The organism is Acinetobacter sp. YH12152 (assembly GCF_013418285.1).
GTDB lineage: Bacteria > Pseudomonadota > Gammaproteobacteria > Pseudomonadales > Moraxellaceae > Acinetobacter > Acinetobacter amyesii.
In genome coordinates, this window is the sequence record NZ_VPCH01000001.1 from 115,344 (window position 1) to 173,014 (window position 57,671).

41 protein-coding genes and 3 pseudogenes (2 of these 44 cut by a window edge) are annotated in these 57,671 nt (G+C 39.3%); 30 read left to right on the forward strand and 14 right to left on the reverse strand.

The window, feature by feature from the left end:
* The 3 genes from FTU83_RS00535 to FTU83_RS00545 all read right to left on the reverse strand — a co-directional run.
* Positions 1 to 3 carry the 5' end (the start) of a peptide chain release factor 3 gene (locus tag FTU83_RS00535; protein WP_078189646.1) on the reverse strand. It extends 1,590 nt beyond the left edge of the window, so 3 of the gene's 1,593 nt are visible here — the first part of the coding sequence; it begins with the start codon at positions 1 to 3; its stop codon lies off the left edge, out of view.
* Positions 4 to 243: 240 nt separating this feature from the next.
* A complete protein-coding gene (locus tag FTU83_RS00540) occupies positions 244 to 2,310 on the reverse strand; it encodes an EAL domain-containing protein (protein ID WP_180004543.1) in 2,067 nt (688 codons plus the stop codon).
* A gap of 436 nt (positions 2,311 to 2,746) precedes the next feature.
* Complete coding sequence (locus FTU83_RS00545) at positions 2,747 to 4,957, reverse strand: carboxy terminal-processing peptidase (protein WP_180105468.1); 2,211 nt, start codon at positions 4,955 to 4,957, stop codon at positions 2,747 to 2,749.
* A gap of 200 nt (positions 4,958 to 5,157) precedes the next feature.
* Here FTU83_RS00545 and nagZ point away from each other — a divergent pair, with 200 nt between their 5' ends.
* Both nagZ and FTU83_RS00555 read left to right on the forward strand, forming a co-directional pair.
* Positions 5,158 to 6,180, forward strand: a complete 1,023-nt coding sequence (nagZ, locus tag FTU83_RS00550) for a beta-N-acetylhexosaminidase (protein ID WP_180034909.1) — start codon at positions 5,158 to 5,160, stop codon at positions 6,178 to 6,180.
* A gap of 128 nt (positions 6,181 to 6,308) precedes the next feature.
* Positions 6,309 to 7,178, forward strand: coding sequence for a class I SAM-dependent methyltransferase (locus FTU83_RS00555; protein ID WP_180105469.1), 870 nt, complete (start codon positions 6,309 to 6,311; stop codon positions 7,176 to 7,178).
* A 29-nt stretch (positions 7,179 to 7,207) separates the two neighbouring features.
* Here the strand turns inward: FTU83_RS00555 and FTU83_RS00560 are convergent, their stop codons facing one another.
* Entirely contained in the window at positions 7,208 to 8,536 is a 1,329-nt protein-coding gene (locus tag FTU83_RS00560) for an alpha/beta fold hydrolase (RefSeq protein ID WP_180105470.1), read from the reverse strand.
* 303 nt (positions 8,537 to 8,839) lie between these two features.
* Between FTU83_RS00560 and FTU83_RS00565 the strand changes: the two genes are divergently transcribed.
* The 6 genes and pseudogenes from FTU83_RS00565 (at position 8,840) to FTU83_RS00590 (ending at position 18,078) form a co-directional block, all read left to right on the forward strand.
* Positions 8,840 to 10,105, forward strand: coding sequence for a glutamate-5-semialdehyde dehydrogenase (locus FTU83_RS00565; protein WP_078189652.1), 1,266 nt, complete (start codon positions 8,840 to 8,842; stop codon positions 10,103 to 10,105).
* A 491-nt stretch (positions 10,106 to 10,596) separates the two neighbouring features.
* A complete protein-coding gene (locus FTU83_RS00570) occupies positions 10,597 to 11,814 on the forward strand; it encodes an acetate/propionate family kinase (protein WP_078189653.1) in 1,218 nt (405 codons plus the stop codon).
* Positions 11,815 to 11,873: 59 nt separating this feature from the next.
* Positions 11,874 to 14,015 carry a phosphate acetyltransferase gene (pta, locus tag FTU83_RS00575; protein WP_180004548.1) on the forward strand — a complete coding sequence of 714 codons (2,142 nt, stop codon included), beginning with the start codon at positions 11,874 to 11,876 and terminating at the stop codon, positions 14,013 to 14,015.
* A 140-nt stretch (positions 14,016 to 14,155) separates the two neighbouring features.
* Positions 14,156 to 15,007: pseudogene (locus FTU83_RS00580) on the forward strand (DUF2515 family protein).
* Positions 14,991 to 15,892, forward strand: a pseudogene (locus FTU83_RS00585) (hypothetical protein). Before FTU83_RS00580 ends, FTU83_RS00585 begins: the two co-directional pseudogenes overlap by 17 nt.
* Positions 15,893 to 16,551: 659 nt before the next feature.
* Positions 16,552 to 18,078, forward strand: coding sequence for a fumarate hydratase (locus FTU83_RS00590; protein ID WP_078189659.1), 1,527 nt, complete (start codon positions 16,552 to 16,554; stop codon positions 18,076 to 18,078).
* A gap of 127 nt (positions 18,079 to 18,205) precedes the next feature.
* On the opposite strand, the gene FTU83_RS00595 is transcribed toward FTU83_RS00590, so the two are convergent.
* From FTU83_RS00595 to tig, 4 genes are all read right to left on the reverse strand, one after another.
* Entirely contained in the window at positions 18,206 to 18,919 is a 714-nt protein-coding gene (locus FTU83_RS00595) for a DUF2846 domain-containing protein (protein WP_180055647.1), read from the reverse strand.
* A gap of 163 nt (positions 18,920 to 19,082) precedes the next feature.
* Positions 19,083 to 20,393: an ATP-dependent protease ATP-binding subunit ClpX gene (gene clpX / locus FTU83_RS00600; protein ID WP_180105471.1), complete on the reverse strand. Its 1,311-nt coding sequence runs from the start codon at positions 20,391 to 20,393 to the stop codon at positions 19,083 to 19,085.
* A 29-nt stretch (positions 20,394 to 20,422) separates the two neighbouring features.
* Positions 20,423 to 21,028, reverse strand: a complete 606-nt coding sequence (gene clpP / locus FTU83_RS00605; RefSeq protein ID WP_180105472.1) for an ATP-dependent Clp endopeptidase proteolytic subunit ClpP — start codon at positions 21,026 to 21,028, stop codon at positions 20,423 to 20,425.
* A 194-nt stretch (positions 21,029 to 21,222) separates the two neighbouring features.
* On the reverse strand, positions 21,223 to 22,554 hold the full coding sequence (gene tig, locus FTU83_RS00610) for a trigger factor (protein ID WP_078192708.1): 1,332 nt from the start codon (positions 22,552 to 22,554) through the stop codon (positions 21,223 to 21,225).
* A 272-nt stretch (positions 22,555 to 22,826) separates the two neighbouring features.
* On the opposite strand from tig, the gene FTU83_RS00615 reads away from it, so the two are divergent.
* The 9 genes from FTU83_RS00615 to rdgB all read left to right on the forward strand — a co-directional run bounded on the left by FTU83_RS00615 (position 22,827) and on the right by rdgB (position 34,636).
* Positions 22,827 to 25,001 carry a TonB-dependent receptor domain-containing protein gene (locus FTU83_RS00615; RefSeq protein ID WP_180105473.1) on the forward strand — a complete coding sequence of 725 codons (2,175 nt, stop codon included), beginning with the start codon at positions 22,827 to 22,829 and terminating at the stop codon, positions 24,999 to 25,001.
* Positions 25,002 to 25,315: 314 nt separating this feature from the next.
* Positions 25,316 to 27,568: a TonB-dependent siderophore receptor gene (locus tag FTU83_RS00620; protein WP_180004552.1), complete on the forward strand. Its 2,253-nt coding sequence runs from the start codon at positions 25,316 to 25,318 to the stop codon at positions 27,566 to 27,568.
* Positions 27,569 to 27,679: 111 nt separating this feature from the next.
* Entirely contained in the window at positions 27,680 to 28,363 is a 684-nt protein-coding gene (locus FTU83_RS00625; protein WP_180004553.1) for a Fe2+-dependent dioxygenase, read from the forward strand.
* 33 nt (positions 28,364 to 28,396) lie between these two features.
* Positions 28,397 to 29,503, forward strand: coding sequence for an alpha-hydroxy acid oxidase (locus FTU83_RS00630; RefSeq protein WP_180004554.1), 1,107 nt, complete (start codon positions 28,397 to 28,399; stop codon positions 29,501 to 29,503).
* A gap of 263 nt (positions 29,504 to 29,766) precedes the next feature.
* A complete protein-coding gene (leuA, locus tag FTU83_RS00635) occupies positions 29,767 to 31,464 on the forward strand; it encodes a 2-isopropylmalate synthase (RefSeq protein WP_111884051.1) in 1,698 nt (565 codons plus the stop codon).
* A gap of 104 nt (positions 31,465 to 31,568) precedes the next feature.
* The gene (locus FTU83_RS00640) at positions 31,569 to 32,729 is read left to right on the forward strand and encodes a homoserine O-acetyltransferase (RefSeq protein WP_078192713.1); all 1,161 of its coding nucleotides are present in this window, start codon (positions 31,569 to 31,571) and stop codon (positions 32,727 to 32,729) included.
* Entirely contained in the window at positions 32,729 to 33,322 is a 594-nt protein-coding gene (gene metW, locus FTU83_RS00645; RefSeq protein WP_180105474.1) for a methionine biosynthesis protein MetW, read from the forward strand. Before FTU83_RS00640 ends, metW begins: the two co-directional genes overlap by 1 nt.
* Positions 33,319 to 33,909 (forward strand): tetratricopeptide repeat protein, encoded by a 591-nt coding sequence (locus tag FTU83_RS00650; protein ID WP_078189669.1) that lies wholly within the window; start codon positions 33,319 to 33,321, stop codon positions 33,907 to 33,909. Before metW ends, FTU83_RS00650 begins: the two co-directional genes overlap by 4 nt.
* Before the next feature lie 103 nt (positions 33,910 to 34,012).
* A complete protein-coding gene (gene rdgB, locus FTU83_RS00655) occupies positions 34,013 to 34,636 on the forward strand; it encodes an RdgB/HAM1 family non-canonical purine NTP pyrophosphatase (RefSeq protein WP_078192870.1) in 624 nt (207 codons plus the stop codon).
* A gap of 395 nt (positions 34,637 to 35,031) precedes the next feature.
* Here the strand turns inward: rdgB and FTU83_RS00660 are convergent, their stop codons facing one another.
* On the reverse strand, positions 35,032 to 35,913 hold the full coding sequence (locus FTU83_RS00660) for a permease (protein ID WP_180105490.1): 882 nt from the start codon (positions 35,911 to 35,913) through the stop codon (positions 35,032 to 35,034).
* 141 nt (positions 35,914 to 36,054) lie between these two features.
* Between FTU83_RS00660 and tatA the strand changes: the two genes are divergently transcribed.
* From tatA to FTU83_RS00680, 4 genes are all read left to right on the forward strand, one after another.
* Positions 36,055 to 36,276: a Sec-independent protein translocase subunit TatA gene (tatA, locus tag FTU83_RS00665; protein ID WP_078189673.1), complete on the forward strand. Its 222-nt coding sequence runs from the start codon at positions 36,055 to 36,057 to the stop codon at positions 36,274 to 36,276.
* 12 nt (positions 36,277 to 36,288) lie between these two features.
* Positions 36,289 to 36,765, forward strand: a complete 477-nt coding sequence (gene tatB, locus FTU83_RS00670; protein ID WP_180105475.1) for a Sec-independent protein translocase protein TatB — start codon at positions 36,289 to 36,291, stop codon at positions 36,763 to 36,765.
* Positions 36,762 to 37,532, forward strand: coding sequence for a twin-arginine translocase subunit TatC (gene tatC / locus FTU83_RS00675; RefSeq protein WP_180105476.1), 771 nt, complete (start codon positions 36,762 to 36,764; stop codon positions 37,530 to 37,532). Before tatB ends, tatC begins: the two co-directional genes overlap by 4 nt.
* A gap of 220 nt (positions 37,533 to 37,752) precedes the next feature.
* On the forward strand, positions 37,753 to 39,969 hold the full coding sequence (locus tag FTU83_RS00680; protein WP_180105477.1) for a PhoX family phosphatase: 2,217 nt from the start codon (positions 37,753 to 37,755) through the stop codon (positions 39,967 to 39,969).
* Positions 39,970 to 40,009: 40 nt separating this feature from the next.
* Here FTU83_RS00680 and FTU83_RS00685 read toward each other — a convergent pair whose 3' ends face one another.
* Complete coding sequence (locus FTU83_RS00685; protein WP_180105478.1) at positions 40,010 to 40,789, reverse strand: NRDE family protein; 780 nt, start codon at positions 40,787 to 40,789, stop codon at positions 40,010 to 40,012.
* Positions 40,790 to 40,882: 93 nt separating this feature from the next.
* Between FTU83_RS00685 and lgt the strand changes: the two genes are divergently transcribed.
* The 3 genes from lgt (at position 40,883) to FTU83_RS00700 (ending at position 42,613) form a co-directional block, all read left to right on the forward strand.
* Positions 40,883 to 41,695: a prolipoprotein diacylglyceryl transferase gene (lgt, locus tag FTU83_RS00690; RefSeq protein WP_078189677.1), complete on the forward strand. Its 813-nt coding sequence runs from the start codon at positions 40,883 to 40,885 to the stop codon at positions 41,693 to 41,695.
* 156 nt (positions 41,696 to 41,851) lie between these two features.
* Entirely contained in the window at positions 41,852 to 42,244 is a 393-nt protein-coding gene (locus tag FTU83_RS00695; RefSeq protein WP_180105479.1) for a hypothetical protein, read from the forward strand.
* Positions 42,245 to 42,613, forward strand: a complete 369-nt coding sequence (locus FTU83_RS00700) for a hypothetical protein (protein WP_180105480.1) — start codon at positions 42,245 to 42,247, stop codon at positions 42,611 to 42,613.
* Between the two features lie 21 nt (positions 42,614 to 42,634).
* Here the strand turns inward: FTU83_RS00700 and FTU83_RS00705 are convergent, their stop codons facing one another.
* Positions 42,635 to 43,147 carry a peptidoglycan amidohydrolase family protein gene (locus FTU83_RS00705; RefSeq protein WP_180105481.1) on the reverse strand — a complete coding sequence of 171 codons (513 nt, stop codon included), beginning with the start codon at positions 43,145 to 43,147 and terminating at the stop codon, positions 42,635 to 42,637.
* 559 nt (positions 43,148 to 43,706) lie between these two features.
* On the opposite strand from FTU83_RS00705, the pseudogene thyA reads away from it, so the two are divergent.
* The 6 genes and pseudogenes from thyA to FTU83_RS00730 form a co-directional block, all read left to right on the forward strand.
* Positions 43,707 to 44,309, forward strand: a pseudogene (gene thyA, locus FTU83_RS00710) (thymidylate synthase); the annotation flags it as partial.
* Between the two features lie 372 nt (positions 44,310 to 44,681).
* On the forward strand, positions 44,682 to 45,917 hold the full coding sequence (locus FTU83_RS00715) for a tyrosine-type recombinase/integrase (protein ID WP_180050511.1): 1,236 nt from the start codon (positions 44,682 to 44,684) through the stop codon (positions 45,915 to 45,917).
* A complete protein-coding gene (locus tag FTU83_RS00720) occupies positions 45,914 to 48,292 on the forward strand; it encodes a site-specific integrase (RefSeq protein WP_257219787.1) in 2,379 nt (792 codons plus the stop codon). Before FTU83_RS00715 ends, FTU83_RS00720 begins: the two co-directional genes overlap by 4 nt.
* The gene (locus FTU83_RS17350; protein WP_180054011.1) at positions 48,292 to 48,690 is read left to right on the forward strand and encodes a hypothetical protein; all 399 of its coding nucleotides are present in this window, start codon (positions 48,292 to 48,294) and stop codon (positions 48,688 to 48,690) included. The genes FTU83_RS00720 and FTU83_RS17350 overlap by 1 nt, the downstream gene beginning before the upstream one ends.
* A gap of 353 nt (positions 48,691 to 49,043) precedes the next feature.
* Positions 49,044 to 50,402: a hypothetical protein gene (locus tag FTU83_RS17355; RefSeq protein WP_257222508.1), complete on the forward strand. Its 1,359-nt coding sequence runs from the start codon at positions 49,044 to 49,046 to the stop codon at positions 50,400 to 50,402.
* On the forward strand, positions 50,399 to 50,911 hold the full coding sequence (locus FTU83_RS00730; protein ID WP_180050518.1) for a hypothetical protein: 513 nt from the start codon (positions 50,399 to 50,401) through the stop codon (positions 50,909 to 50,911). Before FTU83_RS17355 ends, FTU83_RS00730 begins: the two co-directional genes overlap by 4 nt.
* 81 nt (positions 50,912 to 50,992) lie before the next feature.
* Here FTU83_RS00730 and FTU83_RS00735 read toward each other — a convergent pair whose 3' ends face one another.
* From FTU83_RS00735 to FTU83_RS00745, 3 genes are all read right to left on the reverse strand, one after another.
* The gene (locus tag FTU83_RS00735; RefSeq protein ID WP_180105482.1) at positions 50,993 to 51,844 is read right to left on the reverse strand and encodes a thymidylate synthase; all 852 of its coding nucleotides are present in this window, start codon (positions 51,842 to 51,844) and stop codon (positions 50,993 to 50,995) included.
* Positions 51,845 to 52,278: 434 nt separating this feature from the next.
* On the reverse strand, positions 52,279 to 55,293 hold the full coding sequence (locus tag FTU83_RS00740) for a TrlF family AAA-like ATPase (protein ID WP_125279527.1): 3,015 nt from the start codon (positions 55,291 to 55,293) through the stop codon (positions 52,279 to 52,281).
* Positions 55,294 to 55,331: 38 nt separating this feature from the next.
* Positions 55,332 to 57,671, reverse strand: partial view of a DEAD/DEAH box helicase family protein gene (locus FTU83_RS00745; RefSeq protein ID WP_180105483.1) — the 3' portion only. It continues 1,116 nt past the right edge of the window; 2,340 of the gene's 3,456 nt are visible here — the last part of the coding sequence; its start codon lies beyond the right edge, outside the window; its stop codon occupies positions 55,332 to 55,334.

A 57,671-nucleotide genomic window follows, 5' to 3' on the forward strand; every position in this document is an offset into this window, starting at 1 on the left:
CATGAAAGACACCTACTGCAAAACTCGCAGTGCAAAAGATCAGATCTGATCAATATGGAAAATTGGCGATATTGTATCAGATTGACCATTAAAAATAATCAACCACATCGGGTTGAGTCAAAATCTTAGCGTGGCGTGTCTTGATGTTTTACATTGGATGACGACCTGTTTTTATCGACGATATAAAGCATTTCTCTGTCTTTTTTTCTCACTCATTGGCAATGCGATCAGACTACGAGGACTTTATTCAACTTTCATTTTCATGCGTTCTTCAAGCTGTGCCACTGGCATCGGCATTCCTAACAAATAGCCCTGCAACTGTTGGCAACCTAAACGTTTTAAAATTTCTGCTTGTTGTTCTGTCTCTACACCTTCTGCAGTGACCGTTAAACCCAGTCGAATTGCCAAGTGAATAATACTTTCTAAAATAATTTCTTCTTTAGAACCGACGCTCAAATTACGGATAAACTCACGGTCAATTTTCAGCTCATCTACAGGCAGTTCTTTTAAATACAAGAAACTTGAATGTCCCGTCCCAAAGTCATCAATCGCAACTTTAATTCCCATCTTTCTCAAATGTTCAAAAGTCAAGATACTGGCATCGATATGATGCATCGCTGTTGACTCGGTAATTTCAATAATTAAATGTGACGGGTTGATTTCATACCGTGCAAAAAGCGACTCTAAAGTACTAAATAAGTGTTTATGTTCAAACTGAATCGCTGATAAATTGACCGCAATAGGATACAACGGCATATTCAGCTTTTCCCAGTGCTGAATTTGCTTACAGGCTTCTTCAAGCGCCCAATAGCCCATGGCAATAATCAGTCCAGTTTTTTCTGCACCATTGATAAACTTATTTGGCGTCAACATACCTAGAGTTGGATGATTCCAACGAATTAAGGCCTCTACTCCACAAATTTCACGATCAGCGGCATTAAATTTTGGCTGATAAAATAAGATAAACTGTTGTTCTTCTACCGCTTTATACAAATCATTGATCAGTTTCGTCTGACTTTTTTCTTCAAATTGGTCGGCGGTATAATTAAAAAATGAATAGGTATTACGCCCTTGATACTTTGAACTCAGCATTGCGGTGTCTGCATTGATCAGTAGGTCTTGTAAGTTCGCACCATGTTCAGGGTACATCGCAATACCAATACTGCCTGAAATGTTAATTTCCTTACCTGCAATCAAAAAGCTTTCTTGCATCAATTCCAATATTTTTTCAGACATTGCTGTGGCAGAATCATTGCTTGCCGACTCAAGTACAATCAGAAACTCATCCCCACCGATTCGTAGCAATTTGGCTTTATCATTAATTAAACGGTGAATACGCGTAGCAATTTGAATCAGTAGTTGATCACCCACATGGTGTCCAAACACATCATTGACCGCTTTAAAACGGTCGATATCAATATAAATAAAAGCAATTTTATCTTGTCTTAAGCGATGCTCTGTAAATAGAAAATGTGCATATTCAGCCAAAAATAGTCGATTAGGTAAACGGGTCAAATTATCCTGTACAGCTTGATTGGCTAGTTCTCGATTTGCGCGCATCAACTGCAAACTGCGATGTTCTAAACGTTGCTCAAGTACTGCAACGCTAAAGGCCGCCATCAACAATAAACTGGTGACAAATAAGACAATAAATAGCAATAAATTATGGTTAATTTGAGCCGCAACCAATACATCCATCGAGTTTAGCGGTACAAAATCAACAGCTGCCATACCAATATAATGCATAGCGACAATGCTAAAAGTCAGCATGACCGCAACAAAGGCATTCATGATGTTACGTTTTGGCGAGTATTTATTTTTAAACGTTAGCCAAAATGCCAAACACGAGCCACAGATCGCAACTAAAATTGAACAGATAACAATTAAAGGTTCGTATCGTTGCTCATAACCCTGAACGTCTAAACTCAGCATGCCGGTATAATGCATGCCGGAAATGCCAAGTCCCATTAACACGGAGCCTAAAATTAAACGCGGAAAAGGTAAGGTCGGACGAGTGGTCAGCCACACGGCAAAAGTGGACGCGACAAAGGCGATAAAATAGGAAGTTAGGGTCAGACTGGTATCAAAACTATAATTTGAAGGCAAATGGCTGGCCATCATGCCTACAAAATGCATGCACCAAATCGCAGCACCTAAAATTGCACCGCTGAATAATAAAATGACATTTTCATATCTTGGTCGTGTTCCACGGAACAACATTTGTTCGAGTGAAACAGCTAAGTAACAACTTAATAATGCAACTACGATTGAACCAACGACCAGATTGTAATCATAATGAATATGGGTCATATCAAGCGTTCCGCTTAGGTTATCGTGGCACTTTCTTTAACCGAATTACCCAATCTATCTCTTCCCTTTAACTTGTTACATTTTCAATTACTTACTTATTTTCTCTTAGAATCTATTAGTCTACGGTAATGGTCAAGTCTTTCTTTCAAGATTTTAAGCAACTGATTATTTTAAAAAAATAAAGCTTGATGAAGTTCACTAAAACTTAAACTTTTGATAAAAATTGCATCAGGTGTCTATTATTTTAGAACAGTTTCTAATCATAATAAAATGAATAAGTTAGAATCATTTATAGATTGCTTTCTAGATTTAAATCGAACACCGCCCTACTCACAAAAAAATAGCGAGCCGTAGCTCGCTATTTCTCAATGGATAAATTCATCTTTTCTGTCAAAAACTCAAGCAATCATCTCAATGTTATTTATGGATGAATTACTTACTTTTTGGCTGCTGTTGTTGGTGTTGTACCTTGTAATTTTGCATAGTCCATTAGCACGTTTGCTGCTTCCGTCACAAAGACTTCTTCTTCAGGCAGTGCTGGACGTTGGTTTGCCTTCATTTTTGCACGTGCCTCCACCAATGCATCCATAGACGCTTGGTAGCTTTCCCAGTTGGCATAAGGTTTTTGACCCACCACTTTACGACGCTGATTTTCAGCATCCAAAGACTTTTGCTCTAGTGCCAACAGCTCGGCTTTACGCTTCGCTAAGTCTAGTACCACACGCTTTTGCTCTTCTGTCTTTTTCGCAATCGCAGTACGTTGCTCTAAATATTTAAATTGCGGATCAATGCTGACACGTTGCTGAGATGACTTAATCAAATCGGGAACATAGGCTTGGATCGAGCCTTCACGTTTAAACGGTGCTGTAGGAATGGTATCCCACTGTAAAGCATTTTTCGCTTTACGTTCACCAAACTCTTCATTGTAAATATCAACCAACTTAATATCAGGCACGACTCCTTTATTCTGGGTACTGCCGCCAGTCACGCGATAAAATTTACGTTGCGTTAAGGTTGCTTGACCATAGGCTAAAGAGTCAAGTTGTACCTGCGCTGTTCCTTTACCCGTAGTGGTGCTACCAATCACCACACCACGTTCATAGTCTTGAATCGCAGCAGAATAAATTTCACTCGCAGACGCCGAAGCCAAGTTAATCAATACTGCCAATGGACCTGCATAAGTTTGCGCGCCACCATCATCATCTTCAAAAACGCTGACATTGCCATTGCCATCACGGATTTGCACCACTGGACCTGATTTAATCACTTGACCAAGCATACGTGCCACTTCTTCAAGTGAGCCACCTGGGTTGTTACGCAAGTCAATGATGATGCCTTCAACATTTTGAGCATCTAAAGTTTTTAAGGCTTTATTGGTATCTTCTGACACAGAGCGGTAGTCTGTACCTGCACGACGGGCACGATAGTTCAAGTAAAACGATGGAATTTCGATCACACCAAACTTATGTTTTTTGCCATCACGTTCAATTTCAACGGTGCGTGAACGCACGCCTGCATCTTCTTCTTGAATCACATCACGTACAATTGTGACATTTCGCGCTTGATTCATGGACGCACCAGCACCCAATAAACGTAGAGTCACTTTGGTGCCACGTTTACCACGAATCAGTCCGACAATTTCATTACTCGGCCAACCAATCACATCGACCATTTTGTCGCCATCTTGGGCAACACCAACGATGCGATCGCCTGACTTCACTTGTCCTGATTTGCTGGCTGGCCCACCTTCCACAATCGTCTCGATTTTGGTGTAGTCTTCATTACCACGTTCAGGACGGATCGATACCCCAATCCCTTCCAATTGCAGCGTGGTTTGACGGTTCAATTCCATCGCATCTACAGGTGGAAAGTAATTACTGTGCGGATCATACGTCAGCATCATGGCATTCAGAGTTTTATCAAGCACATCATCGCTTTTTAAACGACTAATCCGCTCTAACTGACGTGTATAACGCTTGGTTAAAGTCTGTACAGGTGTTAAGTCTTCAGGACCTGTTAAGTCTTGACCATTTGCCAGTGTTGGGTCATCTTTCAACGCTTTTTGTTTGGCTTTCTCTTCTTCTTTGCTGATGGTTAAGTTGATCAGCTGAGAGACCAACATTTTATTCCAATGCGCACGCTGTTCTTCTGTCGATTTAAAGAATGGCGCTTTTTCACGATCGGTTTCGATGTAGTTATTCGGTTGATTTAAATTCTGTGGCTTTTTCAGCTCTTCCAACATATAGGTGTAGAACTGTTTTAAACGCTCACGATATTGCGCATGAATGGCATACGGCCCTGTTAAATTGCCCGCTTTGAGGTTTGCACCAAAAGTTGAACCATAACGTTTTTTATAATTTTCAATATCCGATGCCAAGAACAACGTATGTTCAGCGTCTAAACTATCAATATAAAAATCTAAAATACGGTTAGAGGTATTGGCATCTAAACGCTGATTTAAATAGTGTTGACGGTCTACCAATGTTGCAAGCTGACGTGAGACCAAGGCTTGCTCTTGTGTGGGCTGAATGGTACCCGCGCTCACTGCTTCTGTATTATTGGCAGCAATTGCGTCATTCACCACATGAGTGAAAAAGAATCCACCTGTCGCAATCGCAACGGCACAAGCTAATGTTTGAAGTTTCATAAATAATTTGTACTTCCTTGGTATTAAGACCAATATTACCGTGTTGGTTTTCGACCTGAATTGAATAGATTCAAAATCTTAAACAACTTAATATGTTTATGTCGTGTAGTTTTATCATATTCTCTGCTGACAAAGTGTAGCAAATCATTGCAGAATTCAGGTATTGTTTTTCCTTAAAAATTCCAACACGGACACCGAATATGATTGGCGCATTAATGCTCGACATTGCTGGCACAGAACTTACCCAAGAAGATATTGAACTATTACAGGCACCACAAGTTGGCGGCATGATTTTATTTGGTCGTAACATTGAATCTCCTGAACAAGTTCGTGCCCTAACCGACCATATGCGTCAAATTCGTCCTGATATTTTAATTGCGGTCGATCAGGAAGGTGGTCGTGTACAACGCTTAAAGCAAGGCTTCACACTCCTACCAGCTATGGGTAAGTTTGGTGAACTTTACTTAACTGAACCTGAAAAAGCAGTTGAACTGGCTGAACAATGTGGCTGGTTGATGGCAGCTGAAGTCCTTGCGGTCGGCATCGATTTCAGTTTTGCACCTGTGCTTGATTTAAATGATGTTAGTGATGTGATTGGTGACCGTGGTTTTGCCAAAAATATGCAAGATATCATTCCACTGGCAAGTGCTTTCTTAAAAGGTATGAAACGTGCAGGAATGGCATCTACAGGTAAGCATTTCCCAGGCCACGGTTCAGTGAAAGCAGACTCACACGTCGCTGCTGCTATTGACCATCGTAGTTATGAAGAGATCTACCAAAAAGACATGCAAAGCTTTATTCAACTGCAACCACAGCTTGATGCATTAATGCCTGCGCATGTGATTTATGAAAATATTGATCCTAACCCTGCTGGTTTTTCACCGTATTGGATTCAGAAAGTCTTACGTCAAGAGCTCCAATTTGATGGCGTTTTATTCTCCGATGATTTAAGCATGCAAGCCGCTTGTGTCGCTGGCGGCGCAGATGCTCGTATCCAAGCAGCATTAAATGCAGGTTGTGATATGGGCCTTGTATGTAATAACCGTGAATCTGCATGCATTGCGCTGGATGGCATTCAAAACTTGGCTCTCCCAAATCAAGAACGCCTAGAACGTATGCGAGGTAAAATCCCACAAATTGAGATTGGACAAAGCATTGAACTCGGGGCGGACTGGCAAAACGTGCGTAACCGTATTGTGGATTTTAAAAATCAATACTGCTAATCCACAACCTTTAAAATCATAAAAAGGAGCACGACAAGGTGCTCCTTTTTGATTTATGATGAAGTCAAAATAAGTGCTTCGGTGCTATACAAAAATTGCCAATAAAAACAACATTAGGTCAGGACGACATGACACAAAGTTTATCGGAACATCGACACATTTCCTTTACTGCACATTACACCGGCTATATTTGGTACAGCATGGGGATTTCACATCCCGTTTTTGCTACGCGTAAAGGCAAATTTTTAGCACGTTTAGTCCACCCATTAGAAAGCTGGGCAGAAAAGAATGTGGGCGGTAGCATGCGCTCGACGCTCAAACAGCGCCATGCCATGATCGATCAGCATTTAGATCAACTCATTGCCCAGCACCCTCAGCTACAAGTCCTTGAAATTGCCTGTGGCCTTTCCCCGCGCGGTTGGAATTTTCGTACCAAGCATCCTGAAATTGACTATCGTGAACTCGACTTGCCAGATATGGCAAAAATCAAAACACAGGCACTCAAACAGATTGACCCGCATGCCCCTGAGGTCTTAACTGGTGACATTTTCACTCAAGATTTTGAACGTATTTTTCAGAGTTTTGACCCTGAACGTCCTTTGGTGGTGATTAGCGAAGGTCTGATTAATTATTTTGATCAACACCTACTGAATAAGTTATTGCAAGGGATCACCGAATATGGCGCCTCGTTTCAGGAATTACATTATCTGACCGACATCTATCCAGAACCCGTTAAAAACCGTTTAGCACGTTTTATTTGGGCCAGTAGTAAATTACTCAAAGTCATGTCTCGCAGCGCTTTTACTTTTCATTTTCAATCCCCTGCTGAATTACAGCAGTTTTTCAGTCATACAGGATTTGAAGAAGTAGACGTCGTTCAGCCAGCCTTATACTTTCCACAACAGCAGCAAGAACAAGTGATTCCTTTTCACGATGCAGAGCAGCATTGTGGAGATTTGGTTTGGATGGTGCATGCCAAAACAAAAAAACAGCGCTAAAGCGCTGTTTTTTTTTATATGTTCATGTTTTAACTGACGGCTTCTAATAACAACACATCTTCTTTTTGGCGTTGTACAAAGCGCAATAAGCGTTCTGCCAACTCAAAACTACCATGCTTAAACAAAGCGCGAACTTGTGTATCCACAACGTCAAAGATGAGACATTCAATTTTAAACTCACCTTCTTCATCTTCTAGATGTAAAGCCAAATCCCGAGGATATGCGTGCATGCAGTCCAACATTTCAGCCTGCACATTAAACAACACACCGAAATAATTTAAATCCGTAATTTGAGTTTCAACCACGAGGTCTGAATGGCGATGAGATAAATGCGTGAATGGCTGTTGTACACTTACACGCACTTCGCCACGGCGGTCAATATTTTGCATTTGCTCTCGGCTCATTGGAATGATCCCTTCCAACTGCTGAATAGACTCACCGCGTAGATAAGTTGCAAACAAATTCATTGTTTCCTTACGGCGCTGCAACTGTGGTAAATGATCCGCATTAGCAATCATGGCAAACTGCATATTCGGACATTGCAAGGCAAAGCCAGCATTTTCATGTGGCAAAGTAAAACTGTCGTACTGCCCGCATGACACCAATACATCACACTGTGGAATCGGCACGTCTTGCAAACGCAGCAAACGATTACAGTTAATGTCATAACGCTCTTGTTCGGTATTGGTGAATTCAGCCATTTGTCTAAAGAACAAACGCTTCGCTGTCGGTGACATCCGCGTCACATCCAGTTTGGCATGATTAACCAAATACAAAATCACCGCTTGACCAAATTCATCCATGCGCTGTTCTTTCATCAAATGCAAGGATTCCTCAAGCAACATGCGCCAGCTCTTGCGCGTTTTTTGCATCACGCCCATTAAAATCATGCGATCAATCAATTCAGGACGTTGATCCGCTAGTCCTGCTGCCACCACTGAACCTAGTGACATCCCCATCACGGATACTTTTTCTAGCCCGACGATATCCAACCAAACGCCCAACATCTGCGCCAGATCACCCAACTCTAAAGTACCTGCTGACACCGCAGTATCGACATTGGTAATTTGCTGGTTTGAGCCCATGGAGGGTAAATCAATTAAAATAATAGGGCCTGCCGCAAATAGTTGTTCGACACAATATTTGTAGGAGTTAAAGTTTTGAAATGCCCCACCAATAATAACAATCGGTGTGCGATGAATGGTTTCAGGTTGTGCAATGGCCATATATTCGACCTTCCAGCCATCAATCCATGTCGTTCTGGCAGGCTGTTTAAAGCTTTGCTTGTCATACAGATCGAAAAAACTGTAATGCGTACTTTCCTGTACGGTGGGATCCATTTGGATAATGGAATTCATATTCCTTTCCTCCATTCCTGCCTTATTTTTATTGTCAGGAATTCATTTAGAGACTCTGCTCGACTTAGCGTCCTGCTCTTTAATCGTTATTTGTACGACTTCAATGTCGCTATTGTTTCATTCTATACAGAGGTTCATTTTACAAGCAACTGATATCCCCGCCGCTTATCTACTTTTGTTCTAAAAACAATTTCAAAATGTTAATTCTGGTCAATATGAGTAACCGAATATGCACTTAAGTGCTTCATTGTTCAGTCACAGGCTGTTAATATCGAGTTGAAATTTCTAAGTGATCAAACCGCTATGCAAGAGTCTATTGAACAATATATGCAAACGGTAGGACAGCAAGCACGCACAGCATCACGTGTGCTCGCAGGGGCTTCTACCCAGACTAAAAATAATGCCTTATCAGCAATTTATACTGCTTTACAAAACAGTGAAACTGCAATTTTGGCAGCTAACCAAGTGGATATGACCAAAGCGCATAACAACAACTTGGATAGTGCTCTACTTGATCGCTTAGAACTTACCCCCACACGCTTTAAAGGCATGCTCCAAGGTCTAAAAGATGTGATCGCACTGACTGACCCGATTGGCGAAATAACCGATATGGCCTTTCGTCCGACAGGTATTCAGCTGGGCAAAATGCGCGTGCCGCTAGGTGTTGTCGGCATGATTTACGAATCTCGCCCCAATGTAACCCTTGAAGCCGCATCTTTAGCGCTTAAATCAGGTAACGCGATTATTTTACGTGGTGGTTCTGAAGCGTTGGAATCTAACCAAGCAATTGCGGCAGCGATTCAACATGGCTTAACTGCTGCAGGTGTACCTGAGCATGCCGTTCAAGTGCTTAATACCCCAGACCGTGCTGCGGTTGGCCAATTAATTACTATGCCTGAATATGTCGATGTGATCGTACCTCGTGGTGGTAAAGGCTTAATTGAGCGTATTACCAATGAAGCACGTGTGCCGGTCATCAAACATCTTGATGGTAACTGCCATGTTTTTGTGGAAGCTCAGGCTGATTTGCAAAAAGCATTACCTATTGCGCTCAATGCCAAAACACACCGTTATGGCGTATGTAATGCCATGGAAACCTTACTTGTCGATGAAAATGTCGCTGAAGAGTTTTTACCACGCATTGCTGAACTTTATGCGGAGAAAAAAGTTGAACTTCGTGGCTGTGCTGAAACGCAGCGCATTTTGGGTGAATCGATTGTTCCTGCAACTGAAGAAGATTGGTATACCGAATACTTAGGCCCGATTTTGGCAGTGAAAGTCGTTACAGGCCTAGATGAAGCGATTGAGCACATCAACAAATATGGCTCACACCATACCGACTCAATCATTACCGAAAACTTCAGTTTGGCGCGTCAGTTCTTAGCGCGTGTAGATTCGAGTTCAGTGATGATCAATGCCTCAACGCGCTTTGCAGATGGGTTTGAATATGGTCTTGGTGCTGAGATCGGTATTTCAACCGATAAAATCCATGCACGTGGTCCAGTCGGTCTTGAAGGTCTGACTTCTCAAAAATGGATTGTATTTGGTGATGGTCAAATTCGCCAATAACACCCAATAAGACAATGAAAGCTGTGCTTTTCTGATTAAAGGCACAGCTTTTTTTATGGCAATTTAAAAAACTAGACCCAGGGTTCACATATTGAAATATAAGCCTGCAAACACAGGATATAGAATCGAAAATAGATTTTTTGACAATTAAATGCTTAAGAAGAATGAGAAAAGTTAAATTTACCTGTTTTTTTGCAACAATTTGAGGATTACAGCGCAGCGAACGCATGTTATGTTCTATGTATATCCCTTAAATCGTATAAATTTTGAGGACTATTTTATTAATAAATGAAAACTATGAACTGATAAATTTTAATTATTATTGTGCTCAGGGTCGATAGTGCTTAAGTCTAATCTCCTAAAGTCTATCTAGGACGATAAAAAAACCCATGATAAAACATCATCACAGATCTAAATTGCATCAATCAATACAACTGCAATCAGATCAACATTATGGATAAGTATTTCAATTAGAATTCGGGTATTTAAACGTGTCTACATCAGTATTAGTAATTAACTGCGGATCTTCTTCTATCAAATATGCGTTAGTTTCTGAGCGCCGTGAAGATCGTATTTTTGGTCTGGCCGAGAACCTAGGTTCTGCTGATGCACGTATTAAAGGGGTCACTACGGGTGGTGCTGCGCTTGAGCTGTCTATTCCACATGCTGACCATGAAAAAGCCCTCGAAACTATTTTAGAGCGTTTGGCTCACCATAATCCTCAAGCGATTGGTCACCGCGTGGTACACGGCGGTACATTAACCAAAGCTGAGCTATTAACACCAGAAATAATTGAACGTATTCGTGAAGCTACACCGCTTGCGCCATTGCATAACCCTGCTCACTTGGTGGGTATCGAAGCAACCATGCGTTTGTTCCCTGAACTTCCGCAAGTAGCCGTATTTGATACAGCATTCCACCAAACGATGCCGTCTCATGCATACCGTTATGCATTACCAAAATTCTTGTACACACAACATAACGTACGTCGTTATGGCTTCCACGGTACTAGCCATGCCTACGTATCTGAGCGTGGCTCAATGTTGGCAGGCAGCTTTAAACAAGGTGGCTGGTTAACTGCTCACTTAGGCAATGGTAGCTCGACTTGTGCGATTTGGAATGGTCAATCTGTAGATACGTCAATGGGTCTGACTCCACTTGAAGGTGTGGTGATGGGCACACGTAGTGGTGATGTTGACCCAAGTATTCACAGCTTCCTTGCGAGCAACTTAGGTTGGGATATCTACAAAATCGACAAAATGCTGAACAGCCAATCAGGCCTACTCGGTTTGTCTGATCTTTCAAATGACATGCGTACATTGATCGAAGCATCGGAACAAGGCAACGAAGATGCCGCGCTTGCCATTGAAGTATTCTGCTACCGTTTAGCAAAATCTTTAGCAGGTCTCAGCTGTGGTCTACCACGTATTGACGGTTTATTCTTTACCGGTGGTATTGGTGAAAATTCTGCCTACATTCGTGAAAAAACGGTTTCATACTTACCACACTTTGGTTTCAACCTGAGTAAAGAATTAAATGACAACCTAAAACGCGGTACGGAAGGTCGTATTGACCACGGTACTGGCCCACAAATTTGGGTTGTTCCTACCGATGAAGAAGGCCGTATTGCCAAAGAAACTGAGCATGTTGTAGACGAGGTGACAGCGTCTGCTACAAAAAAGCCTGATGCTGAAGCTGCGATTGCATAAGCAATCGCATCAGCCCCTTCGCCTTCAATATTAATTTTTAGCTTTAATTTAGACACCGTATGAAAACAATTTTACTCGTGCCAACTGGGGAAGGTGTAGGTTTAACATCTGCATGCTTAGGTTTAATTTATGCTTTGGAATGCCAAGGGGTCAAAGCAGGTTTTCTGAAACCATTTTCACAGGAAAATGTCGCAGATACAGTGGACCGTACAACGGCTCTCTATCGTCATTTATTTAATAATGAAACGGTAGAACCCATTCATCATGCGACCATCGTGAAACAACTGAGTCATGATGAAAGTGATGAATTGCTCGAAGAAGCAGTTCGTTTGCACCGTGAAATTGCAAAAAAGCATGATCTGATTATTGTTGAAGGCTTGGTTCCAAACAGCCGAGATAACTTTGCCTCAGAACTGAACGCGACATTAGCAAAAGCTCTTGATGCTAAAGTAATTATTGTCAGCACAGCAGATATTCAAAATGCCACGAAAACGGCTGAGAAAATTGACAGTTCTCTACGCCAATTCGGTGGTGCAGCATCTGAACGTACTGCGGGCGTTTTGTTTATGCGCACACGTGGTTTGCCAGAAGAATCTGCGCAAATTCCTGTCACGCTTGATCCAAATCTGCGTTTAATCAGTGATACCAATAAATTTGTACTCGAATTACAACAAAGTAATCCGCAAATTGGTTCTACACAGCTACCTGTTATTGGTCTCGTTCCATTTAGTAATACGCTCAGCGTACCGCGCATGTCTGACTTGGCGACGCATATTCAAGCAGAATGGATCAACCAAGGCGATGCTGCTCATCGCCGCGTACTACATAGCAGCTTAGTTGCATCTAATATTGAACATGAACTTCACAAATTTGTGGCAGGTGAACTGATTATCAGCGCCTCTGACCGTATTGATGTGTTGTTGGCTTCAAGCCTTGCAAGTAGCAATGGTATTCCACTTGCCGGTTTGGTTTTGACTGAACATCATCAACCGAACCCACAAGTTTTAGATTTCTGCCAAACAGCGATTAAGCAAGGCTTACCGATTTTACATACGCCTTTAAGCACTTTTGAAACGGCACAACAACTTTCAAATTTAGGCAATGAAATTCCTGTCGATGACGTAGAACGTGCAGAGCAAGTGACTCGCTTTGTTTCAAGCCACATTAATGCTGAGTGGATTACTGAAGTATTGAATGGTTCGTATCAACCACGCTTGTCCCCTTCTGCATTCCGTCATGAATTAGTACAAAAATCCATTGCTGCGAAAAAACGGATTGTTCTACCTGAAGGTGATGAACCACGGACCATCCAAGCGGCTGCCATTTGTCAATCTCGTGGCATTGCACACTGTATTTTATTGGCAAAACCTGAAGCCGTGATTGAAGTTGCAAAAGCACGTAACATCGAACTTCCACATGATTTGGAAATTATTGATCCAGATCTGATTCGTGAAAACTATGTGCCTAAAATGGTTGAGCTGCGCAAAGGCAAACTCAATGATCTACAAGCACGCGAACAGCTACAAGACACCGTGGTTTTAGGCACCATGATGCTTGCACTCGATCAAGTGGATGGCCTTGTATCTGGTGCAGTACATACTACGGCGAATACAGTGCGTCCAGCATTCCAATTGATTAAGACTGCACCTGATTATTCATTGGTTTCTTCTGTGTTCTTTATGCTGCTACCAGATGAAGTCTATGTGTACGGTGACTGTGCCATTAATCCAGATCCGAATGCAGAACAGCTTGCAGAGATTGCGATTCAATCTGCAGATTCAGCAAAAGCTTTTGGTATTGACCCACGTATCGCAATGATTTCGTATTCAACAGGTACTTCTGGTGCAGGTGCAGATGTCGAAAAAGTGGCTGAAGCAACACGTATTGCCAAAGAACGCCGCCCAGACTTACTGATTGATGGCCCGCTTCAATACGATGCTGCATCGGTGGAAAGTGTGGGACGCTCTAAAGCACCTGACTCTAAAGTGGCTGGTCGTGCCAATGTGTTTATTTTCCCTGACTTAAATACAGGTAATACAACCTATAAAGCAGTTCAACGTTCTGCAAATGTAGTCAGTGTTGGCCCAATGCTGCAAGGTTTAAACAAGCCTGTAAATGACTTGTCTCGTGGCGCATTGGTCGATGACATCGTGTTTACCATTGCATTAACGGCAATTCAGTCTGAACAGCAAGAAGCTTAATTTTAGTTTCGAGTTCTAAACCACCCTTTCGAAAGATTGGGTGGTTTTTTGTTTTATATAACTTCCATTATATTAAAAATGGCTCAGAATTAGTGGAAATTTCTTTTAAATTCTATGGCTGAATTTTGAGTATTTGGTACATGACCAATAATATATTCATTCTTCGCTTAAAAAAAGAAATCAAAGCTCTGATACACATATCTAATTTAAAAAATAAAAGGAAAAATTTACATAAATTAGAGCCTGGATATGAAGCTAGGGCGTGACGTCTTGCTTCAGTTTATGCCAATATTTATCTAGAAAAAGAAAAACATGGAAACAAGGATTTAGTTGGTCGTTACTATTGGATGGGCTTAGGTGCATTTGCTTCAAAAAATCTTAGCTGCCATTGTTAAACATGGTTTAACTGCATGGGGATATAAATGGATTCCACTAGGGGTAATTCGTGATCCTGTACATACTTTTGCAAAAGGTAACTTATGGCTATTTATGGATATTGCACCTTGGCATTATGCTTTGAGCATGTCTTCATCCTCTTTTAATCAATGCCGAACTCAACGTGATGTTTCCAAATTTACTCATATTAAAGAAGAAGTTATAAACGTTCCTTGGTCAAATTGTTTACCCATAATTAAAAACTTAAAAGCACTTTAGAAATTAAAAGTGCTTTTGAATATCTACCAAAATTGAAAAGTATTCTGCCGAGTTCTTATAATATCAAAAACATGGAAAGAGAATATCAGGGGCGACACGCCGGTGTACTCGATAAGGTACCAGAAACAGTATACAGCGAACCATTATCAAACACTAAAGTCGCCAATTATGATAGCCGTATGGAATGGATTAAAAAAGCAGCAGAAAAATATCATCGTTTAATGCAAAGTGATAAAGGAAGATACTTTTTAGAAGAAGAACTAAAAATTATTGCGAAATGGGGCGATAGCAAAGCTAATTTTACAGTTGGAAAGGATAGTAATGATGGAAAAATTTAATTACTGCATTGTTATTTTTATGGTGGGTTATCTCCTTTCAGCTTGTCAACCTAGTGCAAAAATACAGAGAATAATAATGTCATGAATCAACAGCGTTTTAGTTTACATTTAGGCCAACAAGGGTTTAAAGATTTTTCTCAACATAATCTTGGGCGTCCCGATAGTCATCCATCTAGAGCAGGTTTTAGAGAGTTAGATTTTACACCACCCAACTTAGGTCAGATTAAAGTTGAAAATGGTGAGAATAGCTTAGTGATAGATCATGTATTTTCAGTTCTAGGAACATCGTTTAATAATGAGGATGGAATACAAGGGCTTGATATTAATGCAGGGCTAAACAAAGAGGAATTTGTACGTCCTGAACAAGCCCACCAAGCTTATGTTGACTTAATGAGACGTATAAATCAGGCCGAATGGAAAAATTATTTCTATCGTTTTTCTGCACGAATAGCAAAGGAAGATAATATTCGATATCTAATGAAATCAGGTGATGTCATTGACCCGACTTATATCTTTAATTATGAAGAATGGAAAAAGATAATAAATACAGTTGGAGGGAACACTATAGGCTACCGATTATATGCCAATGGTATCCTTTTGGATCTGAGTATAAAACAAACTCAAAAAACTGAAGATGGTAAAGAACAATATATGGTTCGTTATGCTTTCAATACGATTCGTTATGATGAAAGAAATTCAATGGATGATTCAGAGAATAATATTGATACTTACAAAATGACCTCAAAAGAGTTAGAACAAGCATTTGCAAATGAGCTGATAAGAAATAAAAAATCAAGAGAAATTGATGAAAAAGAAGTTATAGTACAAGGCTACCATATCGATGAAAATTATGAAGATCCTGATGTTTGGCAATATGTTAAATAATCAAATGTTGTCGCGTTTAGACTCAATTTTAAAGCACTTTTACACAAAATTGATCATTGAAACTAAAGATTTGAAGATTTGAAGATTTGAAGATTTGAAGATTTGAAGATTTGAAGATTTGAAGATTTGAAGATTTGAAGATTTGAAGATTTGAAGATTTGAAGATTTGAAGATTTGAAGATTTGAAGATTTGAAGAAGAATATTATTTTTATAAAATTTAAAGCAAAAAAAAAGAAGATAAAGCTTTAGGCTTGATCTTCTTGTTGACCGTAGAACCAAGTTGCTGCGATAAATAGAGAAAAACCAATAACTGACAACACTGGAGTAACCATATAATTCACACTCTAACTTTGATGACGTCATTATGTAAAAGTTATATGACAGTTATATGACAAATATAAAATTTTCAAAAATAATAAATATTGTTTATTTTCAATATCTTAAAAATTAAAACATATCTCCTCCTCTAGTTATGTGACAAATATTTCATGAAATATGACAGTTAAAATGTCATTTTCAGGCCATTTATGACAGTTAAATATGGCGCTGTTTAAGCCTATTAAACTTTCGGCCAAAGATTAAGCGAAATACCCACACAACTGTATTTTTGTCTTATAATTTAGCCCGCTAGCTATCAGCCCGCTCAAGAGATATTTGTATGACAACTATTATCAAGCAAGATGACTTGATCACATCGGTAAAAGATGCGCTTCAGTTCATTTCTTACTATCACCCACAGGACTTCATCCAAGCGATGAGCCGTGCGTATGACCGTGAAGAAAACAAAGCCGCAAAAGACGCGATTGCACAAATTTTAATTAACTCTCGTATGTGTGCAGAAGGCCATCGTCCTATCTGTCAAGATACGGGTATTGTGAACGTATTTCTTGAAGTGGGCTTAGACGTTAAATTTGATTTAACCATGAGCCTAGACGATGCAATTAACGAAGGTGTACGTCAAGGTTATCTTGAAAACTCAAACATTCTTCGTGCATCAGTATTAGCTGATCCTGCTTTTGGTCGTAAAAATACCAAAGACAACACCCCTGCTGTAATTCACTACAAACTCGTTCCGGGTAATAAAGTTGATATTACTGTTGCTGCTAAGGGTGGCGGTTCAGAAAACAAATCTAAACTTGCAATGCTTAACCCTTCTGACTCTATCGTAGATTGGGTACTTAAAACTGTTCCAACAATGGGTGCAGGTTGGTGTCCTCCTGGTATGCTCGGTATCGGTATTGGTGGTACTGCTGAAAAAGCCATGATGCTTGCAAAAGAAGCATTGATGGAAGAAATCAACATGGACGAATTACTTCGTCGTGGCCCACAAAACCAAATCGAAGAACTTCGTATCGAAATCTTCGAAAAAGTAAATGCTTTAGGTATTGGTGCTCAAGGTCTTGGCGGTTTAACGACTGTTCTTGATATCAAAATCAAAGACTACCCATGTCACGCTGCAGGTAAACCAGTGGGTATGATTCCTAACTGCGCTGCAACTCGTCATGCACATTTCCAATTAGACGGTTCAGGTGTAGCGCATATTCAAGCGCCTAGCCTTGAAGACTATCCTGCAGTAACTTGGGATTCATCAACGTCTAAACGTGTTGACTTAGATAACATCACTCAAGAAGAAATGAACTCTTGGCAACCAGGTGACACACTACTTCTTAACGGTACAATCTATACGGGTCGTGACGCTGCGCACAAACGTATGGTTGACATGTTAAACAAAGGTGAAGAACTTCCAGTTGACCTAAAAGGTAAATTTATTTACTACGTTGGCCCTGTTGATCCAGTCGGTGACGAAGTCGTTGGTCCTGCTGGCCCAACAACTGCAACACGTATGGATAAGTTCACACGTCAAGTGCTTGAAGCAACTGGTATGTTCGGTATGATTGGTAAAGCGGATCGTGGTCCTGCTGCTGTTGAAGCAATCAAAGACAACAAAGCAACTTACCTCATGGCTGTCGGTGGTGCTGCGTACTTAGTATCGAAAGCGATTCGTGAAGCTGAAGTTGTAGCATTTGCTGACTTAGGTATGGAAGCGATCTACAAATTTGTTGTAAAAGACATGCCTGTATCTGTAGCTGTTGACGTAAATGGTACTTCTGTTCACGCAACTGCACCAAAAATCTGGCAAGCAAAAATTGGTAAAATCCCAGTAGTTGATGCTGCTGCGAACTAATTTCGCCACATTCAAGATCTAAAAAAGCACCCCATCGGGTGCTTTTTTATTGTCAATATTTAGACTGTCTGTCGAATGACATTCGCTATTTAATGCTTTCACACACTAAAAACAACGGCTAATTACATTACCAAGTTAATGGATTCCACAGTTTAAAAGGCTTGGTCAACTGCACATCTTCCGCAGGATCATAATGAGGTGCCTTCAACTTCTGCGCACTTTTCCGCACTTTTCCAGTGTTTTGATCTTTTGCCACAAAGTTAAAACTGTTGGATTTCAACTCTGTAAATGCGATTTCATTTCGACCAATTTTTTCAGGCATGAGCAGCAATGGCCCTGAAACCGTTCTTTTACTGGATAAATTCTCTTCATCATATTTAATGAAGTAAGTTTGACCTGCTTCAACATCAAAGTCTAAATATTTAGGCTTTTGAAAATGATTCACCCCCAAAGGGCGACTCGATGATAAGCGGTAATTCCCCGCCGGTAACTCCACCCAGTAATAATGATTATTCAATAAACTTGGAATACGCTCACTGTTCAGAAATAAGCTACTAGCCACAATTTCTTGGCGGTTCCACTTACTGTCTGGACGATATAAATACACAATCGCTGCTTGGTCATGCTGAGCTTTTACTTCTTGAAAATGTCGGCCTTGTTTCTGATTGACCCAACCACCAATGGTAAACATACCCAATCGATATTGCTCAATATGACCCGGTGTACTTTCAGGATCCACAGGCTTTAATGTTGAAGCCAATGACGTTTGCTCAACGGCTGATTTTCCATGACAACCCAGCAGCGCTACACTGCTTAAAAGTAGAATTGCAACTCCACGCATGATTATCCCTCACTGCGTCTTTTTTTATTTTTACACTTTTGTTTTCAGTTTTTTACATTCAGGCATCCACGCCATCCTGCTGAGATTAACATTCTGCCTTTATTTTTGGAAATAAAAAACGTGTGCAAATCTTGGATTTACACACGTTTCAGACGAATAGCGCTTAAGCAGATTTAGAGTTTACAACTTTTAAATCTGACTTCGGTGCAGCTTCTTCAGTTTTCTTTGGTTGACGTTCTGATTTAAATTCAGGTTTCGCTTCACCATTAATCACTGCTTCATTGACAACAACCGTACCCACATCTGAACGACTTGGTAGGTCATACATCGTTTCAAGCAATGAATTTTCTAAAATCGAACGTAGACCACGTGCGCCCGTATTACGGTCAAGGGCTTTTTTAGCCACGGCACGTAATGCAGAGTCTTCAAATACGAGGTCAACATTTTCCATTTCAAATAAATATTGGTACTGACGTGTCAATGCATTTTTTGGTTCTGTCAGAATCTGCATCAATGCTTCTTCGTCCAGTTCTTCCAAGGTAGCAATCACAGGTAAACGACCAATAAATTCAGGAATCAGACCGAATTTAACCAAATCTGTCGCTTCAACTTGGCGGAATAAGTCAGATAATTTTTTAGTTTCATCTTTCTTACGTACTTCAGCCGTAAAGCCAATACCACCTTTTTCCTGACGCTGCTGTACGATTTTCTCTAGACCTGAGAATGCGCCACCACAGATAAATAGGATGTTTGAAGTATCAATTTGGATAAATTCTTGCTGCGGATGCTTACGACCACCTTGAGGCGGAATCGACGCAACCGTACCTTCGATCATTTTCAATAATGCTTGCTGAACACCTTCACCCGATACATCACGAGTAATAGATGGGTTTTCAGACTTACGGGTAATTTTGTCGATTTCATCGATATAGATAATGCCTTTTTGCGCTTTTTCTACATCGTAATCGGCTTTTTGAAGGAGTTTTTGAACAATGTTCTCAACGTCTTCACCCACATAACCGGCTTCAGTTAAAGTCGTTGCATCTGCCATCGCAAATGGCACATCTAAAAGACGCGCAAGTGTCTGAGCAAGCAGTGTTTTACCTGAACCTGTTGGTCCAACCAACATGATGTTACTTTTCGAAATCTCTACACCGTCTTCTGGTTTTTTACCACTGGTGCCAACTTTTAGGCGTTTATAGTGGTTGTATACCGCAACAGAGAGGGTCTTTTTCGCAACATCTTGACCAATCACATATTGGTCAAGCGCAGTACGGATTTCATGCGGTTTTGGTAAAGGACGAGTTGCCCAGTCATTTGATTCAACTTGCTGACTGGTCTGAACTAGGTCAAGACATACGTCCACACACTCATTACAGATGTACGCGTCCTCACCTGCAATCAGTTTCCCGACTTCAGACTGCGTTTTACCGCAAAATGAACAATGCTTTTGTCCTTGAGGATGTTCGGACATATTCACTCCAATAATTAATTCTTTAAAACTTATGGACGTTTAGATAAAACTTCGTCCACAAGACCGTAATCTTTTGCAGCTTGCGCTGTCATAAAGTTGTCACGGTCAGTATCTCGAGCAACAGTTTCGTAGTCTTGACCACTATGCTCTGCCATTAAACGATTTAAACGTTCTTTGATGAATAGAATTTCACGTGCATGAATTTCAATATCAGATGCCTGACCACGGAAACCACCGAGTGGTTGGTGAATCATGACACGGGCATTTTCAAGACAGTAACGTTTGCCTTTAGCACCGGCGTTAAGCAGGAATGCACCCATCGATGCTGCTTGCCCCATGCAGTAAGTCACAACATCAGGTTTAATAAATTGCATGGTATCGTAAATCGCCATACCTGCAGTAACCGAACCGCCTGGTGAGTTGATATATAAATGAATATCTTTATCTGGGTTTTCTGCTTCTAAGAACAACATTTGGGCAACAATCAAATTTGCCATGTTGTCTTCAACTTCACCGGTTAAAAAAATCACACGTTCACGCAAAAGGCGTGAATAAATATCAAAAGAACGCTCGCCACGAGATGACTGTTCTACCACCATTGGCACTAGTGCGTTTTCAATTGTTGGAACATACATACGTTATTTATTCCTAAATTTTTCTGACTCAACCCATAATTCACAATATGAGGGATATTTGTCGAAATTGCAAAAGATTCCCAATTAAATAACAGATATTTTTTTCATAAGCATTGTGAAATCAGGACAACTTATTTGGGGGCAAATTTCGATAAAAAAAGGCGCTTAATGCGCCTTTTTTTGAAAGCTAAAAATTAGCCTTGTTGACGAGCTTGTTGCTCTTTCAATAAGTCTTCATAGCTCACAGTTGTATCAGTTACTTTAGCAGAAGCTAAGATGTGATCTACAACTTGGTCTTCTAGAATAACAGCTTCGATTTGAGCACGTTGCTGTTTATCGTTGTTGAAGTATTCAATTACTTCTTTAGGATCTTCGTAAGAAGAAGCCATGTCTTCGATGTAAGCATCAACACGTGCAGCATCAACTTCAATTTTAGCATCAGCCAATACTTTGCTGACTAATACGCCAAGTTTAACTGATTTTTCAGCTTGCTCTTTGAATAGGTCATCTGGAAGCATACTTGAATCAAACGCTTTAGCGCCTTGAGCACCAAACTGTTGAGTGAATTGTTGGATCATTTGTTGACGTTGACGGTCAATTTCTTGAGCAACCATTGCTTCTGGAAGTTCTACTTCGTTTGCAGCTACAAGCGCATCAAAAGTTGCACCTTTCACTTGGTTACGAAGACCGTTTTTCACTTCACGTTCCATGTTTTTACGAACGTCAGCTTTCAGCTTTTCAACGCCTTCTTCTTCAGTTAGACCGAAGATTTTTAAGAATTCAGCATCAACTTCTGGAAGTTTTTGTTTTTCAACAAGCTTAACAGTGATTTTGAATTGAGCAGCTTTACCAGCAAGGTTTTCAGCTTGGTAGTCTTCAGGGAAAGTTACATCGATAACTTTCTCTTCGCCTTTCTTCATACCAACGATACCGTCTTCGAAGCCAGGGATCATACGACCAGAACCAAGAACGAGTTTAAAGTCTTCAGCAGCGCCGCCTTCAAACTTCTCGCCATCAACAGTACCTTCAAAGTCGAAAGTTACTTGCATGTCTTTTTTAGCCATGCCTTTAGTTTCAACCCATGAAGCGCGTTGTTTTTGAAGATTTTCAATCATCTTCTCAACGTCTTTGTCGTCAACTGAAGTTGTTTTACGTTCAACTTCTAGACCTTCGAACTTAACTTCAACTTCTGGATAAACTTCTACAGTTGCTTCATAAACTAAAGCATCATCTTTCATTTCAGTTTTTTCAATGTTTGGCATACCAACAGCATTGATTTTTTCTTGTTGGATCGCTTCGAATACTGTGTCACGAATGATGTCGTTTACAACTTCTTGATAGATACCAGCACCGTATTCACGACGAACAACGTTTACAGGTACTTTACCTGGACGGAAGCCGTTGATCTTCACAGTTTTGGCAGTGCGTTTCAAGCGAGCTTCAAACTGCTCGTTAATACGGCTCGTCGGTACAGATACATTTAAACGACGGGCAACGCCCGAAACCGCTTCAGAAGTTACTTGCATGGCTTCCTCGATAATTTGTTAGTTAAAACAGTTTTAAAAAAAAGTGCCACATTATATGACAACAATTAAAGATATACAAAAATGGATTATAACACTATAAATTCAGGCATGGATGCCCTTCTTATTTTTAGAATTTTTCAGCTTTTTTCGAAGAAATATTGATTATTTTTTAATTCACCATTGAAAATGAGAAACTTTCTCACTATTATTCTTAATGATATTTTTTTAATTTATTTTCATATATTTATCTTGTCCATATTTGGAATTCTTTTATGAGTAAATTTAATCTCAACCCTCTTTCCGCTGCTTTATTTGGGGCAATTGTAACTACTACGAGTTTCGCACATGCTGAAACGACTGAATCTCAAGCTCAACAGATGGAAACCATTGTTGTTTCTGCAGCGGGCTTTGAACAAAAGATCAAGAATGCTCCTGCTTCAATCAGTGTTGTTACAAAAGCAGACATAGAAAAGAAAAATGCTTCTAGCATTGCAGATTTACTAGCTGACATTCCGGGCATTGATATTCGTGACGGTATTGGTAAAACATCCGGCTTAAACGTAAAAATGCGTGGTCTAGGTAATGACTATAGTTTGGTTTTAATTGATGGACGTCGCCAAACAACATCTTCTGACGTAACTCCAAATGGTTTCGGTGAATCATCAAATGGTTACTTACCACCCCTTGCTGCAATTGAGCGTATTGAGGTCATTCGTGGTCCTATGGCTACTCGCTATGGCTCAGAAGCAATGGGTGGTGTAATCAACATTATTACTAAAAAAGTGTCTGATACATGGACTGGTAATGTTACTGTGAGTGGTAACCTCATGGAACATAATGGGGAAGCCGACTCAGCAAAAACCAGTTTTGTTTTAAATGGCCCTCTTATAAGCGAACGATTAGGGATGCAGCTACGCGGTTCTTATTTAGACCGTCAAAAATCTGAACGTATTCCAGGTACATCTGGCCGTGACCCACGCCCAAGTGAAGCAGATAATTTTGATTTTGGTGGTAAATTATCCTTTAACTTAGATGATAAAAATAGTTTTTGGTTAGATGGCTTCCATTCAAGTCAAAACTATAAAAATGATGATAATCGACTGGGCACTCAAGACACACCGAGCCGTGCTAATGGTTATAAAGACGAACTAGAATTTAACCGTGATCAAATTTCTGCTGGACATGAGGGTAACTATAATTTTGGTAAATGGTCGTCTTACGTAAGCCATACAACTACTGAAACCGTAGGCCGTACTATTCCACGAAACACATTCCCATTAAATGCATTTGCAGGTACAGATCGTACATTAGAAAACACTGACTTTGCTGCTGATACACATATCGTCATGCCTATTGCAGATCATAAAATCACAGTAGGTGCCGAATATAAAGAAGCAGAAATTGCTGACGATATTGCGGGCATGGGTTCAAAATTCAAAAAAGACTCATTATCTTTCTACGCTGAAGATGAATGGCGCCTTTTAGATTCAGTTGCTTTAACTTTAGGTGGACGTTATGAAGATCATTCAGGTTTTGGTGGTCACTTCAGCCCACGAGCATATTTAGTTTGGAATACTAATGAAAATCTAACACTGAAAGGTGGCGTAAGTACGGGTTACAAAGCACCTTCTGCAAAAGCATTACACAATGGCGTGATTAGTGTTAGTGGTCAAGGTGCAACTTTTGGTGTCGGCTCTCCTAATCTTAAACCTGAAGAATCCACTAACTATGAATTAGGCTTTAATTACAACAAAGGTAGCTTTGACTTAACGACAACGGCATTCTTTAATAAAATTGAAGACCTGATAACTGATGGAGCTGACCTTTGGAACTGTTACTCTGAAACAAATCCAAACCAAGCAGGTTGTGTAAGCTACGGTTCACATATCACTCAAGATAGTTTTTCACAAAGTATTAATGCCAATGAAGCAGAAACTAAGGGCGTTGAAGTTAGCTTGAAATATAGCATTATCCCTGAATGGGATATTAAAGCTGCATATACCTATATGGAAAGTGAGATCACAAAAGGTGAAAATAAAGGCTCGTACCTAAATAACGTACCCAAAAATGCCTTTAATATGACATCTACTTGGCATATTAATCCTTCACTCGATGTTTGGTTACAACATGAGTATAAATCTGATCGTAAACGTTATAGTACAGTCCAAACTGCTGGTGATGCTGGCATCATTTACGCTGCAACAGGTAATAAGTTGAAGGGGTATAATTTATTTAACCTCGGTACAAGTTATAGCCTTAATGACAATATTCGTATCAATGGTTCTGTAAATAACTTATTAGATAAAGACTTCACAAGCAATGGAACTTATATCAATAGCCAAAATGTAGAGGCGTCTTACTATGACTACATGACTATAGGTTCTTCAATGGCTGGAACTTACTTAGCTGGTCGCAACTACTGGTTATCCATTTCTTATGATTTCTAACTTTTAGTACTTATAAAAGACAAAACTAAAAAACCTGCTTCGGCAGGTTTTTTTGCATCAACACTTTACGATTTATTCTTATTTAATTCACAATCATGTCTATATTTATAATCTCAATTAAACATAAAAAAACAATACATTTTATCAATAACCAATAAAAACATGGTCTTAATTAATACTTGTTATATCATTACATTAAATAGGGCTATCACGATACGATTATTTATCGCCATTTACAATTACATAAAGATGTAAGAAAAAATAAGAATCATTATTATTCGCATACAAATTCACTATTCCAAATCGGGTTCGAAATGGCCTTCATTAAAACACGTAAGAAAATTGTTTCTTCAGCAATTGCTTCTTCTCTTTCTGTTATTGCCGTTAATGCAATCGCACAAGAGCAAGTTACTCAACTTCCAACGATTAACCAAGAAGTTGCTGCTGAAAAAGCACCAAGCTTAAAAGTTGATAAATCTGCGAATGCTAAATTTGTTGCTCCCCTTCTTGATACACCAAAATCAGTATCAGTGATTTCTAAGCAACTGATTGAAGACACGCAAGTCACAACTTTAAGTGATGCTTTACGTACAGTACCTGGAATTACCCTCGGTGCTGGTGAAGGTGGCAATCCAAATGGCGACCGTCCATTTATTCGTGGTTATAACTCTGAAAGCTCAATGTATTTAGATGGTATTCGTAATTCAACCTCACAAAACCGTGAAATGTTTGCCATAGAACAAGTTGAAGTCACCAAAGGTTCTGCTTCTGCTATGGGTGGTGCAGGTACTGTTGGCGGTAGCATCAACATGATTTCTAAAGTGGCTAAAAAAGGCGACCACTTAGAAGGTACTGTTGCTGGCGGTACAGATGCTTATGCACGTGTAACACTAGATGGCAATAAAGATTTTGGCAATGGGATTGCTGCACGTGTTGCCGTTATGGGACACATGAATGAGAAAGCAGGTCAAGCTGACGGTGCTGAATACAAACGTGCAGGTATTGCCCCTAGTATTACTTTTGGCTTAGACACCCCTACTCGTGCAACTTTAAGTTATTACTATTTAAAATCGGATGACACTCCAGATTCAGGTGTTCCATATTGGGATGCTGGTTTAAGTAAACCACAGGGTAAACCTGCGGAAGTAAAACAAGGCGTTTATTATGGTTGGAAAGATCGTGACTTCCAAAAACAAGAAAACCAAGCAGGAACAATCAAGTTAGAACATGATTTAACTGACAACTTAACCCTCACAAACACTGCAATGTACAGCAAATCTAAAAATGATTATGTTTGGACAAACCCTGATGACTCCAAAGGCAATGTAGCCAATGGCAAAGTATGGCATCGTCAAAACTCTGCCATCACAGATAGCGATACCTTTACAAATCAATTAGCATTGACAGGTAAATTCGCTACAGGTGCCATTAATCACAGTTTTAATGTCGGTGCTGAATATAGCAAGCAAGAAACTGACAAAGGTGGTTATAACATCATTAACAGTAAAGATGGCAAAGTTTCCTCAACGGGGTTTTACAGCGACTGTAAAGACCTCTCAAGCAATTGGTGTACTTCTCTAAACAATCCAACTCAAAAACCATTTTTAGATCGTCTAGAAGCCCGCCAAGACTTTGATGCCACGGTTGAAAGCACTTCTGTATATTTATTAGATAGTATTGAAATCACACCACAATGGTTACTTGATCTTGGTGTGCGCTGGGACAAGTTTGAAGCTGCACAAAACTTTCGTGCTACATCTTCAGCTGCTGCATATACAGCTAACAATGATTCAGACTTCTTTACATATCAATCAGGTATAACCTTTAAACCTGTTGAAAATGGTTCAATTTATGCAAGTTATGCTACCTCTGCCAGTCCTGTTGGCTTAAATGCTGGTTGGGGAGATAACAGCGAAACCATAAATGCTAATAACCAAATGATCGATCCTGAAGAAGCACAAACTTACGAGTTGGGTACTAAATGGGACTTGTTAAATGATCGTTTGAATTTAACAGCAGCGATCTTCCGTACTGAAAAACAAAATACTCGTGTACAACTTGACCCAACAACTTATGCGAATGTAGGTGAAAGTAAAGTTGATGGTGTTGAATTAGGATTAAATGGTCAAATTACCGATAAATGGGATATTTCGGCAGGTTATACTTATCTTAATAGTGAATTAACAAAAAATGGTAAATCATGCCGTGGTTCAGGTTCAACAGCAACTTGTACAGATAATTCCATTTATAATGGCAACCAAATGCCTAATGTACCTAAACAAGCAGCAACATTATGGACTACCTATAAGATATTGCCGCAATTAACTTTGGGTGGTGGTGCAGTATATTCAGACAAAGTTTATGGTGATGTTGCAAACATCAAATGGGCTCCATCTTATGTACGCTACGATGCTATGGCGCGTTATACTGTTAACAAAAATGTGGATTTACAGTTGAATGTAAATAACCTTTCTGACAAACGTTATTTCACTAAAGCCTACGCATCTCACTATGCCACTGAAGCAGAAGGTCGCAGCGCAGTTCTGTCTGTAAACTTCAAATACTAAGAAAAAATAAATACCATAAATAATTTATAGTATTGACTCAAATAGCCTCGCTTCGAGGCTATTTTTGTATATGATCAAAACATTAATATTACAGTTCCAAAGGGTTAGGCCGTGATTCACCATATCCCAAATGTATTGAGTAAAGAACAGGTCAACTACTTCCGCACAGAAATGCAAAAAGTAGAATGGATTAATGGTCAAAAAACTACGGGCTCACTGTCTAAAAATGTAAAAAACAACCAACAGCTAGATATAGACCATCCATTAACACAGCATTTAGGTGACATTATTCTGCATGAATTGTCACAACACGCGCTTTTTACATCAGCGGCTCTCCCCCTCAATATTTTGCCGCCCTATTTTAACCGCTATGAAAATGGTGAAACGTTTGGTTTCCATGTCGACAATGCCATTCGCTGGATGCCTGACAGCAATCAAAAAATTCGTACCGATTTGTCCTGCACGATTTTTCTAAGTGAACCCGAAGAATATGAGGGTGGTGAACTTGTGGTAGAAGATACCTATGGCTACCACGAAGTGAAATTGCCTGCCGGAGATTTGATTTTGTATCCATCTACCAGTGTTCATGAAGTTACTCCTGTGTATGCAGGCTGTCGTATTGCGTCATTTTTTTGGTTGCAAAGTATGATCCGTGAAGATGCTGAGCGTCACATGTTATTTAATCTCGATCAAAGCATTCAAAATTTGCGTATGCAATTGGGTGATGCACATAGTGAAGTCGTCAAGTTGACTAGTCTGTATCACAACCTTATCCGCAAATGGGCCGAAATTTAAAGCTTAAGGTCAATAGACATGGACAAACTGACAATGACTGATCACAACATTTTAGCGCCACTCACTCAGATTCCAGCTCATTTGCAAACGATTGCAGATTATGAAGTCGAGGCTGAAAAACACCTTTCCAACATGGTGTGGCAGTACTTGCAAGGCGGCTCGATGGATGAACACAGTGTCCGTGGCAATTTGTCTCAGTTTGAACAGATACAACTGCTACCACGTATGCTGAAAGATCTAACCCAAGGTCATACCCAAATCGAAATCTTAGGGCAACGTTTCCCACATCCTATTTTTGTAGCCCCGATAGGTCATCAACAACAATTTCATCCTGATGCTGAAGCTGCAACAGCCCTCGCCGCCGAAGTCCTTGGCAGCAATATGATCCTCAGCACGTTTACCAATACAGATATGCGTGAGTTAAAGCAGGACAATCCTTACAAATGGTTCCAATTGTATTGGCAAGGTGAGCGCGAAAAGTCATTATCACTGGTCAAGATGGCAGAAGAACATGCTTACACAGCGATTGTAGTCACCATTGATTCCCCGCATACAGGGATTCGTGACCGTGAACGTCGAGTGTTTTTTCATTTGCCTGAAGGCATGCAGCATCCACATACCCCTGCACATATCCCATTGCCTGAGCTCAATGATGGCGACCATCCCGTATTTAACGGTCTGATGAAAATCGCACCGACATGGGCGGATATCCTTTGGCTGAGTCAAAAAACCTCATTACCAATTATTTTAAAGGGCATTGTTAGTCCACATGATGCTGAACTTGCCCTGCAACACGGTGTACAAGGCATTATTGTGTCGAATCATGGTGGGCGCGTACTGGATGGTTGCATTCCCCCTCTCACCGCCTTAGAACTGATTAAAAATGTTGTGCCTCAGGATTTCCCAGTTTTATATGATGGTGGTATTCGTCGTGGTTCAGATGTGTTTAAAGCGATAGCCTTGGGTGCGTCTGCCGTATTAGTCGGACGTCCCTGCATTTATGGTTTAGCGACTGCGGGCGCTTTAGGCGTTGCACATGTACTCAAAATACTGAAAGAAGAATTTGAGATTACGATGGCATTAATGGGAACAGCCACCGTCGATGAGATCAATAAAGATTATATTTTTCAAAAAAGCTAATTTTATAGAAAAATATTTTCTAGTAATGGCATCTTGACGCAAAAATAGGAAATTATTTCCGGAATATATGGACTAATATTTAGTTATACATTTACGAGCTTACGGTAAAGCTAAGTCATGTGAATCTTTACGGATTTATTTCGACTTTCGACTAAAGACTCCGAAATTAAACTTGTAAATTGCTAGAATAGACACAATCTATATAAGTAGTACCTTGCCGTTTATCCACGACATTTATCCACGGTGCTATAAGGAGTTTTCACATGATGTTGGCAGATCCAAGCAAAAAATACCGTCGCATGTACCAACGTGTAGACTTACCAGACCGTCAATGGCCAAATAACGAAATCAATAAAGCGCCGATCTGGATGAGTACCGACCTTCGTGACGGTAACCAAGCGATCTTCGAGCCAATGAACATTGAACAAAAGTTTAAAATGTTCCAAATGCTTGTGAAAATTGGTTTCAAACACATTGAAATCGGCTTCCCTTCTGCATCACAAATCGACTTTGATTTCACGCGTTTGTTGATCGAAGGCGGTCATATTCCTGATGATGTGTACATCGAAGTTTTGGTTCAAGCACGTGATCATTTGATTCAACGTACATTTGAATCATTACAAGGTGCAAAACGTGCCATCGTGCATATCTACAACTCAAACTCGCCAACATTCCGCAATAAAGTGTTGAATGTTGACGTTGCTGGTGCAAAACAATTAGCGATTAATGCCGCAACGAAAGTCAAAGAATACGCTGCAAAACAGCCTGAAACTGAATTTGTATTCCAATACAGTCCAGAGTGTTTTACTGCAACAGAATTAGAAGTTGCTAAAGATGTTTGTGATGCGGTCACTGAAATTTGGGAAGCATCTCCAGAGAACAAAGTGATTTTAAACTTGCCTGCAACGGTTGAAGTTTCAGGTCCGAACGTCTATGCCGACCAAGTGGAATGGATGCACCGCAACATTCAACGCCGTGACGGTGTGATTATTTCTGTACACTGTCATAACGACCGTGGCTGTGGTATCGCCGCTTCTGAGTTGGCGATTATGGCTGGTGCTGACCGTGTCGAAGGTTGTGTGTTTGGTAATGGTGAACGTACAGGTAACGTGGACGTTGCAGCGATTGCATTGAACATGTATACCCAAGGTGTTGCGCCAAACTTAGATTTCTCAAACATTAACGAAATCATTTCAATCATTGAAGAATGCACAGGCTTGCCGGTACACCCTCGTCATCCGTATGCTGGTGATTTGGTCTTCACCGCGTTCTCTGGTTCACACCAAGATGCCATTAAAAAAGGTTTCGAGTTCCAAAAGAACGAAGAAATGTGGGATATGCCTTATTTGCCAATCGACCCGAAAGACTTGGGCCGCGACTATGATGCCGTGATTCGTGTCAACTCACAGTCTGGTAAAGGCGGTATTGCGTACTTGTTAGAATCAAATTACAACGTGGTTTTGCCTCGTCGTATTCAAATTGAGTTCTCGCAAATCGTACAGCAAAAAACAGATGAAGACGGTACTGAGATTTCTGCGCAAGCAATCTGGTCTTTATTTAAAGACACGTATGTGGCTGCCAAAGACACGCATTATGCGGCGAAAAACTACCGCTTACATGATGAAAATGGCAAACAAGTCATTGAGCTTGATGTCGAAGTGAACGGTGAGATCCAGCAATTACGTGGTGAAGGCAACGGCCCAATCTCTGCTATCTTAAATGCCTTGCAGTTACCGATTGATGTCTTGAACTATGAAGAACGTAGCATCAGTTCAGGCGCACATGCTAAAGCCTTGGCGTTGATTGAGCTTCAAGTGAAAGGTACAGGTAAGTCTGCATTCGGCGCAGGTGTGCATGACAACATCGTGACCGCATCTATCGAGGCGATTATTGCCAGCACTAACCGTTTAATTGAACAAGGTGTTTTGAGTACTGAACAAGTGATTGCTGCTGCAGTCTAATTCAATGCTATAAATATCAAATAGCAATAAAATGACTTTAGAAGGATACCCTCAAGTGGTATCCTTTTATTATTCATACTAAAGATTTAAGGCGAATTATTCCTGTGTCTTTTCCAGCTGACTCAGTGGGCTTAGTTACCCCACAAAAGTTTATTTTTGAAGAGCCGTTAGAGCTCGAATGCGATCGCATACTCCCACGTTTTGAGCTCATGGTTGAAACTTATGGCGAACTGAATGCAGACAAATCCAATGCAATTTTGATTTGTCATGCACTGTCAGGCCATCACCATGCAGCAGGTTATCATCATGAAGATGACCGTAAGCCGGGTTGGTGGGACGCATGTATTGGACCAGGCAAAGCCATTGATACGTCAAAATTCTTTGTCGTAGCACTAAATAATATTGGCGGCTGTAGCGGTTCTACTGGACCGACCTCTCCAAATCCTGAAAATGACAATCGCCCATATGGTCCTGATTTCCCATTAGTGACTGTACGTGACTGGGTCAAAACCCAAGCCATGTTGTCTGATCGTTTAGAGATTCAGCAGTGGTATGCGGTGATTGGCGGCTCTTTAGGCGGCATGCAAGCTCTACAATGGTCTGTGGACTATCCAGATCGTTTACAAAAGTGCGTGATTATTGCCAGTACACCAAAACTGTCTGCGCAAAACATTGCCTTTAACGAAGTGGCGCGTCAGTCGATTTTGTCTGACCCTGATTTCCATGATGGTCGCTATTTAGAAAATGATAGTTATCCTAAGCGAGGTTTGATCTTGGCCCGTATGGTCGGTCATATCACTTACCTCTCTGAAGAAGCCATGAAACAAAAATTTGGCCGTGACTTAAAGTCAGGTAAATTTATGTATGGCTTTGACGTCGAATTCCAAGTCGAAAGTTATTTGCGTTATCAAGGTGAGCAATTTAGCCGTAACTTTGATGCCAATACCTATTTGATCATGACCAAGGCTTTAGATTATTTCGATCCATCACGTGAATATGAGCAATCATTAAAAACCGCGATGTCTAAAACCAAGTGTCAATTTTTAGTTGTTTCGTTTACAACGGACTGGCGTTTTGCCCCTGCTCGTTCGCAAGAAATTGTAGATGCATTAATTAGCAATCATAAGCCTGTGAGCTATGTGGATATTGATGCTGAACAAGGCCATGACTCTTTCTTGTTCCCGATTCCGTTATATGTGAAAAGCTTACGTGCATTCCTAGGCGGTGTAAAACACCTGCAAGAAACACCGAAGGAGACCAACTAATGCGTATTGATCATCAACTGGCTGAACGTTGGATTAAACCAGATTCAAGCGTACTCGATTTAGGGTGTGGTGACGGTGAACTGCTTGCACATATGAGCAAAAAGCACAATATTCGTGCATATGGCTTAGAAATTGATCAAGAAAAGATTGCAATTGCAGTCAGTCGCGGGTTAAATATCATCCAACAGGACTTAAACTTAGGTTTAAGTCGCTTTGCCGACCAGTCTTTTGACTATGTGGTTATGGCACAAGCCTTGCAAGCTGTAGATGCACCAGACGTTCTCTTAAGAGACATGGTGCGTGTGGGGAAACAGGCTATTATTACCTTTCCAAACTTTGCACATTGGAAGACTCGTTCTTTCCTTGCATTAAAAGGAAGGATGCCCGTTTCAGACGCGTTACCCTATATGTGGTATAACACGCCCAATATTCATTTATGTACTTTCCGTGATTTTGAAGCGCTGTGTGCTGAAAATAACATCCGGATTATTAACCGACTTGCCGTGAATGGGGATCAACAAGACAGTTTACTCAGTAAACGTCTCCCAAATCTATTTGGTGAAGTCGCAATTTATCGAGTGAGCGCTCTATGAAAAAATTATTATTAAGCACGACGCTACTGATTGGACTTTTTAGCATACAAGCCCATGCGGATTATGTTGCTCCATCATCTTCAGTTTCTAGCCAAGCTGCACAATATTCAATTATGGATATTCACAGCTTAAGTAAAGCTGCTAAAGCAGGTCAGCCCGGTGCTCAGTTTTACTTAGGCACTAAATATCAACAAGGTAAAGACGTTGCAAAAGATGAACGTCAAGCTTTTGCATGGTATAAGGCTGCTGCTGATCAAGGTTTATCTGCAGCACAGCTTAATGTAGGTCGTATGCTTGCAGATGGCATTGGGACTAAAAAAGATGAAGCGCTTGCTCGTCAATATTTCGAAAAAGCAGCCAGCCGTGGTGATAACCGCGCAAGCTTTAACTTAGCCATGATGGAAGAGCAAAAGAAAAACTACATGGGTGCATACCAATGGTATGAGCTTTCTACCCGTGATGGCATGCTCGACAACAAAGTGATTAGCTTGTCTGAAGGTAAGAAAACGGCATTGGCAGCCAACTTAAGCCAAGACCAAATTCGTCAAGCACGTGACCGTGCAGACAAATGGATTCAAGCACAATAAGTTTTTGAATCTTAAAAAGCACCTTCGGGTGCTTTTTTATTGCCTGTCAACCACTGCATCTTGTTAAAATAGCCTCAAATCTTGTTTTATGGTGAATATTCACATGGCTTCAACTGATTGGTTATCTCAAGGCACTTTGGTGCTTGCAAGTAATAACAAAGGCAAAATTGCAGAATTTGAAAAAATGTTTGCGGAACTGAATTTGCCTGTTGAAGTGATTCCTCAAGGTCAATTAAACATTGAAGATGCCATTGAAGACGGTCTAAGCTTTGTTGAAAATGCCATTATTAAAGCGCGTCACGCATCGAAAATTTCAGGCAAGCCAGCCATTGCAGATGATTCTGGCATTTGCGTTCCTGTACTCGGTGGCGCACCAGGAATTTACTCTGCGCGCTATGCAGGTGAACATGGAAATGATGCCGCTAACAATGCCAAGTTGCTTGCTGACCTCAAACCACTCCGTAAAGAGGGTGAAGCCATCGAAGGGATGTTTGTATGTGTCTTGGCTTTGGTCCAACATGCAGAAGACCCACTCCCACAAATTTTCCAAGGGATTTGGCGCGGTGAAGTGATGGAAGCAGCACGTGGTGAAAATGGCTTTGGCTATGACCCACTGTTTTGGCTGCCAGAACTGAATGTTTCTAGTGCTGAATTATCAAAAGAAGAAAAAAATAAAATCAGCCATCGTGGTCAAGCAATGAAATTATTTAAAGCAAGTTTGAAATAATTTGAATTGGAGTTAATCTTAATGCCAAAGTTTAACTCCAATCCCTGAATAAAAATAGAATAATTATGGCACTTCAACCGATACAGATCATATGCAACACTTGCCATCACACTTCAACTGAAATCCCAACACGCTCATTTCTTAGTTTTCAAAAACTAAGCTGCCCTCATTGCCATGCGCAACTAACCTACCCGCTCACCTCAGGCTTTCGTACCACTTACGTTATTTTTGCAGTGTTGATCGTACTGTCGATCATGCTTAATCTGTCGCAAGGTCAGGTTGGATTTCCAGGCCTGATAGGTATCGCAATGATATACGCCCTCGTGCGTGATTGGCAGATTCGCAAACAGCTCAAGTAGTCACCCTTTGTGGGCATCGATAATTAACTTTTCATCTTAAAGCGAAAAAAGATGCAAAATTAACCCATATATACTGACGACGATACAGCTCATAATCGTGCCTGAAGCAATATAACGTGCCGAAGTGCCTGTTCCTTGATAATGCGTTTCTAAAGCCACAATATTGGCTGCAGGGGGTAAGCAGAACAGCATGAACATCACCCCAATATATTTCTCGATCTGGGGAATCGGAAGAAAGGCATAACTCAAACCACAGATCACCGCGCCAACGGTGAGTTTCATCGCATAAATACGACTACTGTTCATCAGATCACGCCACTGTACCTTTGTTTGGCGCAGCCACATGCCTAAGACACACATCCCTGTGAAACTCATTCCAATTTTTGCAGCTTGATAGAGCCAATCTAAGATCTGATGTTCTTCTAAATGCTGCAGTCCAACTATTCGACAGACACCTGCAATCATCAAGGCAAATACAGGCGGTGACATCGCCACTTTTTGAATCACGCTCGACCATGGTAGTTGGGCTGAACTGACGGCTGTAACAGCCCACATATTGCCAAAGATAGAACCACCGACATACAAAGCCACCATCGCTGCACTAATTTCAGGGCCAAACAGTGCTAAGGCAAAAGGAAAACCCAGCCAAGCCAAGTTCAAATAACTGACACACAAGGCACGTAAACTATCTTTTAACAGCCAGCGAAATAAATAAAACATCAGCACGGCTACACTAAAGCTAAAGAGCATGAGCGCTAAACTGCCTGCTTGATAGAACACCATGTTGTAGATGATTACGGCTGGAATAAAACAGCGTGCAAGTAAGCTAGAGAAAATCGATTTGAGCGATGCGGTTCCTGATAATGATGCCAATCCGAGGCCACTTAAAAAACCCAATATCGGAAGAAGAAACACCACTACACCACCCTCACTGCTCAATCCATGCATAGTAACACTGAACATAAGCTTCGCGGCTGTCTTTAAACTGCAACATCTTGGTCACTTCACTGTCATCTACAACTGCTGAAATGTTGTGCAGACCAACAAGAGGATAACAAGATGGCTGGACTATCGATTTGGCATGTACTGATTTTTGCAATTGTGGTGATTTTACTCTTTGGTACCTCTAAGCTAAAAAACTTGGGTAAAGATGTCGGCGGCGCAGTCAAAGATTTCAAAAAATCGATGCGTGATGAAGACGCAGCAAATACACAGCTTAATGAGCCTCGCACGCTAGAGCATGAAGCTCAAAATAAAACCAATTCCTCAGTTCAAAGCTAAGGGGTTGTCATAATGCTTAATATTGGTATTAGCGAATTACTGGTGTTCAGCATTATTGCGCTGATCGTACTCGGCCCGGAAAAACTGCCTGAAGGTATCCGCTTTGCAGGTAAATGGTACGGGAAAGTTAAACGACTGATCAGTAACGTGCAAACAGACATTGATCGTGAACTTCGCATGTCTGAACTTCGTGAAGAAATGCAAAAAGAAATGCAACGTATTCAACAGCTCGAAGCGCGTATGCAAGCGCAGATGAATGAATTGCAACAAACGCAACACCCCATAGAACAGACTGCGCAAAAACAACAAGAAGCAGTCCTACCTGACAATAAAAATTTATCCCCACGTTATCAGTACATCGAACGTGGTCAGAGCACGATATTTGCCGTGGTTGCACCCCAAATGAAAATAAAGCACGAAATTAAAACAGATCAAGCTCCTGTATTAAGTTCGACCGATGCATTAGCAGAATATCAGGTGGCCGTATGACAGATCTTTCACTGAATAATTCACAGAACACTGTGCCTGATTTGGAAGAAATGCCGATCACCAAACATTTGGTGATTTTGCGTCGGCATTTGATCAAAATTACAGGGCTCATTTTGATTCTGTTCTTATGTTTATTGCCCTTTGCCAATCAAAGCTATCAATTGATGTCAGAGCCTCTGCGTGCGCAGTTGCCGATGAACTCATCCATGATCGCAACGGATGTGACCGCCACCTTTATGGCGCCGTTTAAGTTGAATTTCTTTGTCGCGCTAATGCTCGCTATGCCCTTCGTGATTTATCAACTTTGGGCCTTCATCAAACCTGCACTGTATGAAAAAGAGCGGCATTTGGCGATGCCCTTATTATTCGGCAGCATCGTCCTCTTCTATGCCGGTATTGCCTTTGCCTATTGGGTTGCCCTGCCATCCATCCTACATTTTTTTATGAGTGTTTCCCCTGAAACGGTCGCCCCAATGACGGACATCAATAGTTATTTAAGTTTCTGCTTAAAGCTTTTTTTGGTGTTTGGACTGACCTTTGAAATTCCAATCATCACGTTAATTTTGATTTTGATCGGGGTGGTATCTACTCAAACTTTGGTAGAGAAGCGTCGTTTTATTATCGTCGGCTGTTTTTTTGTCGCCATGTTTGCAACGCCACCCGATGCGCTTTCGATGATCATGTTGGCCATCCCCATGTGGATGCTGTTTGAGCTGGGTTTGTTCTTTGGCAAGCTGATTGAAAAACGACGTGCATCTACAACTTAAATAGACTGATGTTTCGACAATTTTGGTGAATTTTACACCTAAGAGGCTGAGATAGCCTCTTTTTTTATGCGTCCATTTAATGTTTTGCATTTTTCCTGCAGCGAAATCTAAACGCCTATTTCATCAGTTTGCAACATTAGCTTCAAAGCATTGTCATATTTTATCGATAGTTTTATGTGATCAACTTTTACCCAGCACACCTTTGCCAGGATTTAAATTCATGACAAACATGCCATATAACGAAGATCAAGAACTTGATAACAACACTTCGGATAACCTTCATTTTCGTGACATTTTAGAACAGCGCATCAGCCGTCGTAGCTTGATTACCAAGACTGCGAGTGGTGCAGTCGCACTTGCATTGGCATCTTCATTAACGGGGTGTAATGATGACAATGACTCAGATTCAAATAGCAATACCAAACCACCTGTCACTGATCCAAATCAAAAACCGACCAAGTTCAATTTCACACCAGTGAAAAAGAATTTAGACGATATTGTGACTGTTCCTGAAGGCTATCAAGCGCATGTGCTATATGCGATGGGTGACTCGATTAACCCTGCATACCCAGCATGGGATGATAACAATGTTCCTTCTGGCCCGAGCTTCCAATTCCGCTCTGGTGACTGCCATGACGGTATGAGCTTCTTTGGTTTAAATACCACCTCTGGACGCTATGATGCCAAGCAGTCAGACCAAGGTTTGTTGGTGATGAACCATGAATACATCAATCCAACCTTCTTACACCCACAAGGCCCAACCAAAGTGGAAGGCCGTCGCCCTGAAGATGAAGTCATCCGTGAAGTCAATGCACACGGTGTTTCTGTTATTCAAATTGAAAAAGACAGCAAGACTCAAGCCGTCAAACTGGTACAAAACTCTCCATTTAACCGTCGTATCACAGCATCGACCGTAATGGACTTTAAAGGTCCTGTTGCAGGCTCAAGCTTAGTCAGCACGAAGTTTTCAGCCAATAGTCAACAAACCCGTGGTACACACAACAACTGTGGTAATGGTTATACCCCTTGGGGCACTTACCTGACGACAGAAGAAAACTTCATTGGTTACTTCGCTCGTGCGAAAGAAGATGATGCCAAACGTAGTCCTGCTGAAATTGTGGCACTCAACCGTTATGGCCTAAAAGCGGGTGCAAACTCACGCTATGGTTGGGAAACGGCGATTGGAAGTAATGAGTCACAAGATTTATATGACCGTTGGTCAGCGAATGTTACCGGTACTCAGGCAGCAGAAGATTATCGTAATGGTCCAAACACCTTTGGTTGGATTGTCGAAATCGACCCATTTGACCGTCGTGAAAACCCCGTAAAACGTACAGCACTGGGTCGCTTTGCACATGAAGACTGCCGTGCAAGTCGCTTACGTGAAGATGACAATCTTGCATTTTACATGGGTGATGACTCACGCGGTGAATACATCTATAAATTTGTATCAGACCAAAAATGGAATAAAAAAGATGTCAACGGTGGCTATGCTGCAGGTGACAAATACATGAACAACGGTAAGTTATACGTTGCCAAATTTAACAATGACGGCAAAGGTCAATGGATTGAATTGAGCTATAACGTCAATGGTTTAAACCAAAGCAACAGCGTTTATCCGTTTAGCTCACAAGCAGATGTTCTGACCTTCGCACGTCTTGCCGCAGATGCTGTCGGTGCTACCAAAATGGACCGCCCAGAATGGGTCGCTGTGCATCCAGACAATGGTGAAGTCTATGTGACTCTCACCAATAACTCGAACCGTGGTACGACGCATGCACTAGATGCTGCCAACCCACGTAACTACACCGACCCTGAAGGTGGTAAAGGCAACGTCAACGGTCATATTATCCGTTTCCGTGAAGATGGTGATACAACCACTGCGCTCAGCTTTACTTGGGATATTTACCTGTTTGGTGCTGAAGCAAAAATGGCGAGCAACATTAACTTATCTGGTCTCAATGACAACAATGACTTGTCTTCACCCGATGGGATGTGGTTCGACCCACGTGGTGTGTTATGGATTCAAACCGATGACGGTGCTTATACCGATACCACCAACTGTATGATGCTTGCTGCGCTTCCGGGTCAAGTCGGTGATGGTACAAAAGCCACGACATCATCGGGTCAAGAAACCATTGTGGGTGCAAAACTGAATGATGAAAACTTACGTCGCTTCCTGACTGGGCCTAAAGAGTGTGAAATCACAGGTGTGACGATGACACCTGACTACAAAGCGATTTTTATCAATGTGCAACATCCCGGTGAAGATTCAGCATCCTATTCTGAACCGACCAGCCACTGGCCTGCATCACAAACCAATGCAGCAGCGACTTCACGTCCACGTTCTGCAACCGTTGTCATCACCCGTAAAGATGGTGGTGTGATTGCTGGCGAAGCGGTAGAACAAGCTCAGCCAACACAAAAAACCGCATAAAACACCTCTAAAAAATAAGCCGACGAATCGTCGGCTTTTTTTATGGCTTTAAATGCAATTCAATCTGGGTGATCTGTCCTTGTTGCTCACCCTGCTGCTGTTTTTCCTGCCAATGCCACTGTGAATCCCGCATACACAATAAATTTGAACAACGTGTGCCATACACAGGACTTTGAATAAAGGTTGAAGACAGCAAATGTTCCATTTCCGCCTGAATCCCAGTATTGGGTAACAATGCTGGAATGATTTTACGTTCATCTTCCAAAATATCCCACGCAGCGGCGTCTATGTCCGCCTGTGGTTGCTGGCTTTGTAGCATCGGTAAAAATTCTTGCGTGAAGCGTTTGCGTAAATGTCGGGTCTTTTCCCAATGTTCAGTCATTAAACCATTGGATGTGACATACACCCCTTTGGCTAAGACTTGTGGTGCTTCACCGCGATTACTCATATAAACGGCTTGAGTGGCATCGCCAACGAATAAATTAAAGCCAGCATAATTACATTGGATTTGTTCCAGTGCTTGCGCAAACCGAATGGGCGTTTGCTCAGATTCTAAAAATTGCTGAATCAAAGCGCCACGTGAAGTGGGATATGTGGTCTGATCACGACCATCACGAAAATTGGTCACAATCGCCCAACGCCCTTGAGCGGTAATCCCCATCCATGTTCCACCAGACTGTAAGTCCTGTCCTGCAATAATCGGACTATCTACCCATTGCTTTAGACCTGCCGTCGGTCGATGATAAAACTCATCACGATTCGAAATCAGGCAGAGTGGCATGTCATCCAAGACCTGCCAAGCAAAAGCCACAATGCACATATTCAACTCTCAATATCTTTACACATTGAATGTACAACATTTTTCAGCACATTCAGCTAAAATCTGTGCAAAACATAATGACAAGGAACAGCGATGCTGACATATCCAAATATCGACCCTGTGGCGATATCACTGGGGCCACTACAAGTTCACTGGTATGGTCTGATGTATTTATTGGCCTTTTTATTTGCATGGGGTTTGGCAACCTACCGTGCAAAACAACGTGACGGCTGGAACGCAGAAATGGTCTCTGACCTGATTTTCTACGGTGCATTGGGTGTCGTGATTGGTGGACGCTTTGGCTACGTCTTCTTTTATGGTTTCGATCAATTCCTTGCCAACCCACTGTGGCTATTCCAAGTTTGGACAGGTGGCATGAGCTTCCATGGCGGTTTCCTTGGGGTCATGATTGCCATGTTACTGTGGTGCAAGAAATATAAAATGACCTGGTTCCAGACCCTCGACTTTATTGCACCCTGCGTTCCGACAGGCTTGATGTTTGGTCGTATTGGTAACTTTATTGGTGGCGAACTGTATGGTCGTGCAGTGACCGATCCTAATTTTGCTTTCGGCATGATCTTCCCGACCGATCCACTTCAGTTGGTGCGCCATCCGTCGCAACTCTATCAAGCCCTCTGTGAAGGTTTAATTCTGTTTATCGTGCTGTGGTGGTTTAGTTCAAAACCTCGTCCACGTTATGCCGTTTCAGCCTTGTTCCTCATCGGATATGGAATCGCACGCTTCACCGTTGAATTCTTCCGTGAGCCGGACAATGGTCAACTGTTCATCGGATGGATGAGTAAAGGTCAGTTCCTGACAGTTCCGATGATTCTGATTGGACTATGGATGATGTGGTATGCCTACCAGAAAAAAATCTATGACTGGGGTCCACAAAAAAATCATTAATATTTTATAATTGTCTTTAAGCAAGCGAGGTCTAAGCCTCGCTTTTTTATGCGCTGAAATTTATCCCTTCATACGTATTTACTGCACATGAAGTGACTGAATTAGACAACTGATCTGTGCTAAAGTTTATTCAGCTTATTTTTAAACTATCGATCCATGCTTGAATTTTGGTTTAACCCCAGCGTTTCTGTACTTAAAAAAATCCTGTTTTTTATTGCGATGGTCGTACTGACCGGTGTTCTGTATTGGATGGAACCCCTAACACTTCAAGCCATTCTAATGTTCATGGGTACAGGCGTCATTTTCCTGATTTGTCGTTATTGCAAGATTCATTTCGCAGCAAAAAATCCAACAGGTTTGCTCTATCGTTTATTGACGTGGATACCGATTGCACTGCTGTTAGCATTGGTTTTTATCAACATGAATAAGGGTGAAATTCTGATTCCGGGTGCTCAAGGCATTGGCTTTATGGCTTTGGCGATCTGCCTGCTCTCCCCGATTTCACTGCTGAATAAAAACGAGAAAACTTCACCCCAAGGTAAAATTTAAATGCTGACGTTTTGGTACTCTGAGCGCTGTAACCGACAAATCAAGCTCATCATTTGTATCAGTACCTGTGTGCTTATTTTTCTATGCGCTGAACAAAAACAACTAGATCCCCGCTTTGCGGGCATAAGTTTAGCCATTGGTTTGATGATTGATCTGCTTTATAAGCTCAGACAAGACAAACTAAAAACACTGTCTCCGTCATTAAAATGCGGTTTGGCTAGTTTGCCCATTTTATGTTTAGTGTGCTTAATTTATTTTCTACCCAATGAGCAACGCTGGATTTTAGCGCTGCAATGTATGGGCTTTGCGGCAATTGGATTATTTATCGTCTCGATCTACAGTCAGCGTGCAAAAAGGTTTGAAGACTAACCTTTTTGCAGCCATGGGCTGTTAATCCGCTAAGCGATAATAGCTATATTTCACATTTGGAGTTCGATAGACCGCATAACCCGCTTGACGATAATCAGACACCCAATCCTTACCTGAATATGCTGCGATATGACCATAACGGCTACTTTGATTGCGGTCGATAATATAAATATCGCCTTTCTTTGGTCGATCAAACGCTAAATTAATTTTTTGATAACCAATTTTTTGTAATGTGCTGCCCCAGTCTGCTGCGGCAACGGGGTGACCGTTAAAACGTGCCCCTGCGGACTCAAGTGCTAGACGAACACTGCGGGCACATTTCTGAGTACTGCTTTGGCGGGTAATGCCTTGTAAAAATCCAGTCAAACGATCGATATCGATACGCTGACCATTGCGGGATACCACATTTTTAGTTGCTGCTTTTTGAGTGCTATTGGACTTGCCCGTATTTTTACTCGCCTGAGAACGAATTATGATATTTGCCTGAACTGGAGCATGCACTTCACTCAAGTTTACATTGTGATCATAAGCCATTCTTTAACCCACACTCCCGCCTGTATTTAGGCATTCAAAAATTTTAACGAGGGTGATAGTACCGCGTAAATCATGTTTTTTCATGTAAAAAATGTAAGATTTCTTAAACAAATCTTCACATTTAAATACGATCGTCTATTTTTAATTCAAATAGATTTATTTTTTATATCAAACTCTTAATCAAAAATAGTTGTTCAATATCACCTCTTCATAATGAGAAAAATCACGTTTATTTTTTAATCAAACTTATCTGTATTTTTTTCAACACTGCGAAAGAAGCATCTCTCAATATGTAAAAAATAGAGCTTCGTTTTCTAAGCTCATGCTTGATTTAACAGACATATTGTCTCGTTAACACTTGATGTAATTGTTATAAATAGACGTCTTCAACTCAGACAATTCAGCGCTTGTTGCCTGCAAAATTTGGTCATCACCCAATAAACACCGTATGTTTTTGATTTTTTAAACCCGACCATATTCAAGCGCCCATCGCAGTTCCTTCCTCACGCAAAACAAGCTAATATGTGCCACAAGAAATTTAGCAAATTATGAGAGAGACATGCGCCAGTATTTAGACCTTTTACAACACATTCTCGACAACGGCGGCGACAAGGGCGACCGTACGGGTACGGGAACACGTTCTGTATTTGGTCATCAAATGCGCTTCGATCTTTCTCAAGGTTTCCCTTTACTCACCACCAAAAAAGTTCATTTCCGCTCTATCGTGATTGAACTGTTGTGGTTCCTTAAAGGCGATACCAATGTTCAATATTTGCAAGACAACAAAGTCTCGATTTGGGATGAATGGTCTACAGCAGAACAAACTGCTCGTTTTGGTCGTCCTGCCGGTGAATTAGGTCCTGTTTATGGTCATCAATGGCGTAATTTCGGGGCGACCAAAAAAGCCGATGGCCTATATGAACAAGATGGTTTTGACCAAATCAAATGGTTGGTCAATGAAATCAAAACCAATCCTAACTCTCGTCGTCTAATCGTGTCTGGTTGGAATCCAAATGAGGCAGGTAATGTTGCATTGCCACCATGCCATACCTTGTTTCAATTTTTTGTTCAAAACGGAAAATTATCTTGCCAATTATATCAACGTAGTGCTGACGTTTTTTTTTTATACCCCCATATTAATAATGCACAGTATGCTGAACTAGTTGCTTAAAATAAGATTCATACAAGAATTACCAAATCCCAAATAAAACTAAAATAAAATGCCAGTATCCCTTCAATAACTTTTAACCTTTCAATTTTATATCCCTAAATAGTCAGAGATTATTGCTATAGTTCCATAAATATTTATTAATTATTTACATCAAAAAATTTATTAAAAAATTAAAAAAATGTCTTTTAAAATTCAAATTAATTTCAATAAGTTATTAATTATAAATATAATTATTTTAAAATCATTTAAATAAAAATACCTTGATAAGAAAAAAAAACAGCATTAAGTTAGATTTATTATCCATAAAAGTTCAATAAAAATTTGAATTTAACTTCTTATTTTCAAATGGAGGAATGACTATTTATGACCGTCCAAATTTGCATAGAAACCAAACTAGACCTGTCTAAATCACCTCTCAATAAGAAGGATAAATTAGATTTTTTAGCGAAAGAGGTACACGTGAATGGGGTGGGTGTCTTTGATGATAATGGTCGATTTTTACCTATTATTTCTCAATATCTATCTTACCAATCAAAGCATGAAAAACTTGCGACCGAGTCCATACCCACTTACGGCAAAAATCTAACTTACTTTTTGAACTATATGCGAACCCGTCCTGAATTTGATGATGATGTAAGTGATGAGGCATTTCTTACAGTACCAACATACGTAATAGAAGAATACATAACATTTTTAGAGGGGAATCAAAATTTAAAATCAACTACCGTCAGGAATCGTGATGCATGTTTATTTTTTTTCATGAAATATCTAACCACTCCAGGAGAGGATCAAACACAAATACGTAAAAATAACCCTTATAGCGACGGATATTTATCAAAAACACCAAAAAATAATCCTATGCCACCCTGTAATCCAGATGATCTTATTGTATTACTTGAATCAACAGGTTCTGAACGTGAAAGAGTTGTACTCCAATTTTTATATGATTCAGGTCTACGTCGTTCCGAACTTCCACGAGTTACTGTTGAACATATTAAAAATGCTATTTATTTTAATAGTACACAATTTATTTCATACACCTCAGACAAACCAATTTGTCCAAGTTATGTTCCATTGGAAGTTTTAGGTAGCAAAGGACGCAGAAATGAAATTAACCCTCGTTGGACTTTAATAAGCTCTGCAACAATCCAGCGTATCCTGAAATATCACGCTTCCCCACTCTATAAAAAATATGCAAGGAAGTATGCTACTCAAGCTGTAACTCCAGCTTTCCTCACTGCTCAGGGTACTGCTTATACAGCATCGAGCATCAGTAAATTGTTAGAACGTTTAAGTAAGCGCGCTATTAAGAAAGGTCGGCTTAAAAAACAAATCTCTCCGCATAAACTAAGACATGGTAGTGCTTATGCCCTATTACAATCAGAAGATTTAGGAATGGATTATCTTGACCGACTTGTAATTTTGCAAAAAAATTTGGGACATAGCCAACTAAATACTACTGAAATGTACACAAAAATCCCCCATGAAATTTACAGCACAATGTGTAACGAAGAAGGTGAGTTAGTCACAAAAGCTGAAAAAATGAAACGTATATATGAAACCACACAGTTAAAAATCAATATTACAGACAGAAAATGAAAACTAATGAACAAAAAAAAATCGGAGATGTTGAATCTACTATCGCAGAATGGGTATCAAGTGTTATCCAAAATGTAGATGCTTTGTGGCAAATACCAATTAGTCAGGCTAACACGCCTTCAAAAATAAATGTCGATGTTAACTATCTTGTATGTACTTTAGGCATTTCAAAAAACTCTGCATCTAAATACAGCAAGCTTACATATTCCATTATTAATAAAATGATTGAAGAAGAAATTTTGCTAATACCCGATGGTAGTTATGCATTAGCTGAAATAAACGCCAGGAGAAAACTCCTTAATTGGTATCGAGGGCTATCTCTAGAAAATAAAAAGCAACTGCCTATTTTTGGTAATAAGATTTCACTTGGGAAAATGCCTAAAGAGCAATGTCCTATAACTAAATATCATTTAAAGTTTAGCACTGTTAAGGCTGCTTGGAATTACATTCATCAAGACCTTAAAGAAAAAGGGATAGTAGATGCTAATTATAAGACTGTTGCCGAACGAAATCATGAAAGGCAAATTTTTCAGGGTACATCTAAGGAAACCTTTAAAGGTCATTTCAATAGATTAGCTACTCTTAAACTTACTAATATTATTGACTTTCACAAACCTTCTGAAGCAGAACCATATATTCAAATAGAGCAACTATTTGCCTCACAATCTAAAACAGTGTCTTCTGAATCAGCAAAAGAAAACTATCAAGGTGCATGCAAGGAATTTATCAAATTTCTTTCAAATCTTTATGGAAATACACCTTTAATAATTGTAGAGACTTTCGATGAACATCTTCTATCTAAATTTAGAAAATACCTAGAAGATAAAATAATAAACGCAGATATTTCCAGCTCTCATGCACAGACTCTTTTAAGTGCTGTACGGAAATCATTAAAAAGGCTCACTCAAATACAAGATATAGAATATAATTTTTTCAATGCAGTTGGCTTCGATGTATATAGACAAACAGATGTAAAGAAACCATTTAATCAAAATGAACGCCTGCAAATATTAGAAGCAATCGACAAAGGTATTACTGAGTCTAGATCGATCCTAAAACCCTATAGAATTACTGGTATTGGTAAGAATCCTCTCGATCAATATGGATATCGAATTAAAGGATTATCAACTCTTAATAATGCTCGTTGGATATTTGAAAACCTACTTAATTGTGAACCTATTTTTTACAACACAGCCAAAACACGAATTCAAAAATCTTTTCTTAAAATTATTCAGGATTCAGGAAAAAAACTAGACAATATATATAGAGAGTGGGGAGTCATATCTATGATTGGAATAGATGTCCTATTACCCTACTTATTAAAATTAGCCCAAGTCACAGGTATAAATACTGAGTCTTTACTCGCTCTTGATATAGATGACTTTACACTTAAGCATCCAGCTACAGGTAGACCTTGTCTTAGATATTGGAAAGAAAGATCAGACGGAAAAAAAGACTATCATCTTGATTTAATTAAAGCCAAAATCACTTGGCTAACTCCAAGTCAAAAAGAGTCTGTAAAAAATATTTTTGATGAGGTGATTAGACTGACAAGTAACATTCGGGAAAATATTACAAGTGACACAGTCAAAAATAGGTTATTTATCTATCAATCAAATAGCAAAAAATCACACCAAAGAGTAGCTCCTTTCTTAGGACTTAATGGAAGAAATTACAAAGCTTTAGGAATCAGCATTACTCGATTTGTTAATAAATATCAGTTAAAAGGTGATCAAGACCGCCCACTAATTCTAACAATAAGTAGATTTAGACCAACTTTAGTCAGCGAATTGATTAAAGCTGATGTAAGTATGAGAGAAATTCAAGTAGTATTAGGACACTCATCTATACAAACCACTCTGAGTTATATTGACTCTTTAGACTTTAATAATATAAGTCGAGCACAGCTAGATAAAAAACTGACAGAAATACATTGCTCAACTTTGGAAGCTAAACCCCAAGAGAATCCCAAAAAGATAGAAGTTAAAAATAAGGATGAACCAGCAGTAACTTTTATAACACCTTTAGCGGCGTGCAGAAATATTTTTGATCCACCTGAATTTGTAAAAAAATTGGCCTCTTATATCCAAGGAACTCCGTGTTCACAATATAATAAATGCTTACGTTGTGACAATGTTGTGCTTGCAGTTCATCACCTTCCTCAAATTTTTGCAATGCAGCGTGATTACAAAGCTCGTTTAGAAAACACCCAAATTATTGACACTCCCTACGGGCATATTCTTCGAGAAAATCTAGAACTCATGAATCAGATTACAGCCCCCAACTTATCTAATTTTTCCCCATTGGAGCTTGAAAACGCAAGAATTGCATCTGAATACATTGAGAACACTGTATTGATAGATGGAGTAATTTAATGAATATAGAAACTCAGCTAAATATACTGAAAAATTTTGCAGAACATCATCACAACCTGATAAATAGTCCAAGTGTAGGAAACAATCTAGAACAATGCCTACAAAAAAAATATATCGAATCTAATATATACATAAATCAGTTTATGGAAAGATCCATTTCGAAAATATCTAAATTTTCCGATTCTACTTGGGATTTTAATTCTGATTACCCAAATGCCGCACGAAATGTCCAAGGGGCAAAATTACGCATAAACTTTTCAAAATATAATGATATTCCTAGATTTATTTTAACCGAAATAAAAGTCATATTTGAGCTCGCTTTACTCAACAACACTATATTTTGGCCCCAATATAATAAGAAAACATCAGGGAAAAAAAATATGCAAAAGGTGTCCTAAAAGCCAACACATTAATTCCCATTTTTGAAAATGGTTTAACATTTATTAATGAAATATTTAAACAATTAAATTTAGAGTTTGGTTTTGAATATGTTCAAACAAAGTTTAAAACCCTAACAGCCCTCTCTCCAGCATATTACCATAAAGCGGCTAAAAACTATGAACGCATAAAAAACACTGAATTAGATAGATTTTTTGAATATTTACGAAACCCTAGCTCTATCAAATATGTATTTAATAAACCCATTGCCTATGTCGACTTAAATAATTTATGTTGGAAAAACCCTCCTAATACTCATAAAATTCAAAAAAAACAGGTGCTCCCAGATAATATATTTGAATATTTATCTAAGATGGCATCTTTCATCGTAGTCGACTTTTTAAATGCTATCGGGGATAAGTCAAAAATATCAGATATCAACTCTTTAGAACGTTTTGAAGCCAGTAAATATTCATCTTGGGCAAATAATGAGAGAGTTAATCATGAAATTCTTAACGCCTATATTGCAATGCGATTAAGGACCAAAGGGTACTCTTCAAGTTGTGTATTAGGATTAATTAAACCCTCTGACTGGATGATAAATAAAAATGGTTTGGCAGGTGGACTTACTCTACGAAAAGCCTTAAAGAGTCGCAAATACGAATTAAATAAACTTCGTGAATATTTCAATCTAGTGGCATATTCATGTCTATACTTGGTTGGTCAATATACAGGTATGAGACCATCTGAATTAGCAGAAATAAAAGTAAAAGATTGTTCATGCTTAGTACAAGATGATGGTGTTTGGTTAATTGAAAGTACTATTAAAAAACATCAACAAGAGATTAATACTGGTTTATTTGATGATCGTTGGGTAGCTATTCCAATCGTTAGAGACACTATATTAGCAGCATCTTATATCGCAAAAATCAAATCATCCCCATATCTCGTTTCTAATATGAATACTGTTCATCCTACTGGCTCAGAAAAATCTATGAGTAGTAATGGGATTAGTTATCAAATCAACGCGTTGATTAGCCAACTTTTGGGGGAATACATTGCTAATCAGATTAGTTTTAACTCCTATATGCTACGACATACTCTAACCTACCAACTATTTAGAGCCGAAGTTGGCCTACCTTTAATTTCATTTCAGCTAAAACACTTCGTGGCAGAAATTGGTAAATTTGTCTCCAAAGGTGCTACTACGTCAGTTACGTTAGGCTATGGTGAAATTGGTGAAATACTTTCAAAGGATGGTAATAGAAACAGCAAAAATTCATTGAGACATGCAGCTGAATTAGAAGCTATAAAAAATGTTTTCAATCACAATGGAACATTTTATGGAGGTAAAGCAAATGAACATAAAAAAAATTTGATCACTCTGTTTCAAGGATATATGGTAAATGGTTATACCGAAGAAGAAGTATATGAAGCACTAGCTGACCAAGGTGCTGCCGTTACTAATATTGGAAATGGTTTATGTTATGGAAATAAACAGGACGATACCGATCCAGCTTTACCATGTATTGGCTCCCTACGCTGTAACCCTATTCGATGCAAACACGCTATTGTTACTCTAAAACATGCTCCTAAATGGCGTGAAATCTATATTGTGAATAAAGCAAATCTCAATAAACCAGGATATGAGCATCTTCGTGAACAAATGTTAGCTACTATGAATGAAGCAGTAATGGTTTTAGAAAATCTTGGCGAAAAGGTTGAACTATGAAGAATCAAGCTTACGACCTTAAAAACACAGAGAATTATGAAGCAAATACCTTGAAAATTAACAATGCACTACTTCAAATTGAGCACAATCCAAAACTAAAAGCAACTATTGCACAATTATGTAAACTTACAGGAATTCATCGGAATACTATTAGAAACCGATTCGAACCTATCGAGAAACTTAAAGAAATTAAAGAGGCACGAATAAAGAAAGCAAAACAGAAAAAAGAAAAACTGGCTTTAAATAGTGCTGAGAATGAAATGTCACCAGAGAAGTTGTTAATACAAGCAAGAGCTGAACTTATCTACTGGTTTAATGAATATCAGAATATGAAAAATCAATGTTATCATTTCGAGCTTCAGTATAAAGAAATGAAACAATCCAAAGATTATTATAAAAAATTATACAAAACCGATCAAAATTTACTCTTAGAGGCTGAAAAAGAAATTAAGAAATTAAAAGAATTATTAAAATTTGAGGGTATTTATATCAGTCCTCTAAAACATTAATATGAAAATAAGATTTTCTGTTGAGATAAAGTTTTTAAACTTTTGCCCAACAGAAATATTTTTATCTTCAAATAAACTTATTTAGACTGAAAACGGATAAGCAATAGGTTCATGATATTGATAACCTTCAACTTCAAAGTCATCTAATGTCACCCATGTTTCAATATCTTCAAGCGTTTTAATTTCAGGGTTGATATGGAGTTTTGGCGCAGGATAAGGTTCACGTTTAAGCTGAACATCACGCATGAGTTCTAACTGATCCTCATAAATATGCGCATTCACAATCTTGTGATAAGCCTTTCCAGCCTTATATCCTGTAATTTGAGCCATCAGAGCTAACAGAGTAAAAACCTGAATTTGGTTAAAATTTTGGCCCAATGGTACATCACATGACCGTTGTGCTGACGTTAAGTAAAGTGTATCCCCTACCAAAGAGAAAGTATGAGTATGCATACAAGGTCGTAGGCAACCCATATCAAACTCCCCTGGGTTATAGAAAGTCAGAATTTCACCACGATCATCAATACCTTTTCGTAAGTCATCATAGATCTTACGAAGCTGGTCAAACTCTTTACCTTCAGAGTTACGCCAATGGCGTCCTTGGACTCCGTATACTCGCCCCATATCGTCTTCACCTTTACGATAAGGGTTAGCTAACCACGCTCCATTTTCGTTAGCATTTGCATTCCAAGTATTACAGCCAATGGCTCGGAACTGAGCAGCATTATCATATCCACGCAAGTAGCCTAATAGCTCTGCAATAGCTGCCTTCCAGTAACTTTTTCGAGTCGTAACTAAGGGGAATTCATTAGCCCCTACGTTGTACTCTAAATCTGCGTTAATAACGGTTAAACAACGCTTTCCAGTTCGTTCATTTTCAACCCATACGCCTTCATCAACTATGCGTTGACACAAATCTAGATATTGCTTCATTTAACCACCTTGATTCTCCTAGGCAAAATTTACTTGATAGTGCCTTATATTGGTACAGCTATCAGAGAAAATTTTGGCTAATTTTTTCTCACCAGCTTACAATTTCAATTGTATGAACAATGATGAATTTTGGCTATGATGAGCTCAATCTGTATTATAGAGTTTAAATACTTCATTGCACAAACCTAGAAATGACAGCTTATTGGCCTAGTTAAGCTGCTTAAAATATCAGCTTTTCCTCTAGTACAAAGCTCCCTATTATAATGTATATTAATATTACCCCTTAATTTTATAAAAAATTTAGAGATCTAATTATTAAAAAAATAATAAATACATATCTTTATTTCGCAACTTATAAAATTAAAAATATGTATTTATTCATGATGACCTATTTTTCAAAATAAATTATTATGAAGTAACAAATAATAAATTTTTTAAGCAATCACACCCAAATACTTACTACTTCGGTTATTAAATGCATTTAAAGTCCCTTCTAAAATATTAACTGCATGTTGATTTAACTCGTAACTTTCAATAGAGCCAGATTTATAATGGATGGAGTAATTATTTTCTCTATCAAAATTAGTATAAATAATTTGCTCGGCATCACATACTATTGCTAGATTAGGGTTATGAGTAACCATAATAATTTGTCTGGTCTTTTTAGCTTCATTAAGAATAGGAACCAAGGAGTTTACAACAGTATCGTTATCAAGGTTTTCTTCAGGCTGATCTAGAATAATAGGTGTTTTATCTTTATCTACTAATAAATAGAATATCAATAGCAATGCACCACGTTGTCCAGGAGATAATTTTTCTACTTCTACATTTTGAAAACGTAATGAATATTTAGATTTAATAAAGTCTAATCCATATATAAAATTGTAAACATCTTTCGGCGTAACATTTTTTTTCACCATCTCAGCGATACCAACTTCCTCATTAGCTTCATTTAATTTATCAATAAGCTCTTCTATAAAATCAATAACTCCTTCCTGTGTTTCTAAATCTTTATCTTGAGATAAATCTTCTAAAGTATGTTTAATCCTATCTGGCGTAAAATCTAATCTACGTTGCAGAATATGAGAGGTTAAATTTTCTAGAAATTCTTCAAAAGAAAAATTTAATTTAGATACAAACTCAAACTTATTTTTTATATTTATAAAACTATTTTGTTCAATTGATTTCTGAACAGGTTCATAAAGAGATTCTCTTAGTAATTTTTTGGACTCTAAAATTTGATATATTAAGCTTGCGATAGTTTTACGCTCATTTTTTTTCTCTGCTAACTGATTAGGCAAATTATTGTACATTGTAATTTGATGTTGTATACCATGAAGTGAATCAGGTATAAGTTCATCACCCTCTAACTGTTTTTTCTTCACATCCCAAGTTTTAATAGTCTCAAGGTAGGTATTATATTTTTGGAATGGCTCTGATAATTCACTATTTATTTTCTCGATAGTTTCATTATTCTCCTTAATAGAGGATTCCAATGCACTAATTTCATTTAATTTATTAGGAATTTCTTTTTCTAATTCAGTTTTTATCCCTAATATTCTTTCTAAATTGATACTGAACTTAATGATGTTATTTTCAATTTCAAGATTTTCTAAATCTTTACTTATATCCTCATTAAAAGCCTCAATATATTTTGTTAAAACATCAGTTTTTTCTATTACCTTATTTGCAATTAATATTTTGCCTTGGCTTGCTTTGATATTATCTTTCAAAGTATCAATTTGTTTTGAGAATCCAAGTACTTTTGAATTGGCAGATTCCATCTGAATTTTTAAAGCTGATTGCTCTGGAGTTAGGTTTTCACTAGGGCATGAAACTTCATTAGGCTTAATAGATTCATGATCTTGCAGTTCTTGTAGCTTTAATAATCTTTTGTTTTCCAAAAGGTTTCTTACTTTTGGTTGCGATTGAGCTTCGTACTCTTCAATTTCTGAATTTAATTTGTTTAATTTGACTTTCAATGAAAACAATTGATCATTTAATGAGCTTTCTTTTAATTTGATTAATGCTTCAAGATTTGAACAACCATTCTTTTCTTCCTCTGTTAAATAAGAGAATATGACTGAATTCAATTCATGTTGAAATTCATTATCTCCATTATCAGGATTACATAGTTTTTCAAAGTAAGCTTGAGGTATGTAACGTACTCTTTCAGCACTTTCATGATCAATACTAGCATCTAAAGATTTTATATCTTTAGTACCGTTCAACCAAGTTAATGTAGCTTCAAAATCTGATGCAAAGCCACCTTTGCCTTTAAATCGTCCTTCTTTAAGAAAGGAAAAGTAATTACTGCTAGATTTAGAGTTCCCTAACAACGAAATAATATCAGCAAGAGCACTTTTACCACTTCCTTTTTTACCTATAATCGCCACTAGATCATGGCTTAAATTTATTTTAATTCCATCAATCCACTTGTGATTACATACAGCTGTAGGTTTTTTTACAACTTCAATTTGATCAATAAAGTAACTTCCTTTTCCTTTTTTTAATGATTCTTTTTCAGGGATTTCACCCACATAGATACGATTTTGAGGTTCTAAGGTAGCTTGGATTAAACCAGTAAATGTTGGATCGGCTTTAATCCATGTAAAACAATTTCCAATTCTATCTTTATCTGATGTTTTTTCTGAAAAATTATGAGCATCACTACAGTCAAGCAATAAATCATTTACACCATTATCTTGTAATTTTTGTTTAGCTTTATCAAAAGCATCATAAGATTCTGCTGAAGTGAAAATGATATCTGCCTGGTTAATTAGATGTTTTTTAACAGCTATCGAAGCATCAGTCCACTTGAGTTCATCCCATTCTGTTTTTCCAATAGCAATTAAATATTTTCCTTTAAAACAACTTTTATCAAGTGCCTCAAGAATTGAATCCGAATGTAAGTTTAAATTATTAAATCCTTCAATTAGGTCTGACCCATATTGATGTAATTTATCTTGAGAAACTGATGACTTAATTTGTCGTCCCAGATCTTCGACTGATTCTTTTGTAATACTCTGGTGCCACGGTGTTTGTTCTTTTTCTAAAATATATTTAGCTTGTAAACTATTTAAAAATTGAGATTTTATTTTATCCAAAGGTAAGTTTTGTTCATCTGAGAAGATGATATGTAAATTTATGCGATTAAGCTTTTTAAACTCTACACCGGCAAACTCATGTAATCTAAATTCCACTACTGGCAAAATTAAATCAATATTTTTTAATCTTCCTGAATTCTTTTCTTTTAAAACACGTTCATATCCATCAATAAAGAAATAGTCATTAATACCTATAACTTTAAACTCTTCAGGTAAATTTTCTAAATCTGTTAAAAATTTTTCCCAAGTTGCATCATCATTACCACCATATTTATGGTCAAGAGAAGCAGGTGTGTGTACGTGTAAATCCCATTTACGCCATTCTGATCCTTTATTAAACATATTCCCCCCTTAATAAATAATAAATAAGAAATTCAAATCTATGCCACCGCACTTTCATTAAACGCTTCAACAACCCCAAATATGTTGTCAGTATCTGCATCACCGAATACACCATCAATCCCTTCATAATGGATTTGATTGAATGGTGGTTCATAAAGCTGCGAGGCTTCTAATGTTCCCCGAATGGTCAAATGTTCAATCACCATTTCGATAAAACGAATCTGCTTTTCATTGTAAGTTGAGCCTTGCAGATATTTAGAGAAGGCTTGTTGCACCGCTTGACGATCTAAACCGACAAGTGAACGAATAAAGAGAGGTAATGGCTTATCTGTACCAAAGCATTCCTCAAATTTTTCTTTACTCTCAACTTCCTGAGCTTCAAAAACGAATCGTTCAAGCTCACTCAAATCAGTTGGTGTTAACGCTAAGCCACGTTTCAACTTTGCAATGGTGATGTGATCTTCATTTGATTTGATGAAGCTTTCAACTCGTTTACGGTATTGAGCAATGTTTACACCACTGGAAACCACAGGAATATCGACTACAGTTGCTTCACCAATTTCATCATCTAGCATCGAGTACACAATTGTTGAAGTGGATTTCTCAATCAGCTTCACCAATCCTCGGATACGTTTACGCATCGATTCCAGCATAGGCACAGTGATGCCTTTCCAATAGGCTTCCGTTTGTATTTCCTGGATCAGGTTAATCTGCGCTGCTACCACTGGAATGTTTTCTTTAGTTTCCAATTTAGAAGCAATTTCGATGACCTTGTTAGCATAAGCAATAACAGCCTTATTATTCTTATTTAACACGGCAAGTTCGATGTTATAGCAGAGCATGTCAAATAGCTTAGCTTCTAGTGTTTCTGACTCAAGTTCGTTAGGAAGTTTAGAAATATGCTCTCGTAGTGTGCCAATAGCCAAGTCATCTAAATTGTCCCAAGCTTCATCTTTTTGAAAATGCTCAACATGCTCTAATTCAGATTTCACAATGAAGTTGTCCTTATTCATAGACTTCACTTCTGTCTGTAATCCTTGAAGGATTTCCTGCCGTACTACGTTTAGCTCATCTGCTTGCTGTTCCACTTTAGATTTAGATGTGTTCAGTAAGCTTAGGATATTTAGACGAGCCTTAAACAAGCGTTGTCCTAATGGCTCTGTGGTAGATACAGGCGCGCCATCAGGGTTCTCGTTGAAGTATTCAAAGTTAGAACAGTAATCGAAGATATAGAATTCAGACTTATGATGTTCTGGGGCAAACAGGTCTTTACAAAGACGTGTACCACGCCCAATCATCTGCATGAACTTCACTTTTGAACGTACAGCCTTAAAGAAAACAAGGTTGACCACTTCTGGAACATCAATCCCTGTATCGAGCATGTCTACAGAAATGGCGATTTGTGGGTCAGCCAGATCTTTTTTACTAAAGTTATCAATCAAGCTCTGTGCATACTTAGTCGAGTGTGTGATCACACGGGCGAACTTGCCGTCATAGTGCGGATAGTTCTTATCAAAGCGTTCTGCAATGAAATTGGCATGGTTCTGATTGACTGCAAAGATAATTGTTTTACCCAACATATCACCACCTTCAACCTTGATGCCGCTTTCCATCAAGTGTTGAAGCATCTTGTCTACCGTACCAGTATTGAACAGTTCCTTATTAATCTTGGATGCCGTTACCTCGTCAGGGGCATCACCACCATCCCAATCCAGTTCATCCCAATGCAGTTTTTCTTCTTCTGAAAGCTCATCATATTTCACGCCTTCACGCATGAATTTCAACGGTACAGAATAGGCTTTCGGTGGCACGAGATAACCATCGGCAATGGCTTGATTTAAATCATAGTAATCGGTGGGGACACCACTTTCTAAACCAAACAGTGCATAGGTATCGCGGTCTACTTCATCGCGTGGCGTAGCAGTCAAACCGACAAGCAGGCTGTCAAAGTATTTAAAAATCTCACCAAACTTTTGGTACACGCTACGGTGGGCTTCATCGACAATAATCAAGTCAAACATACCTGTACCGTATTTACGTGTGCCATCCGCATTCATTTCATCAATCAAGCCCATCATGGTCTGATAGGTAGAGAGATAAACCCGTCCATTCTGGGTTTTGCTTTCAACCAAATTGACAGGCGCAGAATCAGGTAAGTTGGCTTTAAAAGCGTTGGTGGCTTGCACCACCAATGAAGTACGGTCAGCGAGAAACAGAACCTTCTGTACCACATTGGCTTTCATCAGCACATCGACCAAAGCAATTGCAGTACGGGTTTTCCCTGTACCTGTTGCCATGATTAGTAAGCCCGCACGTTCTTTACGTTGGTAGGCTGCAAGCATCGCCTTAATAGCACGAGTTTGGTAGTAACGCTCGAC

Bases quoted from the DNA above. Each gene is read 5' to 3' on its own strand.
- FTU83_RS00545 (WP_180105468.1), bottom strand. From the start codon at position 4,957: ATGAAACTTCAAACATTAGCTTGTGCCGTTGCGATTGCGACAGGTGGA.
- FTU83_RS00695 (WP_180105479.1), top strand. From the start codon at position 41,852: ATGCTTGAATTTTGGTTTAACCCCAGCGTTTCTGTACTTAAAAAAATC.
- lgt (WP_078189677.1), top strand. From the start codon at position 40,883: ATGCTGACATATCCAAATATCGACCCTGTGGCGATATCACTGGGGCCA.
- tatC (WP_180105476.1), top strand. From the start codon at position 36,762: ATGACAGATCTTTCACTGAATAATTCACAGAACACTGTGCCTGATTTG.
- FTU83_RS00615 (WP_180105473.1), top strand. From the start codon at position 22,827: ATGAGTAAATTTAATCTCAACCCTCTTTCCGCTGCTTTATTTGGGGCA.
- FTU83_RS00680 (WP_180105477.1), top strand. From the start codon at position 37,753: ATGACAAACATGCCATATAACGAAGATCAAGAACTTGATAACAACACT.
- FTU83_RS00700 (WP_180105480.1), top strand. From the start codon at position 42,245: ATGCTGACGTTTTGGTACTCTGAGCGCTGTAACCGACAAATCAAGCTC.
- metW (WP_180105474.1), top strand. From the start codon at position 32,729: ATGCGTATTGATCATCAACTGGCTGAACGTTGGATTAAACCAGATTCA.
- FTU83_RS00565 (WP_078189652.1), top strand. From the start codon at position 8,840: ATGCAAGAGTCTATTGAACAATATATGCAAACGGTAGGACAGCAAGCA.
- clpX (WP_180105471.1), bottom strand. From the start codon at position 20,393: ATGTCCGAACATCCTCAAGGACAAAAGCATTGTTCATTTTGCGGTAAA.
- FTU83_RS00555 (WP_180105469.1), top strand. From the start codon at position 6,309: ATGACACAAAGTTTATCGGAACATCGACACATTTCCTTTACTGCACAT.
- tatA (WP_078189673.1), top strand. From the start codon at position 36,055: ATGGCTGGACTATCGATTTGGCATGTACTGATTTTTGCAATTGTGGTG.
- tig (WP_078192708.1), bottom strand. From the start codon at position 22,554: ATGCAAGTAACTTCTGAAGCGGTTTCGGGCGTTGCCCGTCGTTTAAAT.
- FTU83_RS00595 (WP_180055647.1), bottom strand. From the start codon at position 18,919: ATGCGTGGAGTTGCAATTCTACTTTTAAGCAGTGTAGCGCTGCTGGGT.
- leuA (WP_111884051.1), top strand. From the start codon at position 29,767: ATGATGTTGGCAGATCCAAGCAAAAAATACCGTCGCATGTACCAACGT.
- FTU83_RS00650 (WP_078189669.1), top strand. From the start codon at position 33,319: ATGAAAAAATTATTATTAAGCACGACGCTACTGATTGGACTTTTTAGC.
- tatB (WP_180105475.1), top strand. From the start codon at position 36,289: ATGCTTAATATTGGTATTAGCGAATTACTGGTGTTCAGCATTATTGCG.
- clpP (WP_180105472.1), bottom strand. From the start codon at position 21,028: ATGTATGTTCCAACAATTGAAAACGCACTAGTGCCAATGGTGGTAGAA.
- FTU83_RS00630 (WP_180004554.1), top strand. From the start codon at position 28,397: ATGACTGATCACAACATTTTAGCGCCACTCACTCAGATTCCAGCTCAT.
- FTU83_RS00740 (WP_125279527.1), bottom strand. From the start codon at position 55,293: ATGTTTAATAAAGGATCAGAATGGCGTAAATGGGATTTACACGTACAC.
- FTU83_RS00620 (WP_180004552.1), top strand. From the start codon at position 25,316: ATGGCCTTCATTAAAACACGTAAGAAAATTGTTTCTTCAGCAATTGCT.
- FTU83_RS00720 (WP_257219787.1), top strand. From the start codon at position 45,914: ATGAAAACTAATGAACAAAAAAAAATCGGAGATGTTGAATCTACTATC.
- rdgB (WP_078192870.1), top strand. From the start codon at position 34,013: ATGGCTTCAACTGATTGGTTATCTCAAGGCACTTTGGTGCTTGCAAGT.
- FTU83_RS17350 (WP_180054011.1), top strand. From the start codon at position 48,292: ATGAATATAGAAACTCAGCTAAATATACTGAAAAATTTTGCAGAACAT.
- nagZ (WP_180034909.1), top strand. From the start codon at position 5,158: ATGATTGGCGCATTAATGCTCGACATTGCTGGCACAGAACTTACCCAA.
- FTU83_RS00590 (WP_078189659.1), top strand. From the start codon at position 16,552: ATGACAACTATTATCAAGCAAGATGACTTGATCACATCGGTAAAAGAT.
- FTU83_RS00685 (WP_180105478.1), bottom strand. From the start codon at position 40,789: ATGTGCATTGTGGCTTTTGCTTGGCAGGTCTTGGATGACATGCCACTC.
- FTU83_RS00715 (WP_180050511.1), top strand. From the start codon at position 44,682: ATGACCGTCCAAATTTGCATAGAAACCAAACTAGACCTGTCTAAATCA.
- pta (WP_180004548.1), top strand. From the start codon at position 11,874: ATGAAAACAATTTTACTCGTGCCAACTGGGGAAGGTGTAGGTTTAACA.
- FTU83_RS00705 (WP_180105481.1), bottom strand. From the start codon at position 43,147: ATGGCTTATGATCACAATGTAAACTTGAGTGAAGTGCATGCTCCAGTT.
- FTU83_RS17355 (WP_257222508.1), top strand. From the start codon at position 49,044: ATGGCATCTTTCATCGTAGTCGACTTTTTAAATGCTATCGGGGATAAG.
- FTU83_RS00730 (WP_180050518.1), top strand. From the start codon at position 50,399: ATGAAGAATCAAGCTTACGACCTTAAAAACACAGAGAATTATGAAGCA.
- FTU83_RS00560 (WP_180105470.1), bottom strand. From the start codon at position 8,536: ATGAATTCCATTATCCAAATGGATCCCACCGTACAGGAAAGTACGCAT.
- FTU83_RS00540 (WP_180004543.1), bottom strand. From the start codon at position 2,310: ATGACCCATATTCATTATGATTACAATCTGGTCGTTGGTTCAATCGTA.
- FTU83_RS00735 (WP_180105482.1), bottom strand. From the start codon at position 51,844: ATGAAGCAATATCTAGATTTGTGTCAACGCATAGTTGATGAAGGCGTA.